The organism is Mesorhizobium sp. M1217, from assembly GCF_040318275.1.
Taxonomy (GTDB): domain Bacteria; phylum Pseudomonadota; class Alphaproteobacteria; order Rhizobiales; family Rhizobiaceae; genus Mesorhizobium.
Genome location: NZ_JAMYMA010000004.1, coordinates 56383 through 111762, shown reverse-complemented (window position 1 = coordinate 111762; position 55380 = coordinate 56383). Strand labels below are relative to the sequence as shown.

Annotated in this window: 57 protein-coding genes and 3 pseudogenes (2 of these 60 cut by a window edge); 33 read left to right on the top strand and 27 right to left on the bottom strand. The window is 61.6% G+C overall.

From position 1 onward, the window contains the following. Positions 1 to 66 carry the 5' portion of an MFS transporter gene (locus NKH37_RS08000; RefSeq protein ID WP_051409750.1) on the bottom strand. Its footprint begins 1152 nt before the window's first position, so 66 of the gene's 1218 nt are visible here — the first part of the coding sequence; its start codon is at positions 64 to 66; its stop codon lies off the left edge, out of view. A 151-nt stretch (positions 67 to 217) separates the two neighbouring features. Continuing rightward, the gene (locus tag NKH37_RS07995) at positions 218 to 1111 is read right to left on the bottom strand and encodes an NmrA family NAD(P)-binding protein (RefSeq protein ID WP_352483889.1); all 894 of its coding nucleotides are present in this window, start codon (positions 1109 to 1111) and stop codon (positions 218 to 220) included. A 120-nt stretch (positions 1112 to 1231) separates the two neighbouring features. Here NKH37_RS07995 and NKH37_RS07990 point away from each other — a divergent pair, with 120 nt between their 5' ends. Next, positions 1232 to 2134, top strand: a complete 903-nt coding sequence (locus NKH37_RS07990; protein WP_023721820.1) for a LysR family transcriptional regulator — start codon at positions 1232 to 1234, stop codon at positions 2132 to 2134. A gap of 458 nt (positions 2135 to 2592) precedes the next feature. Here NKH37_RS07990 and NKH37_RS07985 read toward each other — a convergent pair whose 3' ends face one another. The 6 genes from NKH37_RS07985 to NKH37_RS07960 all read right to left on the bottom strand — a co-directional run bounded on the left by NKH37_RS07985 (position 2593) and on the right by NKH37_RS07960 (position 9073). Further along, complete coding sequence (locus NKH37_RS07985; protein ID WP_023721821.1) at positions 2593 to 3342, bottom strand: ribonuclease activity regulator RraA; 750 nt, start codon at positions 3340 to 3342, stop codon at positions 2593 to 2595. Positions 3343 to 3364: 22 nt separating this feature from the next. Then, positions 3365 to 4528, bottom strand: a complete 1164-nt coding sequence (locus tag NKH37_RS07980; RefSeq protein WP_023721822.1) for a mandelate racemase/muconate lactonizing enzyme family protein — start codon at positions 4526 to 4528, stop codon at positions 3365 to 3367. Between the two features lie 33 nt (positions 4529 to 4561). Then, complete coding sequence (locus NKH37_RS07975; protein WP_023721823.1) at positions 4562 to 5659, bottom strand: ABC transporter ATP-binding protein; 1098 nt, start codon at positions 5657 to 5659, stop codon at positions 4562 to 4564. A 10-nt stretch (positions 5660 to 5669) separates the two neighbouring features. After that, a complete protein-coding gene (locus NKH37_RS07970) occupies positions 5670 to 6560 on the bottom strand; it encodes a carbohydrate ABC transporter permease (protein WP_031194860.1) in 891 nt (296 codons plus the stop codon). Further along, the gene (locus NKH37_RS07965; RefSeq protein WP_023721825.1) at positions 6557 to 7516 is read right to left on the bottom strand and encodes a carbohydrate ABC transporter permease; all 960 of its coding nucleotides are present in this window, start codon (positions 7514 to 7516) and stop codon (positions 6557 to 6559) included. The genes NKH37_RS07970 and NKH37_RS07965 overlap by 4 nt, the downstream gene beginning before the upstream one ends. 78 nt (positions 7517 to 7594) lie before the next feature. Continuing rightward, entirely contained in the window at positions 7595 to 9073 is a 1479-nt protein-coding gene (locus NKH37_RS07960) for an ABC transporter substrate-binding protein (protein ID WP_031194862.1), read from the bottom strand. 208 nt (positions 9074 to 9281) lie between these two features. Here NKH37_RS07960 and NKH37_RS07955 point away from each other — a divergent pair, with 208 nt between their 5' ends. The 4 genes from NKH37_RS07955 to NKH37_RS07940 are packed head-to-tail and all read left to right on the top strand — an operon-like array spanning position 9282 to position 13845. Then, complete coding sequence (locus tag NKH37_RS07955; RefSeq protein WP_023721827.1) at positions 9282 to 9992, top strand: GntR family transcriptional regulator; 711 nt, start codon at positions 9282 to 9284, stop codon at positions 9990 to 9992. 55 nt (positions 9993 to 10047) lie between these two features. Beyond that, a complete protein-coding gene (locus tag NKH37_RS07950; protein WP_023721828.1) occupies positions 10048 to 11214 on the top strand; it encodes a mandelate racemase/muconate lactonizing enzyme family protein in 1167 nt (388 codons plus the stop codon). 52 nt (positions 11215 to 11266) lie between these two features. Beyond that, positions 11267 to 12628 (top strand): mandelate racemase/muconate lactonizing enzyme family protein, encoded by a 1362-nt coding sequence (locus NKH37_RS07945; protein ID WP_352791888.1) that lies wholly within the window; start codon positions 11267 to 11269, stop codon positions 12626 to 12628. A gap of 17 nt (positions 12629 to 12645) precedes the next feature. Beyond that, the gene (locus NKH37_RS07940; protein WP_023721831.1) at positions 12646 to 13845 is read left to right on the top strand and encodes a mandelate racemase/muconate lactonizing enzyme family protein; all 1200 of its coding nucleotides are present in this window, start codon (positions 12646 to 12648) and stop codon (positions 13843 to 13845) included. Positions 13846 to 14387: 542 nt separating this feature from the next. On the opposite strand, the gene NKH37_RS07935 is transcribed toward NKH37_RS07940, so the two are convergent. Beyond that, the gene (locus NKH37_RS07935) at positions 14388 to 14969 is read right to left on the bottom strand and encodes a sulfocyanin-like copper-binding protein (RefSeq protein WP_023721832.1); all 582 of its coding nucleotides are present in this window, start codon (positions 14967 to 14969) and stop codon (positions 14388 to 14390) included. Between the two features lie 1334 nt (positions 14970 to 16303). On the opposite strand from NKH37_RS07935, the gene NKH37_RS07930 reads away from it, so the two are divergent. The 8 genes from NKH37_RS07930 (at position 16304) to NKH37_RS07895 (ending at position 23474) form a co-directional block, all read left to right on the top strand. Then, positions 16304 to 16915 carry a cupin domain-containing protein gene (locus NKH37_RS07930; protein ID WP_031194868.1) on the top strand — a complete coding sequence of 204 codons (612 nt, stop codon included), beginning with the start codon at positions 16304 to 16306 and terminating at the stop codon, positions 16913 to 16915. A gap of 116 nt (positions 16916 to 17031) precedes the next feature. Further along, a complete protein-coding gene (locus NKH37_RS07925; RefSeq protein ID WP_023721834.1) occupies positions 17032 to 17970 on the top strand; it encodes an ABC transporter substrate-binding protein in 939 nt (312 codons plus the stop codon). Positions 17971 to 18044: 74 nt separating this feature from the next. After that, positions 18045 to 18842, top strand: coding sequence for an ATP-binding cassette domain-containing protein (locus NKH37_RS07920; RefSeq protein WP_023721835.1), 798 nt, complete (start codon positions 18045 to 18047; stop codon positions 18840 to 18842). Continuing rightward, the gene (locus NKH37_RS07915; RefSeq protein WP_352641981.1) at positions 18839 to 19843 is read left to right on the top strand and encodes an ABC transporter permease; all 1005 of its coding nucleotides are present in this window, start codon (positions 18839 to 18841) and stop codon (positions 19841 to 19843) included. The genes NKH37_RS07920 and NKH37_RS07915 overlap by 4 nt, the downstream gene beginning before the upstream one ends. A 4-nt stretch (positions 19844 to 19847) precedes the next feature. Further along, positions 19848 to 20936 (top strand): phosphotriesterase family protein, encoded by a 1089-nt coding sequence (locus NKH37_RS07910; protein WP_023721837.1) that lies wholly within the window; start codon positions 19848 to 19850, stop codon positions 20934 to 20936. A gap of 28 nt (positions 20937 to 20964) precedes the next feature. Beyond that, positions 20965 to 21735: a glutamine amidotransferase gene (locus tag NKH37_RS07905; RefSeq protein WP_023721838.1), complete on the top strand. Its 771-nt coding sequence runs from the start codon at positions 20965 to 20967 to the stop codon at positions 21733 to 21735. A 3-nt stretch (positions 21736 to 21738) separates the two neighbouring features. After that, positions 21739 to 22647: a ribokinase gene (locus tag NKH37_RS07900; protein WP_023721839.1), complete on the top strand. Its 909-nt coding sequence runs from the start codon at positions 21739 to 21741 to the stop codon at positions 22645 to 22647. Further along, complete coding sequence (locus tag NKH37_RS07895; RefSeq protein ID WP_023721840.1) at positions 22644 to 23474, top strand: BtpA/SgcQ family protein; 831 nt, start codon at positions 22644 to 22646, stop codon at positions 23472 to 23474. Before NKH37_RS07900 ends, NKH37_RS07895 begins: the two co-directional genes overlap by 4 nt. A 110-nt stretch (positions 23475 to 23584) precedes the next feature. On the opposite strand, the gene NKH37_RS07890 is transcribed toward NKH37_RS07895, so the two are convergent. Then, positions 23585 to 23830 carry a type II toxin-antitoxin system Phd/YefM family antitoxin gene (locus tag NKH37_RS07890; protein ID WP_023721842.1) on the bottom strand — a complete coding sequence of 82 codons (246 nt, stop codon included), beginning with the start codon at positions 23828 to 23830 and terminating at the stop codon, positions 23585 to 23587. A 709-nt stretch (positions 23831 to 24539) separates the two neighbouring features. On the opposite strand from NKH37_RS07890, the gene NKH37_RS07885 reads away from it, so the two are divergent. After that, the gene (locus NKH37_RS07885) at positions 24540 to 25562 is read left to right on the top strand and encodes a LacI family DNA-binding transcriptional regulator (RefSeq protein WP_352483924.1); all 1023 of its coding nucleotides are present in this window, start codon (positions 24540 to 24542) and stop codon (positions 25560 to 25562) included. On the opposite strand, the gene NKH37_RS07880 is transcribed toward NKH37_RS07885, so the two are convergent. Continuing rightward, positions 25550 to 26527 carry an alpha/beta hydrolase gene (locus NKH37_RS07880; protein WP_353005885.1) on the bottom strand — a complete coding sequence of 326 codons (978 nt, stop codon included), beginning with the start codon at positions 26525 to 26527 and terminating at the stop codon, positions 25550 to 25552. The genes NKH37_RS07885 and NKH37_RS07880 overlap by 13 nt on opposite strands. 15 nt (positions 26528 to 26542) lie before the next feature. Beyond that, positions 26543 to 27691: a Gfo/Idh/MocA family protein gene (locus NKH37_RS07875; RefSeq protein WP_023721845.1), complete on the bottom strand. Its 1149-nt coding sequence runs from the start codon at positions 27689 to 27691 to the stop codon at positions 26543 to 26545. Positions 27692 to 28133: 442 nt separating this feature from the next. Here NKH37_RS07875 and NKH37_RS07870 point away from each other — a divergent pair, with 442 nt between their 5' ends. The 6 genes from NKH37_RS07870 to NKH37_RS07845 are packed head-to-tail and all read left to right on the top strand — an operon-like array spanning position 28134 to position 33356. Next, a complete protein-coding gene (locus NKH37_RS07870) occupies positions 28134 to 28907 on the top strand; it encodes a sugar phosphate isomerase/epimerase family protein (RefSeq protein ID WP_352496446.1) in 774 nt (257 codons plus the stop codon). 10 nt (positions 28908 to 28917) lie between these two features. Beyond that, the gene (locus NKH37_RS07865; RefSeq protein WP_023721849.1) at positions 28918 to 29994 is read left to right on the top strand and encodes a Gfo/Idh/MocA family protein; all 1077 of its coding nucleotides are present in this window, start codon (positions 28918 to 28920) and stop codon (positions 29992 to 29994) included. Next, the gene (locus tag NKH37_RS07860) at positions 29994 to 30812 is read left to right on the top strand and encodes a sugar phosphate isomerase/epimerase family protein (protein ID WP_352483929.1); all 819 of its coding nucleotides are present in this window, start codon (positions 29994 to 29996) and stop codon (positions 30810 to 30812) included. Before NKH37_RS07865 ends, NKH37_RS07860 begins: the two co-directional genes overlap by 1 nt. Then, the gene (locus NKH37_RS07855; protein ID WP_353005884.1) at positions 30812 to 31645 is read left to right on the top strand and encodes an alpha/beta fold hydrolase; all 834 of its coding nucleotides are present in this window, start codon (positions 30812 to 30814) and stop codon (positions 31643 to 31645) included. The genes NKH37_RS07860 and NKH37_RS07855 overlap by 1 nt, the downstream gene beginning before the upstream one ends. Continuing rightward, positions 31642 to 32364, top strand: a complete 723-nt coding sequence (locus NKH37_RS07850) for a ribulose-phosphate 3-epimerase (RefSeq protein WP_353040913.1) — start codon at positions 31642 to 31644, stop codon at positions 32362 to 32364. The genes NKH37_RS07855 and NKH37_RS07850 overlap by 4 nt, the downstream gene beginning before the upstream one ends. Continuing rightward, on the top strand, positions 32364 to 33356 hold the full coding sequence (locus tag NKH37_RS07845; protein WP_353040911.1) for an ROK family protein: 993 nt from the start codon (positions 32364 to 32366) through the stop codon (positions 33354 to 33356). The genes NKH37_RS07850 and NKH37_RS07845 overlap by 1 nt, the downstream gene beginning before the upstream one ends. Positions 33357 to 33453: 97 nt before the next feature. Here the strand turns inward: NKH37_RS07845 and NKH37_RS07840 are convergent, their stop codons facing one another. Further along, positions 33454 to 34215 carry a DeoR/GlpR family DNA-binding transcription regulator gene (locus NKH37_RS07840; protein WP_352496432.1) on the bottom strand — a complete coding sequence of 254 codons (762 nt, stop codon included), beginning with the start codon at positions 34213 to 34215 and terminating at the stop codon, positions 33454 to 33456. Between the two features lie 232 nt (positions 34216 to 34447). On the opposite strand from NKH37_RS07840, the gene NKH37_RS07835 reads away from it, so the two are divergent. From NKH37_RS07835 to NKH37_RS07805, 7 genes are all read left to right on the top strand, one after another. After that, positions 34448 to 35254, top strand: a complete 807-nt coding sequence (locus NKH37_RS07835; protein WP_352496431.1) for a beta/alpha barrel domain-containing protein — start codon at positions 34448 to 34450, stop codon at positions 35252 to 35254. Further along, positions 35251 to 36189: a PfkB family carbohydrate kinase gene (locus NKH37_RS07830; RefSeq protein WP_352591007.1), complete on the top strand. Its 939-nt coding sequence runs from the start codon at positions 35251 to 35253 to the stop codon at positions 36187 to 36189. The genes NKH37_RS07835 and NKH37_RS07830 overlap by 4 nt, the downstream gene beginning before the upstream one ends. Before the next feature lie 149 nt (positions 36190 to 36338). Then, positions 36339 to 37484 (top strand): ABC transporter ATP-binding protein, encoded by a 1146-nt coding sequence (locus NKH37_RS07825; RefSeq protein WP_352591004.1) that lies wholly within the window; start codon positions 36339 to 36341, stop codon positions 37482 to 37484. Positions 37485 to 38191: 707 nt separating this feature from the next. Beyond that, positions 38192 to 39445 (top strand): ABC transporter substrate-binding protein, encoded by a 1254-nt coding sequence (locus NKH37_RS07820; protein ID WP_031194880.1) that lies wholly within the window; start codon positions 38192 to 38194, stop codon positions 39443 to 39445. Positions 39446 to 39603: 158 nt separating this feature from the next. After that, a complete protein-coding gene (locus NKH37_RS07815) occupies positions 39604 to 40485 on the top strand; it encodes a carbohydrate ABC transporter permease (RefSeq protein WP_352591063.1) in 882 nt (293 codons plus the stop codon). 6 nt (positions 40486 to 40491) lie between these two features. After that, positions 40492 to 41340 (top strand): carbohydrate ABC transporter permease, encoded by an 849-nt coding sequence (locus NKH37_RS07810; protein ID WP_353005882.1) that lies wholly within the window; start codon positions 40492 to 40494, stop codon positions 41338 to 41340. A gap of 54 nt (positions 41341 to 41394) precedes the next feature. Continuing rightward, positions 41395 to 41634: a ricin-type beta-trefoil lectin domain protein gene (locus tag NKH37_RS07805; RefSeq protein WP_352590998.1), complete on the top strand. Its 240-nt coding sequence runs from the start codon at positions 41395 to 41397 to the stop codon at positions 41632 to 41634. An 87-nt stretch (positions 41635 to 41721) separates the two neighbouring features. Here NKH37_RS07805 and NKH37_RS07800 read toward each other — a convergent pair whose 3' ends face one another. The 5 genes from NKH37_RS07800 to NKH37_RS07780 form a co-directional block, all read right to left on the bottom strand. Beyond that, complete coding sequence (locus tag NKH37_RS07800) at positions 41722 to 42120, bottom strand: type II toxin-antitoxin system VapC family toxin (RefSeq protein ID WP_352516340.1); 399 nt, start codon at positions 42118 to 42120, stop codon at positions 41722 to 41724. After that, complete coding sequence (locus tag NKH37_RS07795) at positions 42117 to 42383, bottom strand: AbrB/MazE/SpoVT family DNA-binding domain-containing protein (RefSeq protein ID WP_031194881.1); 267 nt, start codon at positions 42381 to 42383, stop codon at positions 42117 to 42119. Before NKH37_RS07795 ends, NKH37_RS07800 begins: the two co-directional genes overlap by 4 nt. Positions 42384 to 42783: 400 nt before the next feature. Next, on the bottom strand, positions 42784 to 43392 hold the full coding sequence (locus NKH37_RS07790; RefSeq protein ID WP_352590996.1) for a 2-hydroxychromene-2-carboxylate isomerase: 609 nt from the start codon (positions 43390 to 43392) through the stop codon (positions 42784 to 42786). Between the two features lie 645 nt (positions 43393 to 44037). Next, positions 44038 to 45168 (bottom strand): S-adenosylmethionine:tRNA ribosyltransferase-isomerase, encoded by a 1131-nt coding sequence (locus NKH37_RS07785; RefSeq protein ID WP_353005880.1) that lies wholly within the window; start codon positions 45166 to 45168, stop codon positions 44038 to 44040. Then, positions 45165 to 45887, bottom strand: a complete 723-nt coding sequence (locus tag NKH37_RS07780) for an SDR family NAD(P)-dependent oxidoreductase (protein ID WP_353005879.1) — start codon at positions 45885 to 45887, stop codon at positions 45165 to 45167. The genes NKH37_RS07785 and NKH37_RS07780 overlap by 4 nt, the downstream gene beginning before the upstream one ends. A 307-nt stretch (positions 45888 to 46194) precedes the next feature. Between NKH37_RS07780 and NKH37_RS07775 the strand changes: the two are divergent. The 3 genes and pseudogenes from NKH37_RS07775 to NKH37_RS07765 all read left to right on the top strand — a co-directional run. Continuing rightward, a pseudogene (locus NKH37_RS07775) lies at positions 46195 to 46412 on the top strand (LacI family transcriptional regulator); the annotation flags it as partial. 93 nt (positions 46413 to 46505) lie between these two features. Then, positions 46506 to 46655 carry a hypothetical protein gene (locus NKH37_RS07770; RefSeq protein WP_353005890.1) on the top strand — a complete coding sequence of 50 codons (150 nt, stop codon included), beginning with the start codon at positions 46506 to 46508 and terminating at the stop codon, positions 46653 to 46655. 94 nt (positions 46656 to 46749) lie between these two features. Beyond that, positions 46750 to 46899 (top strand): hypothetical protein, encoded by a 150-nt coding sequence (locus NKH37_RS07765; RefSeq protein ID WP_023721868.1) that lies wholly within the window; start codon positions 46750 to 46752, stop codon positions 46897 to 46899. Between the two features lie 178 nt (positions 46900 to 47077). Here the strand turns inward: NKH37_RS07765 and NKH37_RS34045 are convergent. The 6 genes and pseudogenes from NKH37_RS34045 to NKH37_RS07740 form a co-directional block, all read right to left on the bottom strand. Continuing rightward, positions 47078 to 47214, bottom strand: a pseudogene (locus tag NKH37_RS34045) (integrase); the annotation flags it as partial. A 161-nt stretch (positions 47215 to 47375) separates the two neighbouring features. Continuing rightward, on the bottom strand, positions 47376 to 49121 hold the full coding sequence (locus NKH37_RS07760) for an adenylate/guanylate cyclase domain-containing protein (protein ID WP_023721869.1): 1746 nt from the start codon (positions 49119 to 49121) through the stop codon (positions 47376 to 47378). 650 nt (positions 49122 to 49771) lie between these two features. Then, positions 49772 to 49957 (bottom strand): hypothetical protein, encoded by a 186-nt coding sequence (locus NKH37_RS07755; RefSeq protein WP_352818068.1) that lies wholly within the window; start codon positions 49955 to 49957, stop codon positions 49772 to 49774. A gap of 69 nt (positions 49958 to 50026) precedes the next feature. Further along, positions 50027 to 50455, bottom strand: coding sequence for an SgcJ/EcaC family oxidoreductase (locus NKH37_RS07750; RefSeq protein WP_353005878.1), 429 nt, complete (start codon positions 50453 to 50455; stop codon positions 50027 to 50029). Between the two features lie 885 nt (positions 50456 to 51340). After that, the gene (locus NKH37_RS07745; protein WP_353005877.1) at positions 51341 to 52399 is read right to left on the bottom strand and encodes an adenylate/guanylate cyclase domain-containing protein; all 1059 of its coding nucleotides are present in this window, start codon (positions 52397 to 52399) and stop codon (positions 51341 to 51343) included. Positions 52400 to 52603: 204 nt separating this feature from the next. Continuing rightward, entirely contained in the window at positions 52604 to 53059 is a 456-nt protein-coding gene (locus NKH37_RS07740) for an SRPBCC family protein (protein WP_353005876.1), read from the bottom strand. A gap of 95 nt (positions 53060 to 53154) precedes the next feature. On the opposite strand from NKH37_RS07740, the gene NKH37_RS07735 reads away from it, so the two are divergent. After that, positions 53155 to 53469, top strand: coding sequence for a response regulator transcription factor (locus NKH37_RS07735; RefSeq protein ID WP_353005875.1), 315 nt, complete (start codon positions 53155 to 53157; stop codon positions 53467 to 53469). 52 nt (positions 53470 to 53521) lie between these two features. Here NKH37_RS07735 and NKH37_RS07730 read toward each other — a convergent pair whose 3' ends face one another. After that, a complete protein-coding gene (locus NKH37_RS07730) occupies positions 53522 to 53692 on the bottom strand; it encodes a hypothetical protein (RefSeq protein ID WP_023723176.1) in 171 nt (56 codons plus the stop codon). A 103-nt stretch (positions 53693 to 53795) separates the two neighbouring features. On the opposite strand from NKH37_RS07730, the pseudogene NKH37_RS07725 reads away from it, so the two are divergent. Next, a pseudogene (locus tag NKH37_RS07725) lies at positions 53796 to 53946 on the top strand (ISNCY family transposase); the annotation flags it as partial. Further along, entirely contained in the window at positions 53897 to 54136 is a 240-nt protein-coding gene (locus NKH37_RS07720) for a hypothetical protein (RefSeq protein WP_198030586.1), read from the top strand. The pseudogene NKH37_RS07725 and the gene NKH37_RS07720, both read left to right, overlap by 50 nt. A 130-nt stretch (positions 54137 to 54266) precedes the next feature. Here NKH37_RS07720 and NKH37_RS07715 read toward each other — a convergent pair whose 3' ends face one another. Further along, positions 54267 to 54983, bottom strand: a complete 717-nt coding sequence (locus tag NKH37_RS07715; RefSeq protein WP_352790370.1) for an ABC transporter ATP-binding protein — start codon at positions 54981 to 54983, stop codon at positions 54267 to 54269. Continuing rightward, positions 54980 to 55380 carry the 3' portion of an ABC transporter ATP-binding protein gene (locus NKH37_RS07710; protein WP_352496558.1) on the bottom strand. The gene runs 346 nt beyond the window's last position, so 401 of the gene's 747 nt are visible here — the last part of the coding sequence; its start codon lies off the right edge, out of view; the stop codon is at positions 54980 to 54982. Before NKH37_RS07710 ends, NKH37_RS07715 begins: the two co-directional genes overlap by 4 nt.

The following is a 55380-nucleotide window of genomic DNA, read 5'->3' as shown; positions in this document are numbered from 1 at the left end:
CAACGGTTGAGAGGCATAGAGGCTCAATACGATTGCGGCGATGGCGGCGGTGAAAACTGGGACCAAGCGGCCCTCGGTGGCAGAGGCATTGCTTCTGCCAGGGTAATCGAGAGATGACGTTCCGTGTCTGCGCCGTGGCACGAGTTGGAAGATCAATTGGGAGACCGACATCGGAGATACCCTCTTTGCGAGAAAATGGCCGAAGGCGTCGATGAGATCAGGCGGCCGCGGCCGCCCCGCGCGACGCTGCAGCAAGTTCCTCGAAAAACTGATGCAACGTGCGGGGCTGGCGTCCGAGGATGGCACGCAAGGTCAGGCTGTTTCCGGCGGAACCGAAGTCGGAATAGGACTGAAATACCCGTTCGAGCTGAGCAAGCTGCTCCCCCCGGAAGGGCGGCTTCGCGACAGCGGTCCATTGCTCGAACGTCACCTCGGCTGCCTCCACGGGCCGGCCAAGGGCGACGCTCATCATCCCCGCAATTTCAACGCGATCGTGCATACTTTCTGCCGCAAGCTCGAAAGAGCCGTAGGCGAGCCGGTCGGACGTCAGGGCCTCGGCCGCCACTTCGGCGACGTCGCGGTAGTCGACACGCGCCAGGCGCGCCGTTTTCGCAAACGGCTCGGCAAAGACGCCGGTTTCCACCACGCCTTTCCAAGCAGCTGCCATGTTCTGAAACAGCGTCGCCGGATAGAGGATGGTGTAATCCAAATTCGCGCGGAGAATGGCCTGCTCAACGGGCAGCTTGCTTGCGTGGTTTGCAAGTCCGTTCGCCGGGTGGATAACTGAAGAGAAAACGAACTTGCGGATACCGGCACGCTTTGCGGCCTTGACCATGGTTATGCCTAGGTCCGCTTCATCGGCCACGAACGGCGGTCCGACATGATAGACTCCGTCGACGTTTCTCAGCGCTGCCTTTAGGCTCTCCGGATCTCGAAGGTCACCTGAAGCAATTTCGGTCGCTCCGCTCGCGCGTGCCGTCGCAGCAGCGTACTCACTGCGGACCAACGCCCTCACCGCTATGCCCCGCCGGGCAAGCTCGGCCGCGACGAAGCCGCCGCTGCGGCCGGACGCACCGACAACCAGAACAGTTCGTTTCTTGGGTTCTGACATGAGTTCTTCCTTTCGTAGCGAGGTGGCGTCCCTGCCCCATCGAGTGAAATATCGAGTTCCGCTTTTCGGATGGTAGGCGCGGAAAATGTGATATGGTCTCTCTAAATTTGAGAGATCATCATGGGCGGATTTCGAGACATTGAGGCGTTTCTCGCTGTCGTGGAGCGCGGCAATCTCTCAGCCGCGGCGCGGCACCTCAGCCGCTCCTTGCAATCTGTCAGCCGGTCGCTTGCCGCGCTTGAAACCAGCGTCGGCGTCGAATTGGTCCGCCGAACCACCCACAACACGCAAACGACTGAGGCAGGCCACGACTTTTATCGACGGGTGAAACCGGCACTGTCTGAGATTGTCGAAGCAAAGGCCGAAGCCGGCAAGCGCAGTGCCGAACCTTTCGGACTCCTAAGAGTAGGAGCGCCGGTGCTCTTCGGCCCTACTTACCTGGTACCCGTCGTGGCCCGCTTCATGGAGCGCTATCCGAGGATCGAGGTCGACCTCAAACTGTCGGACCGATTCGTCGATCTCATTGAAGATGAACTCGACCTTGCTGTTCGCATCGGGGAACTCCGCGACTACGATCTCAAGGCCCGGCGCCTTGGAGCGATGCGTCTCGTCATTTTCGGCGCTCCGTCGTATTTCGCCACGTACGGGCGGCCACAACATCCGAAGGAGCTAGCGAACCATCAGTGCATCTTCCGCAACACCGACCGCGATGCTGGAAAATGGCAATTCCTGGAAGCCGGCAAGCAGCTGAGCGTCAATGTGGGTGCGCGATTTCACGTCGACAATGCCGCCGCAAGCCATGCGGCGGTCGCTGCGGGGTTGGGCATCGGTCGGGTACCACTCTGGCAAGTAAGAGACCTGGTAGACGACGGGGCGGTTGAGGTTATCCTGGCAGCGTTCGAACAACCGCCGATCCCGATTCATGTGGTGTGGCCAGCGACCCGGCTTCCACTTGCCAAGATGCGCGTCTTCATCGACTTCCTGGTTCAGAACCTAGTCATTGGGGACAGCGAGCGAAATTGAACCGACATCTGATTTTCTGTTAAGCCTGCCGCCGTTTGTCGCCTTCAGGAGCTCTTTCGAACTAGACTAGGCTGATCGTGCCTCGTACCGGCGGACGCCGAAAAAGCGTTTCGACGCGCCTAGAGACTAGGTGATCCGCGCTGCGAGAAGGATCAGCAGCCGCCTCCTGGCGTGTCTTGGCGATACATGAGGTTACTCTGCAGCAGCCCGTACAAGCTTCGTCACGCCTTCGCCAATGGCGTCGATCGTCGCGGAACTCGGCTGCCGAACGCCCGGTGCTACGTCAGCTTCTAGGCGCTGATGAGGCTTCCGGTTAGCCATTGGAGGTCCGCATGGTGTAACGCTTGGTGCCCGCACGAGATGGCGGGAGCCGGACCGTCTCGATCGTTCAGTGCAGTGCAGTGGGCGCCCGACGACGAAACTCGACTCCCCGGCCCCGCCACGAGGTAGTTGATGCGCTAACTCGGGTTTTCCAAGCGATTTGCTTTGCGCCACTCCTCGTACTCCCCGCGGGCATCGTCATGCAGCGGATAGTAGCGTTGCAATGGGCCCCCCTCCATGAGCTTGGCTCGCGAAAACTCCTCCCAATCGTGATGCTTCTGTGATTCTTCGATCACCTTCGGGGCCATCACGACGGGAAGCACCACCACGCCGTCGTCGTCAGCGACGATGATGTCGCCGGGGATCACCGTGACACCGCCGCAGGCAATCGGAACGTTGACGGCATTGGGATAGATGCTGGTCTGCACATGATAGTTTGGCGTCCAGCCGCGCAGCCATAGGGGTAGATCGAGCTTTTCGACATTGGGCCGGTCGCGCATGCACCCGTCGATGACGATACCCGCCCCGCCCCTGCCCTTGAAATAAGTCGACATCATATCGCCAAAGACACCCGAGCTCATGTCGCCGCGCGCGTCGACCACGACCACATCGCCCTCCTGCGCGTGGTAGAGCACGTGCCGGTGAAGTTGGGTCTCCGGATCGGCATATTCTCCCTCGGTGAACAGGTCCGGCCGCTGCGGCAGGAACTGCAGCGTCAATGCCGGCCCGACGATCGACTTCCCATGGTTTTGCGCCACCGGACCGACCATGTGCGGATTGCGGAAGCCCATTTGGCCAAGCGTGCCGGCAACCGTCGCGGCGCCGATCTCCCTCAGCGCGTCGATCAGGTCTTTAGGCGGCCGCGTGATGTCGGAAGTATGCGTCATTGTCGACTCCGGATGAATGGAACTACCAGTTCGTAACAGAACCATCGCGGCGCTTAAGGTGAGGCGCTTCCCAGAAACGCAAACTCTGCGCCTGGACCGCCACTTCGTTGACCTCGACGCCGAGCCCCGGCAGATCGCCGACCGGGTAATCGGTCCCGTCGAGCCGTGGTTGCACGGGGAAGAAGTCGGAACTGTCGAAGCCCAGCTTTGTTTCGGGCGCCCTGGTCTCGAGCCACGCGAAGTTGGGTACTGCGGCGGCGAGATGCACGGTAGCGGCCGTGCACACTGGACCAAGCGGATTGTGCGGCATCAGGTCCACATAGTGCGCCTCGCTCCAGCCAGCGATTTTCATTGCCTCGGTGAGCCCGCCGACGTTGCAAACATCGAGCCGGTTGAACTGGTGGATGCCGCGCTCGATGTAGGGCAGGAACTGCCACTTGCTGGCAAATTCCTCGCCGATGGCAAAGGGGATGTCGGTCATCGTGCGCAGCGATTCATAGGCCTCCGGCGTCTCGTCCCGTATTGGCTCCTCGAGGAAATCAAGCACGCCGCGGCCGAGCTTGTTGCAGAAGCTCGCCGCCTCTGCCACCGACAGCCGATGGTGATAGTCGATGCCGAGAACGGCGTCGTCGCCCAGCGCCTCGCGCGCCTTGTTCAGCATACCCGCGGTAGCGCCGATGGACTCGCGCGGCTCGAAGATGTCCTTGCTGTTTTGCCCGAAGGGGAAGAAGCGGATCGCCTGCCACCCCTGTGCGCGAAGTTCGCGGGCCCGTCCGATGGCAACATCGCCCTCGGCCTCGTCGCCGGTCGAGGCGAAGGTGGGGACGCGGTCGCGCTGCTTGCCGCCGAGCAGCTCGTAGACGGGCACGCCCAGCGCCTTGCCCTTGATGTCGTGAAGGGCGATGTCGATGGCGGAAATCGCCGCCTGCAGGACTCGCCCGCCTTCGAAGTACTGGCTGCGGTAAACCTCCTGCCAGATCCGCCCGATCTGCATCGGGTCGCGACCGATGAGAAACTCGCGATAGTGCTCGACCGCGCCGGCCACGGCCCTCTCGCGACCGCTCAAGCCGCTCTCGCCCCAGCCGAAGATGCCCTGGTTGGTCTCGACCTTGACGAGCATCTGGTTGCGCGTTCCTACCCAAACCGGATAGGGCTTGATCGCGGTGATCTTAAGCTTCTCAGTCATCCACGCCCACGTTCCACACGCATCGGCCCTATCTCAGTTGGCTTTGAGGGCCATTTCAGTTTCGCCGTCGAACAGATGCATCCGCTCCTGGTCGAACTCGAGCCAGATCTGCTCGTCGGGCGAGACGGCAATGTTCGGCGGCACGCTGACGTTGACGATGGCGCCGGACAGGAACGCCTGCACGAAGGTGACGTCTCCGGTCGGTTCCACGGTGTAGGCCTTGGCCGGAATGGAACCGGGGACCGCGCTCTTGTGGAGCTTGATCGTCGAGTGACGTGCGCCGAGCACGACTTTCATGGTCGTCGCTCTCACGACCTTCTGGGCATTGCGCGGCGAGAGCTCAAGGCGCCAGCCCTCGGCGCCGGTCAACACCGTGTTTCCGTTTGCCGTCGACGCCTCCAGCGGAATAAGGCTCATCGCCGGGCTGCCGATGAAGCTGGCGACGAACATGTTCACCGGATGGGCAAAGACCTGCGCCGGTGAATCGTATTGCTGCAGGTAGCCGCCATTCATCACCGCCATCTTGTCAGCCATGGTCACGGCCTCGAGCTGGTCGTGCGTCACATAGATGATCGTCGCCTTGAGGTCCTGGTGGAAGCGCTTGATCTCCGACCGCATCTGCACGCGCAGTTTGGCATCGAGGTTAGACAGTGGCTCGTCCATGAGGAACACCGCAGGGTCGCGGACGAGGGCACGGCCAAGGGCCACGCGCTGCTGCTGCCCGCCCGAAAGTTCGCGCGGCTTGCGCTCGAGCAGATGCGTCATGTCGAGCACTCGCGCCGCTTCCTTGACCTTCTTGTCGATCTCGTCCCTAGGGAGTTTGCGCATCTGAAGCGGGAACGCCAGGTTCTTGTAGACCGATTTCTGCGGGTAGAGCGCGTAGTTCTGGAACACCATTGCGATATCCCGGTCCTTGGGGTCGAGGTCGTTGACCACCCGCTCGCCGATGATGATGTCGCCCGATGTGATCGGGGTCAGCCCGGCGACGAGATTGAGCGTGGTTGTCTTGCCGCAGCCTGAAGGGCCGACGAGCGCAACGAACTCGCCGTCATTGACCGTCAGCGAGACGTGGTTGACAGCTTTGAAGCCGCCATAGCTCTTGACGAGATCTTGGAGGACCACGTGGGCCATCGGCAACTCCCTAGTGCTTGACCGCGCCTTCTGTAAGGGCGCGTACAAAGTATCGTTGCAGGACCAGGAACAGCACCACGACGGGCACGCTCATCATGAAGCTGGCCGCCATCAGGCCCGGAAAGTCCGTCGTATTTTCCGAGAAGAAGCGCTGGATGCCAACCGGAAGGGTCAACTGCTCGTTCTTGGAGAGGAAGGTGTAGGCGTAGATGTACTCGTTCCACGCGCCGATAAAGGAATAGATTGCGGTGGCGATGATCCCCGGCGTCGAGAGCGGCATCACGATCATGATGAAGGCCTGGAACCGTGTGGCGCCATCGATGCGCGCCGCCTGCTCCAGCTGCACCGGGATGTTGTCATAAAAGCCCTTGAGCAGCCAGATCGCCAGCGGCAGGCCGAAGGTGAGATAGGTGAGTATCAGCGAGCCGTGCGTGTTCACCAGCCCGATCGCGCGCATCAGGATGAAGAGTGGCACGAGAAAGATCACCGCCGGGAACATATTGCGCAGCAGCACGGCAAAAAACAGGAAATTCCGGCCGGGGAAACTGAAGCGCGAAAACGCGTAGGCCGCAGGGACAGCCACGATCACCGAAAGGATTGTCGTAACCGTCGACACGAAAAGGCTGTTCCAGAAGAAGCGGAGGAAATCCTGGCCGACGCTGTTCTGCGGATCGAGCAGCTTCTGGTAACTGGCGAGGGTAGGCTCGTCCGGCCACCATTGCGGCGGGAATTGCGTCGCCGCGAATCCGGACTTGATCGAGGTGATCAGCATCCAGATCATCGGCAACGCAGTATAAAGCAGCATGAACACGAGGAATATGCGCCCGGCCCACCGCCAACCGTCGACGCGCATGCGGCGACGGGTCGGGGCTCGAGAGGCTGTCTCGGCAATCGTGCTCATGCGCTGCCCTCTTTCCGCTCGTTGCCGCTTAGCGCACGGACGTAGAAGTAGCCCAGTGTCATCAGTGTGAGGAACAGGAGCACTGAATAGGCCGATGCCACGCCCCAGCGCTGCCGTCCGAAGGCGAGCTCATAAATGTGGGTTATCCAGATATGCGATGCGTTCGACGGCCCGCCGCCGGTCATGATCCAGGGGATGATGAAGGAATTGAAGTTGGCCACTGCGAGCAGCAGCATCGTCACCACCGAGACGTTGCGCAAGTGCGGGAAGGTGACGTGCCAAAAGCGCTGCCATGCACTGGCACCGTCGACTTTTGCGGCGCGCAGCAATTGGTCGGGGACTGTCTGCAGGCCGGCCATCATCATAATCATGGCGAACGGAAACTCGCGCCAGATATTGACGACGATCAGGGAGGGCAGCACCGTGCTGACATTGTCGATAAAATTCGGCGGCCGGTCGGCCAATCCGAGGCCGACCAGCACCGCGCCGATGATCCCGAAGTCCGAATGGTAGATCCACTTCCAGATATAGGAGGCGGCGACGGCACTGATGACCCAAGGGATGATCAGGATAGCGCGCAAGACACCACGGCCGATGAAGTCGCGGTGGAGCGCCAGCGCCGTTGCAAACCCCAGGACAAAGGAGATGAAAGTGGACCCCAGCGTCCAGATCAGTGTGTTCCAGGTGACCTTCCAGAACACCTGACTGGTGAGGATCGTCGTGTAGTTGTCGAAGCCGATGAAGGTCTTGTCGCGGAGCTGCAGACCAGGCGGTGTCTTAAAGAACGACAGCTCGACCGTGTAGTAGATCGGATAGGCGATGACGATGAGCATCACGGCGATCGCCGGGAGCACATACGCGTAGTCCGCGCGATGCTCCCAGATCTTCCGCAGCGTGCCGGCTGTACCGGGTTGCAATCTTCGGCGAGCCTCGGCCTTGCCGGTCACGATCGTCACTTGTGGCGTGCCCTTATTCTTCGGAACGAGGCGGCTGCGCCAGCGGCGCAGCCGGTCAGGTCGTAGGTCAGGCTTGGACTAGAGTCCGCCCATCACGTCTTTTACCTTCTTGGCCGCGTCGTCCGCCGCCTCGTCGACGGTCATCGCTCCGGTCAGGGCATTCTGCAGCATGTCCGGGATGATAATGTTCATGATCTCGGGGGCCTGCGGCAGCGCTGGGAACGGAATGCCGTATGGCAGCATCGAGGTCGTGACATCGAGGAACTTGATGTTGTCCAGACGTTCCTTCATCCACTTGGTCTTGAAGCCGTTAAGGTTGCCTGGGTTTGATCCGGCGTAGGCCATCTTCAGCGACCATTCAGGGCTCGTCCACATGCAGATGATAGCCTTTGCAGCAGGCTCGTCTACCTTGCCGCCCTCGACATATTCGGGCTTCAGGATGTGAATGTTCGAGCCGCCGAACACGACGGCGCGCTTGCCGTCGGGGCCAGTTGGAATCAGGCCGTAGCGCATATTGTCGATGACCGTCTGCGCCTTGTCCTTGTCGGTGCCCGTCGCCTTTTTCTGCAGGTCGAGCATGACGTTGTAATCGGACGGGTGCGAGATCATCATGCCGAGCTGGCCGGCGACGAACAGGGGCTGGTTATCGGCCTGCTGGTTGGTGAGCGCCGAAACCGGAACCGACTTGTCGCGAACATACATGTCGTAGGAGGCTTGCAGCGCCGCCTTGCTCTGGGGACTATCGAGCTGGACCTGCTCATAGGTCGGATTCGCGGTGGCTTCGTCGAAGACGCCGCCGCCATAGGCCCACAGCTGTGGCATGAAACGGTACGGCGTATTGCCGGCATTCTTGCGCGCCACGAGGCCGTAGCCGGCAATGCCGAGCTTGTCGTGGATCTGCTTGGAATATTTGACGACGTCTTCCCAGGTTGCCGGAGCCTTGTCCGGATCGAGACCCGCACGCTTGAAGATGTCGGCGTTCCAGATGAACGCCATCGTCTCGTTGTTGGTCGGAATGCCGTAGGTCACGCCCTCCCAGGTCACGGCCTTCATGGCGCCGGGCCAGAAATCCTCGGTCGAATACCCCACATCCTCTGGCTTGAGCGGCGCCAGATAGCCCTTTGAGGCGAACTCGGTACCACCCAGGATTTGCAGGCGGACCGCCATCGGCGCGGCATTGCCCAGGAGCGCCGTGCGGAACTTGTCGAGAAGGTCGTTATAGGTGAGGGCTTGTTCCTCGAGCTGGATGTTCGGATAGGTTTTGCGGAAGGTCTCGAAGAAATCCTTGTAGTACTGGCGCAGGAGGTCGGGGTCGCCCTCGAACACGCCCTGATACCAGAAAGTCAGCCGCCCCTTGTAGTCGAGCGGGGTGACCTTGGCGCAATCGGCCGCCGTGTCAAAATCCTGTGTGCCGGCGATGGAGCGCACATATTCCGGCGACCACTTGCTGAGGTCGACCGGTGGCGCAGCCAGCGCCGATGTGGGCATCAGGGATGCCATCAAAGCAGTGACGACAGTGCCGCGCAGGACCGCACTGCCGAGCGTAATCCTCGTCATAGGTATCCTCCCTGGTTCTCCCATGCCGCCCTGCGCCAAGGCAAAGCGGTCCTTGCTCGTTTCGATCGCGAGGATGCTCAATGTATCCTCCCGATCCCTTGGTACGTTTTCAGATCATGGATTGCCTGTCAACGCGCAGGATCGTACATTGTTTGCGAAAGCCGTGTGTGATATCGGGCAAGGTATGTATTAAGTTGGGGAGCCGGCCTTGGCCGAAATAAGCGATTTCAAAGCTATGCCACCTGTGGGCACCGATCCCATCGGAGCCTCCAGCGAGGGCGCCTCGCTTTATGAATTGATCAGGGAAGACATCATCGAGGGACGGCTCGCCGCCAACGAACGGCTTGTGGTCACCGATCTGGCCCGGCGTCACGGCACCTCGACCAATCCTGTGCGCGAGGCCCTGCAGCTGTTGCGCGGCGAAGGCTTTGTCATCTTTGTCGCCAACCGCGGGGCACGCGTCCGACCCATTGATCAGGATTTTGTCCGGGATATCTACGAGATCGGTGTTCTGATCGAGCCAGCCCTGACACGATGGTTTGTGAATATGGCTACCGGCGAGGACATTGCCGAACTCGAACGTCTCCAAGGCCTGATTGAAGAGAACAACTTCGCCGACACATTCAGGCACAGTGAGCTGGATACCGCTTTCCACACCGTGATGTACCAGCGGCACTATAACCGCCACGCCGCCGAGCTTTGGTGGAAGCATCGCGAAGTGCTGCGAGCCGTGAGCCGTCGTTTCAACTTCACGCTGGCGCGACGTGCCGCGATCATGCGCGAGCACCGCGAACTCATCGCGCTCGTAAAGGCGGGAGAGGCCGACAAGGCGGCCGAACTCGTCTCCCGCCATGTCGAGGGCTCGGGCCGGCATATTCTCGAACAGATGCGTGCGCGCAACGCCGCTCGGGCCGGATAGAATATCCAGTCCAGAACATCGTTAGGCTGACCATTTTCAGACAAAGGTAGTTGCGATGAAAATCACGAGCATTCGGCCGTGGCTGATCAAGTCCGATGCTTCTTATTGGGGAGAGTTCCTGTTCGTCGAAGTGACGACCGACGAGGGAGTGAGTGGCTGGGGAGAGATCACCACCACCACAAGGCTCGCCAACCGCGCTCTCTGCACGATCCTGCGGCAGATCGGTGTCGCCGTGACAGGCGAGGATCCAGCGCGTATCGAGCATCTCTGGCACAAGATCTTCCGCAGCTTCACCTACATGGGCAGCCGCGGCGCCGCCGTCGAATGCGTGAGCGCCATCGATATTGCCCTCTGGGACATCCGGGGCAAAGTCCTTGGTAAGCCGATTTACGAGCTGCTGGGCGGACCAGTACGCGATGAAATCGCGCTCTACACCCATCCCAACCAAGCCAAATTCACGAGCAAGGAAGCCGTGGTCCGCGAAATTCTAGACATTGTCGAGTCCGGACACACTGCGCTCAAGTTCGATCCTTACCCGCACCAGGGTCGCAGCGCCGATGGTCTGCCTCGCGAACAGCGGGACGGCTACCTCGATGGCAGCATGACCCGCAAGGACGAGCGCGAAGCCGCCGAACTCACGGCTCTGATCCGTGAAACGGCGGGACCCGATGTCGACATTCTCATCGATGCCCATGGCCGCTTCGACGTTCCCACCGCCATTCGCCTCTGTCGGAGCCTCGAGGAAGCCGGTCAGATCGACTGGTTTGAGGAGCCCTGCCCGCCCGAGAGCCTTAACGCCCTCAAGCAGGTGCGTGAGAAGGTCAATACCGCCATCTCGTGGGGCGAGCGCGGCCACACGAAGTGGGATTTCGTGCCGGTACTTGAGAACAAGCTCGCCGACTACATCATGCCCGACGTCACCTGGACCGGCGGCATTACCGAACTCAAGAAAATTTCTGCCCTATGCGAAGCCTACTACGTCCCGGTCTCGCCACATGACGCCGCGGGACCGATCAATGTGGTTGCGGGAGCACAGGTGATGATGACCGTCCCCAACTTCTACAAACTCGAAACGTCGGAGTGGAACCTGGGCAAATACGATCACCTGATCGACAGACCACTCGACATTTCGAACGGCAGCCTCAAGCTGACGTCGAAGCCTGGTCTCGGTATTGAGATGGACCGCGACTATCTGCAGGCCCACGAGATTGAGCTGGGCTAGCAACACTCTATGCCCAGGGTACGGGGCGACAAGCCGAAAACGAGGATAAGTCATGGCAAAGACAGGTGGCGCCGACGAGGCGCTCAATCGGGTGAACGCGAACTCCAGGCCATCTCAGCTTCGCATCACCGACATGCGGGTAGCCGAAATCGTCGGCGCGCCGTTCACCTCAACCCTGCTCAAGATTTACACCAATCAGGGCATCGTCGGACTTGGCGAAGTGCGCGATGGCGCCAGCGCCACCTACGCGCTGATGCTGAAGAGCCGGCTGCTTGGCGAGAACCCTTGCGACATCGACCGCCTGTTTCGCCGGATCAAGCAGTTCGGTGGGCACGGCCGGCAAGGCGGCGGCGTCTCGGCGGTCGAAATCGCGTTGTGGGATCTCGCCGGCAAGGCCTATGGCGTGCCCATCTATCAGATGCTTGGCGGCCGGTTTCGGGAGAAGGTGCGCCTCTATTGCGATACCGATGCGACCGTGCCGAGCGGCACCGAGACCGGCAAGCGCCTCAAGCAGCGCATGGCGCTTGGCTTCACCTTCCTCAAGATGGATCTGGGGCTGATGCAGATCGCGGATGTACCCGGTGCGGTCGTATCCCCTGCCGGCTCACTTGAAGGGTACCGCGTCCACCCCGGCCGCGGCCCGGTCAAGACCACGGAGGAGCGGCGCGCCCGCAATGCCGCGTATGATTTGCATAATGTCCCCCACCCGTTTACTGGCCTCCACTTTTCCGACAAGGGCCTCGACCTGCTTGAGCAGTACATTGCCGAGGTTCGCGAAATTATCGGCATGGATGTTCCGCTCGCCATCGACCATGTCGGCCACATCTCACTGCAGAACGGTATTCGCCTCGCCAGGCGGATTGAAAAATACGTGCCAGCCTGGCTCGAGGATGTGATCCCATGGCAGTACTCCGAGCAGTACCGACAACTGCAGGCCGCCACCACGGTGCCGATCTGCACCGGCGAGGATATCTACCTTAAGGAGGGCTTCGAGCCTCTGCTCAAGAGCGGCGGCCTCTCCCTTATCCACCCGGACCTGCTCACCAGCGGGGGCATTCTGGAGACCAAGAAGATCGGCGACATGGCGCAGGATCACGGCGTTGCCATGGCCATCCATATGGCCGAAAGTCCAATCGCCGCAATGGCCGCGGCACATGTCGCGACCGCGACTGAAAACTTCATGGCGCTCGAATACCACTCTGCCGACGTCGACTGGTGGGACGATATCGTCGCCGGCGTTTCCAAGCCGCTCGTGAAGGACGGCTTTATCACTGTTCCGGACAAACCGGGCCTGGGGATTGACGACGTCGTCGACGAGGTGATCTCGCAGCATCTGCAGCCGGGTGTCACCGACATCTGGCAGCCCACGGATCACTGGGACAACGAGTATTCCTGGGACCGCACCTGGAGCTGAGGCGAAAAGAACCGAAGATGAAGATCACCGACCTCCGCTGTGCCGTTATCGGCAGGCACCCCATCGTCCGCATCGTTACCGACGAGGGCCTCTATGGCCTGGGCGAAGTCGAGTTCACCAAGACCTACCTCAAGCCCTGGGTCCTGCATTTCCGCGAGGCGCTGATCGGCGAGGACCCGACCGACGTCGAGCGGGTGATGCTGAAGATCCGCCAACGCGGCTCTTTCAAGCCCTATGGCGCGGCGGTAAGCGCCATCGAGCATGCGCTGTGGGATATTGCCGGCAAGGCTGCAGGCGTGCCGGCCTACAAACTGCTCGGCGGCAAGGTGCGCGACAAGGTGCGCGTCTATAACGGCTCGATCCGCCAGAAACGCACGGGCGACCGGCCGGAGGATTACGCCGCTGACGTCAAATGGATGATGGAGCAGCCGCAGAACTTCTTCATGATCAAGCAGGGAATCTCGTTCCACTCCGACATGAAGGACACCATCGAGGGCTTTCACTACGGCGTGACGCAGAAGAAGGCCGGCTATCACGGCGCCATGGACCAGGGCGTGATCAGCGAGCGCGGTTTCAACCACATGCTCGACTGCGTGATCGCGATGAAGGAAGTGCTGGGCGACAAGGTGAGCCTGGCGCTCGACTGCGGCCCGGGCTGGATGCTGCCCGATGCGATCAAATTCGCTCGCGCGGTCGAGAAGTACAATTTGATGTGGCTCGAGGACATGCTGACCGGCGACTATGTGCCGTGGGTCAATCCGCAGGCCTATCGGGAGCTGACCACCTCCACCTCGACGCCAATTCATACCGGCGAGCAGATCTACCTGCGGCACAATTTCAAGGAGCTGATCGAAACGCAGGCGGTGCGCGTCATCGGCCCCGATCCGGCCGATATTGGCGGCATTGCCGAGCTCAAATGGGTCGCCGAGCACGCCTATATGCACTCGATCCTGATGGCACCGCACGGCACCGCGAACGGCCTTCTCGGCCTCGGCGCGCTGATCAATGTCTGCGCCACCCTGCCCGCCAACTATATCGCGTTCGAATACCCGAGCGCCTCCGACCCCTGGTGGGAGGATCTCGTAATCGGCCTGCCGTCGCAGATCGTGAAGGACAGCATGGTGGAGCTGCTGGAAGCGCCGGGGCTGGGCCTCGATATCGACGCCGAAGCAGCCAGGAAGTATCTCGGGGAAGAGGATGCAGGCTTCTTCGACTGAACCATCCTTCTTGCGCCACCCAGCACCACGCGGACCGCTTCACGCAATCTGTCATCCGGAATGACCGTTTCGGGGCCGGAAGCAGATTGTCGGCTACGGGAGAATCCGCCCGACTCCTTCCGACAGGCGAAAGTTCGCTCTGGAAAGCACCGCGGGTGTCTTGAAATGGCACGACCGAGCCGGCGGGCGCATCGGCTCGGACTATACGCGTGGGAGCGCTCTACGTCTCGATCGGGCGGAAAGGTCGCACACGGGAGCGGCCTAGTAGGCTCATCTGCGCCAACAGGCGACTTGTGGATCAAGCTTTGGAAGGCGGCTCCACAAGCCGATGCTTCGACACTACGGCCCAAATTAGCCCTCGCCGATGCTCCGGCTGCGCCAAAGGCTTGTTTGGATGCCTCAGCTTGGACCTGGTGGCTTGGCAACCAGGGGCAGTTCTAGACCGGTCGGGGCGCGGCCAGACTTTCGAGTTTCAAGATAAGCCGCCACGGATTTGCAATGATCTCCACGACGAAGCCATAGCGCTGGTTGCTCGCGCAACCCTATGGGCGTCCTGGGGGCTGCTCCTGCGGAAACTTGTCTTCATGGACGATTGCCACGGCCCGCACAAGATTGCCTCTCACCTCGAAACCGATCCAGTGTCCGTCCATCAGGTGTGTTTGTCTCGGACAGGCGAGGAAATAGTTCCCCGCCTGCTGGGCAACAAAGTTGAGTTGTCCCTTCTCATTAATTTTAATCCCCTCTAGCGGAGCGGTGTACGCCCCCCAAATCGCATCCTCAGCCTCCAACTTCACTGGCATCTCCGACCGAGCATAGACCCTGGTCACCATCAGACCGTGCCTGAAATTCGAAGAGCCATTGATGAACTCGATCTGTACCGACCATTCTTCTGGCACGATGATCGTGAGATTGCCGTCCCAGTAGCCGTTGAAGTCGATAATGTCGGTCCGGATGTTGTCCCTGCGGTACCGCTCGACTTGGTTCCAATCGGCGACAATCTCTATAGCCACCGTCTTGGCTGCCGGATCGTTTTTGATCCAGCTCGGGACGAAAGGCTCCCCAGCCAGCGCAATTCCAGGCAACAATCCAAAGGCGAGAAGGGCAAGGTGGGCAAAGCGCGCCATCGCAATCAGAGGCTCCTCCCGAGCGGAGCGGCCAAGCTTAAGCGACCGTAATCGAAATCGACTAGGCCTATCCCTCAACGAAGAGAATACCCCCAAAACAAGATCCACACCAGCAAACCCCCTTTTGGCGGAACGGAACAAAACTCGCCGTCGCCGGAGGCGCCCCCAAGCGAACGCCCCACCTCGCACAGGCCGATGTCTGCCGCCGAAAAGCGAAGGAGGGTAAGGTTATCCCGCCAGGCTGATCGCCGCTCGGCAAAGGTCTCCTTCGGGCCGGAAAGCGGACAGATGCTTTTCTAACCCGGAGCGACACGAGCAGACCTTTTGTCCGGCGCAAGTGTCGTCCTGACGTGACCCAATGCGGCCTTCAGTTGCGAGCGTCGCTCGCTGGAGCTGCGTCAGTCGGTCGGGGGCCAATGGTATTTTCAATGGAACGCTAATATATATGGAAAACCGAACGAGCAGCGCCTGCCAGATACTTGAGGAATGCCATGCGAAGGCTCATCTTCACGGCTATGTGTATCGCCGCCGCAACAGCCGCTAACGCCCATGATTGGTACGAAGACAAGATTGACCCACAGACCAAATTCAAGTGCTGCGGTGGTTCTGATTGCCGCGCCGTACCTCGGTCTTCGGTGCGGTCCAGGGTAGACGGTGGGTATACTTATTTGCCGCATAATTTCACCATCCCACGGGACCGTGTGCAGCAATCCCCGGACGGGCAATACCATATCTGCGAAAATAAATATGTCGTAACCAATCAGCTGTATTGGCGTTGCTTCTTCGCACCTCGTGTCGATGTGTCTATACTTCTAAAGCATTAACCGCGCGTCGCTTCCGCGATTCACATCCGCAAGGTGCTAGTCCATTAATTCTGTTGGACTTTCTTCAAAATTGTCGAAGCTCAGGCGGTGCGCGACTGCCTCAGGGATTTCATTGAGTACATCGCCGCTACCGAGAGCAACTCCATGGGGCGCTGCCGCGGGTGACTTCCGGCGGACTCCGCAAATTCGGTGACAGTCCAGATTTTATCGTGTCGGCATGGCCGTGGTTGTGTAGATTGGCTGTGTGGCCCGCCTTACCCGTATTGTCCAAGTCCACTCGCCACGAGACGCAACGCGGTAACGGCTGGCGATTTCGACCACGATGGACAGCCAAGCGATAGGGGTAACTGGCGCGGGATCATCAGCACGGTTCATGCGAGAGCAGCATTCGCCAGAGGCCGGAGCTACGGCTGCAGCCTCGAATTTGACGCATCAGCACTTGCAAATCGTCGGCCGAGGTCTTTTGCTCGCGCGATAGTTGCCCTTGACCGTTGAATGGTTGGCGAACAGATGAATAAAATCGATCGACGGCGGCCAGAGTCGGAAACGGACGCCACCGTAAATGCCGCGAGACTTGGAACTCGACTGCGCCTCGCCCGCCAGACACGCGGCATGACGCTGAAGAGCCTGGCCGCGGCTGCGAATTGCTCGGAAAGCCTGCTGTCCAAGATCGAGAACGGCAAGGCTTCGCCGTCTCTGCCCATGCTTCACCGTCTGGTCGAGGTTCTCGACACCAACATCGGCTGGATGTTCGAGCAAGTCGATGACGACGAGGCGATCGTATTCCGGGCGGGCGCAAGGCCTTTGATTGCGCTCGACGCGCTACGGCGTGGCGAGGGCATTTCGCTCGAACGCATCATTCCGTATTCGCCTGGCCACCTCTTACAATGCAACATCCATCACATCGAGGCAGACGGCGAGAGCGAAGGCCCGATTCAGCACGCCGGCGAGGAAGTCGGCTACGTGCTCGCCGGCCGGATCGAGTTGATCGTCGACGGCAAGCGACATGCTCTCGCCACCGGCGATGCCTTCGTTTTCAGGTCGGAGCTGCCGCATCATTACCGCAATATCGGCAAGGAACGCGCCAGCATTTTCTGGGTCAACACGCCGGCGACTTTCTGAGCAACGCTCTGCGTTCATTTGGATTGACAAATATTCAAGTCTCTTGAATGCTTGCCTCGTGCCTGTAGCACCAACGGGAACCAGCCGGTCTGGTCCGCAAGCAAGGGGAACCGAAAATGCGTCTGTTCAAAATTCTCGCCGGCTGTGCCGCCGCCATTGCCATGGGCTCGGCAGCCATGGGATCGGCGCTTGCCGATACGTTCGCACTCGTCAACATCAACCAGCAGGCCCTGTTCTTCAACCAGATCAACGAGGGCGCGCAGAAGGCAGCCGACGCCGCCGGCGCCAAGCTGGTCATTTTCAACGCCAACAATGTGCCGAGCGCGCAGAACGACGCGATCGAGAACTACATCACGCAGAAAGTCGACGGCATCATTCTGGTCGCCATCGACGTCAACGGCGTCAAGCCCGCGATTACTGCGGCCAAGGCGGCCGGCATTCCCGTCATCGCCATCGACGCGCAGATCCCCGACGGCGACAACGTTTCGTTCATAGGTGTGGACAACACCAAGGCCGGCGAGGACATCGGCAAATTCTACGCCGACTATGTGAAGACCGAGATGGGCGGCAAGGCCAAGATCGGCATCGTCGGCGCACTCAATTCATTCATCCAGAACCAGCGGCTCGACGGCTTCAAGAAGGCGGTGACCGAAAGCAGCCAGGCCGTCACCTTCCTCGACACGGTCGACGGCCAGAACGTTCAGGAGACGGCGTTGAGCGCTTCGGAAAACCTGATGACCGCCAATCCGGACATGAACTCGCTCTATGCCACCGGAGAGCCGGCCTTGCTCGGCGCCGTTTCGGCCGTGACCAGCCAGGGCCGCACCGGCGACGTCAAGGTGTTCGGCTGGGATCTGACCAAGCAGGCCGTTCAGGGCATCGACGACGGCTGGGTGGTGGCGGTCGTGCAGCAGGATCCGGCCGGCGAAGGCAAGGCTGCGGTCGAAGCGCTGGGCAAGCTCAAGAAGGGCGAGAAAATCGACCCGATCATCAATATCCCGGTGACGATCGTGACCAAGAAGAATGTCGACCAATACCGCGCGATGTTCAAGTAAACTGCGTCGGCGACCGAGCCGCGGCGCCGCCTGAAGCTGCGCCGCGGATACCTGGCAATCGCGTGGAATCCCAGATGAGCAGTGGCCAGACCTATCGGGTGCGGATGAGCGGCATCTCAAAGCGTTACAACGCCATCCAGACGCTCGATGATGTGTCGCTGACGCTGAAGCCGGGCGAGGTGCTGGGGCTGGTCGGCGACAATGGCGCCGGCAAGTCGACATTGAGCAAGGTGCTGTCGGGGGCTGTGGTTCCCGACGCCGGCACCATCGAGATCGACGGCAAGCCGGTGATCTTCAGCTCGCCGGCGGACGCACGTGCGGCGCGCGTCGAGATGGTCTACCAGGACCTGTCGCTCTGCGACACGGTCGATGTCGCCGGCAATCTGTTTCTCGGCCGCGAGCCGCGCCGCCGCATCGCCGGCATTTCCTTTCTCGACAAGAAGCGCATGCACGACGAGACGCGCCAGATGCTCGATCGGCTCGGTATCGTCATTGCCGACACGCGGCTCAAGGTCGAAAACCTCTCCGGCGGGCAGCGCCAGTCGATCGCCATCGGCCGCGCCGCCTCGTTCGAGCCGGCCGTGCTGATCATGGACGAGCCGACGGCAGCGCTTGCGGTGGCCGAGGTCGAGGCGGTGCTCGAACTGATCCGCGCGGTCAGCGCGCGCGGTGTCAGCGTCATTTTGATCACCCACCGGCTGCAGGACCTGTTCCTCGTCTGCGACCGCATCCAGGTCATGTATGAAGGGCGCAATGTCGCCGAGCGGCTGATCGGCGAGACCAATATCGAGGACGTGGTCAATCTGATCGTCGGCCGCAAATTCAGTGCGCGTTCCGCCACCAACGGCTATCGCGGTGGAGCGCCGGCATGAGCGATGCGATCCACGCTGCCCAGCCCTCACGAGTGCGCAAGGGCACCTGGCGCGATGCGCTGCTCGCCAATGGCAGTGTCGTCTCGATCGCGCTGTTCTTTCTGGTCGTCTGCATCATCTTCTCGGTGGCGACCGACGCCTTTCTGACGTCGCCTAATCTGTTGAACATCCTGCGGCAGTCGGCGCCGCTGCTGATCGTCGCCGCGGCAATGACTTTCGTCATCACCACTGGCGGCATCGATCTTTCGGTCGGCTCGGTACTGGCGCTGGTGGCAACGCTGTCGGCGACGCTCTTGCAGTTCGGCCTGCCATGGCCAGTCGTTATCCTCGCCATGTTGGCGCTCGGTGCCCTGCTTGGCGCGGTGCAAGGCTATTTCGTCGCCTATGAGGGCATCCCGTCCTTCATCGTCACGCTTGCCGGGCTTTCGGTGATCCGTGGCGTAGCGCTGCTGATCACCGGCGGCTATTCGATCCCGATCGAGCCCGGAAGCGCTTTCACCGTGCTGGGCCGTGCCTGGTTCCTTGGCGTGCCGGTGCCGGCGCTGATCGCGCTGGCGATCCTGGCCATCGCCTATCTCGCCTTCAACGAGACGCCGTTCGGCCGCTATGTCACCGGCATCGGCGCCAACGCTGAGGCGGTGCGGCGCGCCGGCGTCAACACGCGGCAGACGACGCTCTTCGTCTATGTGATTTCCGCCACCGCGGCAGCCCTTGCCGGGATCATCATTGCTGCCAGGCTTGGATCGGGATCTTCCAATGCCGGACAGGGTTTCGAGCTGGAAGTCATCGCCGCCGTCGTGCTCGGCGGTACCAGCCTGTTCGGCGGCCGCGGAACGATCATCGGCACGGTGCTCGGCGCGCTGACCGTGGCCGTCATCGGCAACGGCCTGATCCTAGCGCATCTGTCGCCTTTCCTGACGCCGATAGTCACCGGAACGATCATCCTGATCGCCATCTGGCTGAACTTCCGCCTGTTCCGCGGCGCCGTGCGGAGCCGTTGAGCCGATGAGCGATCTGTTCGATGACGCGGTGCCCAGGCAGCGGCTGCCAATCGGGGTCGAAACCGGCCATGTGATGACCGTGCTCGGCCCGGTTCCGGTCGAGGAGATGGGCATCACGCTGATGCACGAGCACATCTTGCTCGAGGGCGCGCGCAGCTGGAAGTGCCCCTGCCATCCCGATGACATGGCGATCGCCGAGCAGCCGGTGAACATCGAGATCATCGGCGAGTTGCGCATGAACCCTTACGTCAACCGCGACAACGTCTCGCTCGACGACGCCGACCTGGCGCTCGCGGAGCTGCAGCGCTATCGCGCGCTGGGCGGCCACACCGTCGTCGATGCCACCAATATCGGCATCGGCCGCGACCCCGAAAAGCTCGCCCGCATCAGCCGCATGTCCGGCCTGAAGATCGTCATGGGCACCGGCTTCTATCTCGAGCACACCCATCCCGAATGGCTGAAGGCGATGGATGTCGACGCCGTTACCGAGTTCATCGTCAACGACGTCGGCGGCGGCGAGACGCAGCCGCCGATCATGGCCGGGCTGATCGGCGAGGTCGGCGTCAGCAAGGATTTCACCGCCGAGGAGCGCAAGTCGCTCAAAGCTTCGGCGCGCGCTTCGCGCATCACCGGCGTGCCGCTGTCGATCCATCTGCCTGGCTGGGAGCGTCTGGGGCACGAGGTGCTCGACATCGTCGAGGCCGAAGGCGCCGATCTTCGTCACACGGTGCTCTGTCACATGAACCCGAGCCACGACGATCCCGATTACCAGAAAAGCCTCGCCCGGCGCGGCGCGTTCCTCGAATACGACATGATCGGCATGGACTATTATTACGCCGACCAGGACGCGCAATCGCCCTCCGACGAGGAGAATGCACGCGCCATCGCCGCCCTTGTCGAGGCGGGCTTCGGCGACCGCCTGCTGTTATCGCAGGACGTGTTCCTCAAGATCATGCTGACGCGCTTCGGCGGCTTCGGCTATGGCTATATCCTGAAGCATTTCATACCGCGCCTAAAACGCCACGGCGTCGAGCAGCCGGCCATCGACCGCATGCTGATCGCCAATCCGAAAAGCGTATTCGCGCGGCTCTGAATGGCCTCGAGTTACGACGGGAGTTCAAATGTCCAAGAAGAAAATCCTGCTTGCCGGCGAAAGCTGGGTTTCGACCGCGACCCATATCAAGGGTTTCGATCAGTTTCCGACCGTTACCTACCACACCGGCGCCGACGAATTGCTTGGCGCGCTGAAGGCGACCGATTTCGACGTCACCTTCATGCCGGCGCATGAGGCGCAGCGCGGCTTTCCACAGACGATGGAGGCGCTGTCGGCCTATGACGCGGTCGTGCTCTCCGACATCGGCGCCAATACGCTGCTGCTGCATCCCGACACCTGGGTCCACTCCAAGCCGACGCCGAACCGCTTGCGCCTGCTGCGCGGTTACGTCAGCGGCGGCGGCGGTCTATTGATGTTCGGCGGCTACTACAGCTTCCAGGGCATCAATGGCGGCGCGCGCTACCGCAAGACCCCGGTCGAGGACGTGCTGCCGGTGAACTGCCTGGCCTACGACGACCGCGTCGAGGTTCCCGAAGGTTTTGCGCCCGTGCCGAAACCAGGGTCGAGCCATCCCATCCTCAGGGGCCTCGGCTCGGACTGGCCGATCCTGCTCGGCTTCAACGAGGTAACGCTGAAGGACGGGGCCGAGGTCCTGGCCAGCGTGTCGTCGGATTATGGCTCGCTGCCACTGCTTGTCACCGGCCATTACGGCAAGGGCCGCACCGTGGCCTGGACATCCGATGTCGGGCCGCATTGGCTGCCGCCGCAATTCATCGCCTGGCCAGGCTACAAGACCCTGTTCGAACAGATGCTGGGCTGGGCGACCGGTGAGAGCTGAGCCATGCATGTCCACGTCGTCGGCAACGCCTGCGTCGATACCGTGTTTCGCGTCGGCCGCTTCCCTGCCGCGGGCGAGACTTTGAATGCCGTGAGCTATGCCGACGGGCTCGGCGGCAAGGGCGCCAACCAGGCAGTCGCAGCAGCACGGACTGGTGCAGAGGTGACGTTCTGGACGGCGCTCGGCAAGGACCCAGCTGGCGCATGGATCAGGAGCCGCCTCGACAACGAGCTGTCCGACCTTGAGGTCAGCCAATTCGAGCTGCCGAGTGACCGCTCGACCATCGTCGTCGATCGAGGCGGAGAGAATTTCATCGTCAGCGGCGTCGCCTGCGTCGAAGCCTTCGACCCGGTGGCGCAGACAGCACTTGTCCGCTGGATCGCTCCCGGCGACATCCTCGTCTGCCAGGGAAATCTACGGACTGCCGTGACCAATGCCTGCCTCAGAGCAGCAAAGGGAAACGGTGCGCGCACCGTTCTCAACGCCAGCCCGATCGATGCGATTTCGCTGCCCGATCTCGGCCTGGCGGAGGTTCTGGTGGTCAACCAGTCCGAAGCGCAAATCCTGACCGGCCGGGATGACATGACAGCAGCAGCCGGCGCGCTGGTGGCCAAAGGCGCAGGCGCCGTCGTCATCACCCTCGGTGCCGCAGGCTGTATCGTGCTTGGCACGGACCGGACGGAACCGCTTCGCTTGCCGGCGCCGAAGGTCGAAGCGCTCGACACCAGCGGCGCGGGCGATGTGTTCTGCGGCTGCCTCGCCGGCGGGCTTGCGCGGGGCATGCCGGTCATCTCGGCGCTGAAGCTGGCGCTCGCCGCCGCCGCAATCGCCGTGACACGGCCGGGCACGCTGGCATCCTGTCCTTCCGCCTCCGAGATGGCGGTGCTCATCGATCAAATGGAGATCTCATGACCCAGATCGGCCAATCCGGCGGCGACGCGCTTCTAGACCTTTTCGGCCGCACCAAGGTGGTGATCGGCGTCGTTCACCTGGCGCCGCTGCCCGGCGCGCCGCGCTATGACGGCGAGGCCGTGGAAGTGATCTACCAGCGCGGGCTCGATGACGCCAAAGCCTATCTCGACGGCGGCTGCGACGGCGTCATCGTCGAGAACCATGGCGACATCCCCTTCGCCAAACCTGACGATATCGGCCCGGAGACGGCGGCCTATATGGCGGTCGTCTCCGACCGCATCCGCCGAGAGCTCGGCAGGCCGATCGGCATCAATGTGCTGGCCAATGCCGCTATCCCGGCCTTGGCGATCGCCAGCGCCGCCGGCGCCGGTTTCGTCCGCGTCAATCAATGGGCGAACGCCTATGTCGCAAATGAGGGTTTTGTCGAAGGCGAGTCGGGTCGCGCGGCGCGCTACCGCGCCAGGCTGCGCGCCAACGGCATCCGCATTTTCGCCGATGCCCATGTCAAGCACGGCGCACACGCCATCGTCGCCGACCGCCCGGTGGAGGAACTGGTCAAGGACCTGGTCTTCTTCGACGCCGACGCCATCATCGCCACTGGCCAGCGCACCGGCCACGCCGCGGATTTGGGCTACATAAGCATGATCAAGCAGGCCGCCGGCCTGCCGACGCTGGTCGGCAGCGGTGTCACGCCGGACAATGCCAAGGATATCCTCGCCATTGTCGACGGGGTCATCATCGCCAGCGCGCTGAAGCACGACGGCGTCTGGTGGAACCAAGTCGACTCTGCTCGAGTAAAGGCGTTCATGGGTGGTCTGAGGCGATAGCTGACTTCAACCCCCACCGCACCGAAGGGCGGCAGTCACCTGCGCGAGGGGCGGGAGCTCTTCGGGCTCGCCCGCCGCCCAGAGCAAAAGATGGGCATCGAGCAGAAGTTTCATGCGTCGCCGCCAAACAGCTTCCCGATTTCCTCATCGGCCATGCGATCAACCTCGTCCGGAACTGAAAACTGCCCGGCCATAAACCCAACGCGACGCATTTCGCCGGCCGCAGGTGCGTCTATGGCAACGACCTTCACCATCGGCTTGCCGGATTTCGCAATTATGAAGGATTCAGCTTTGACCGCCCTGTCGACAAGACGAGACAGATGCGTCTTGGCCTCGTGAATATTGACGGTGTGCATTGCGGGCCCCGCGACTTAGTCCATGCAACTTAGTCTACTCGGGTCGATCTTCCACTATTGAGCGACTTCCTCGCGCCTAGCCGGCTCCTAGCAAGGAAGGGATTTCGACCTAATGGCCCGAATTCGCCGTTAGGAATGGCTTGATCAGGATGGTAGCTTCGCTCAACCACAGCAACGAAGTCGGAGGCGATAGTTCGATGAGTGTGGGGAAGGCATCTCGCCCAGTAGTGCCGTTGGACGCCCGTTTCGACTTCGATGCCGCCGATCTTCGACGGATCTCGAGACACAGTAACTGTTTGGATCAAGTCCCGCATCGCCTCTGCGGATTCGGAGTTGCCAGCCCCAATTCCTTTGGCAAGCCTATTTGAAGCTGGTTTAGTTGTTCATCGTAGCGTGCCGGCACCACAGGGCTCCAAACAAGTCACCGCGCATGGGTGTCGGCTGATCTCGACAAGGATCTCGCCGGCACTGACCAGTTTCTCGATCTCGCGGAATTCGTTCCGACGCTGCGCTCTCGCCTCGCCGCGAGACTCGAATTTCCCATTGCTCACCCGACGATTAATACCGCTTGCGCCTTTTGCGTCAATTAATAAATTTACGCATGGAAACTCTCGGACATTATCTGTAAATTTTCGCCTTGCAGTTGCACGCATGGCGGGCAGCGCCGAGGAACCACCCGGGATCGGATGTCTGTGACGAGAGGATTTCAATGCCGATGACGCACAAGACCATGGAGGATTTCGCCCGCTCCTGCGGCGTCTCCAGGCCGACCTTGTCCAAATATTTCGAGGATCCAACCAGCGTCAAGCCAGCGACGCGAAAGCGGATCGAGGAGGCACTCCGCTCGTCCGACTATCAGCCCAATCTGTTTGCCCGCAACCTGAACCGCAAGCGGACCCGCAGCATAGGCATCGTGGTGCCGACTCTCGCCGATCCTTTCTATTCCGAGATGGTCAGCCGCATCGAACTCAGGCTGCGCCACGAAGGCTACTGGCCGATCGTGATCTCCTCGCACGGCTCGCGCGAACTCGAAGTGGAAGCGACGCGAACCATCCTGTCACTAAAAGTTTCCGGTGGGCTGATCGCGCCGCTCGGCCTGCGCTCGGACCACCGTGCGCTGGAGAAGCTGACGCAGGCCATACCAATCGTCTATTTCGACACCTATCTCGAGAGCGGCACGCCATTCGTCGGCAACAACAACAGCCAGAGCGTTTCGACGATCGTCGATTACCTCTGCCGCTCCGGCGACGCGCCGGTCTATTTCGACATCCCGCACGTCAATCACAATACGCGCGAACGCCTGCACAACTATGTAAGCGCCATGCAACGGCTCGGGCAAGAGCCGGTGATCATTGGCGACACCCATGAATACACCTGGGATTTCGAACGGATCGGCTACCAGCAGATGGAGGCAATGCTCAGCACTGGTGGCTTGCCGGGTAAGACCATTTTGTGCGCCAATGACCGCCTGGCCTTCGGCATCATGGCGGCCGCCTATTCGCAAGGTCGCAAGGTCGGCCGCAAAAGCGATTGCGACCTGCGCGTCGCGGCCCATGACGACCACCCGCTCAGCCGCTACACCTGTCCTGCCTTGACCACCATGGCGCAGGACTTCGCCGCTATGGCGGGACGCAGTGTGGAGACGCTGCTGGCCCTGCTTGATGAGGACGGGACTGCGGTTGCACCCAAGATCAATCTCGACGCGACGCTGGTCATGCGTCAATCGGCCTGAGCATTTCCAAAGGCGAGATCGAAGCCGCGCCATGCGCCGACCGCCGCGCTGACCGCTTGCCGTGCAGCCGGGCCATGGCGGCCCATCGAGACGAAGCCGTGGATCTGGCCATTCCAGCGGCGCAGGGCGACCGGCACTCCTTCATCTTCCAGACGCTTCGCGTAGGCCTCGCCTTCGTCGGCGAGAATGTCATGGCCGGCGATGGCAACAAAGGCCGGCGCCACACCGGCAAGGCTGGCCGCCTTCAGCGGCGACACGCGCCAATCGTCGATATCGCCGGCATGGGTGACATAGTGGTCGCGGAACCAAGCCATGGTTGCCGCAGTGAGACCAAAACCCTCGGCAAAGCGGCAATAGCTGTCGGCCGTCTGCGAGGCGTCCGTATTCGGGTAGAACAGCAGCTGCGCCGTCGGCGGATTCTTGTTTTCGCGCGCGAGCAGGGAGAGCACCGCGGCGAGGTTGCCGCCCGCACTGTCGCCTGCGACAGCGATGCGCTTCGTGTCGACGCCGAGATCGTCGACGGCACTTTGCATGAAGGCAAGCGCCACGCGGCAATCCTCGATCGCCGCCGGGAACTTGTGCTCCGGCGCCAGCCTGTAGTCGGGACAGACGACGACGCAGGCGGCCATGTTGGCAAACCAGCGGCAGATCTCGTCATGGGAGTCGAGATTACCGATCACCCAGCCGCCGCCATGCAGATAGAGCAACGCCGGCGCGCCATGCGCGGAAGCTCCTAGCCCGCGATAGATCCTGAGCGTCAATGGGCCGCTTGGTCCGGCGATGGTGCGCTCGGTCAGCGAGGCGACCGGCTCGCGTTCGCCCTGCAGTGTCGGAAAGCCCTGCTCATAGGCGCGGCGGGCTTCCTGAGGGCTGCCGGCCTCGAACGGCTTGGCGGCCGCCTGCCGGCCGAGGTCGAGCACATGCTGGGCTTCCGGATCGAGCAAGGGCGAAGGCGATATTGTCATGGACGGCCCCCAAACTCAGGCAAGCAGGCTTGCCGCCTCGTCCTCCGCAAGGAGTGGCGGCTGATCGACGGTTCCATTGACTGCAACCGACTCGCGGCTTTCGCCCGAAGCGAGGATCGCTTCCATGATCTCCAGCACATGCAGCGCAAGGTCGCCGGACGCACGCGGCTTTCTTCCGCTCAACAGCGCGCGTGAAAGGTCGGCGACGCCGAGCATGCGGTAATTGGCGCGATCGGGCGCGGCGAAGGGCCAGTTGCGCGCGCCGTAGAGTTCGCTCTCGCTTGTGAAGTCTGCCCAGTCGGCTCCGCGCTCCGAAAGCGAGACGGTGCCGCCGAATGTGTCCGGATCGGGCAGCTTGAGCGAGCCTTCCGTGCCATGCAGTTCGATCGGATGGTTGGAGTGCTTGAAGACGTCCCAGGAGGCGCCGAAGGCGACGGTAGCGTCTGAGCGGAATTCCAGCAGCGACAGGATGCTGGTTGGCGTGCCGACCTTGAAGGTGGTGTTCCTGTAGGGACCCTCTGCGGTGATCAGGCGCTCCTCCTGGCCACGCGTTGCCATGGCCATCACGCGGCCGACCGGCCCGAGCAGGTTGACCAGCATAGTCAGGTAATATGGCCCCATGTCGAAGACCGGGCCGCCACCGGGTTGATAATAGAATTGCGGATTGGGATGCCAATGCTCCATGCCGCGCCCCATCATGAAGGCGGTGCCGGTCACCGGCCGGCCGATCGCACCCCCGTCCATGAGGCGGCGCGCCCGCCGGCCGACGGCGCCAAGAAACGTGTCGGGGGCCGAGCCGAGCAGCAGCCCGCGCTTCGCCGCCTCCGTGACAAGACGGCGGCCGTCGTTGGCCGAGGTCGCCAGCGGCTTTTCGGTGAAGACATGCTTGCCCGCCGAAAGCGCTGAAAATGAGATGTCGAAATGCGCCGACGGGATGGTCAGGTTGAGGACGAGGTCGATCTCCGGGTCGGCCAGAAGCGCGTCGACGCTGAGCGGACGGATGCCATATTCGCTGGCGCGCAAGGCCGCCATGTCGGCGGAAATGTCGGCGCAGGCGCGCAGTTCCACCTCACCGAACAGAGCCGCATTGCGCAAATAGGTCATCGAGATGTTGCCGCACCCGACAACGCCGATGCCGAGCTTTGTCTTTGATTTCCCGTGCATTTCGATCGTACCTCCCAACACCGCAGCGGCCTGGACCGCTGCGCCGGCAACGGATCACATTCGCAAGCCGCTATACAACATTTTAAATATTGACGCGCGTAAAATTGTTATAGAACATGCGAAAATGCTGACGAACGTCGGGCGAGCTGCCGGCCCTGGGAGGAGAAATGACTGACATGAAAAATCGGCCGGCCGCCGGCTCGAAGCCCGTGCTCATGTGACGATCGCCGACCGCCGGCAATTTCTCACTGGAAGCGCCGGACAGCTGGTGCAGCAGCGGTCGGCTTGCGCGCAGGACTGGGCGTTCGCCGGACTCGCGCCTGTCGCGCGCCGAATGAGCTTTGCCAACACCGCCTCGGGGAGGCTGACGCAGGCGGCATCAAGGAATGAAAGGACGATCGTGAAAAACCTGAAAGTCGGTTGCCAGACCTTTACCTGGGAAATGTTGGGAGACCGCTTTGCCGGCGGCCCCGACGATCTCGTGAAGGCGATCGCGGATGGCGGCTATGCCGGCATCGAGATCACCGACACGATGATCGGCCGCTATGCCGGCAGGCCGGCGGAATTCGCCACCGCACTGAAGGCGACCGGCCTCACCCTCGTCTCCTTTGCCTTCGGTTCGAAGAACGGCTTCACACTGAAGGAGCAGATCGGCGCCGACCTCGAGGCCGCGAAGCGCTGGATCGACTTCGCCGCCGCTTTTCCGGGCGCGATGGTGTCGATGGGCTCGGCCACCGTCGTCTCGGACGGCCGACGCGACGACAGGTTCGCCATCGCGGCCGAGATCTACAACAGGGCGGGTGAGCTCGGGCGCAAGGCCGGCGTCGATGTCGCGGTACATCCGAGCTCGCACCACAACACGCTGCTGTTCGACCGCGCCGATTACGACCGTATCTTCGGGCTGATCGATCCGTCGCTGGTCGGTTGGGTGCCCGACACCGGCCATATATTGCGCGGCCACAACGACATGATCGACACCCTCACAACCCATCGCGACCGCATCCGCTACGTTCACCTGAAGGATGTCGATGCCAGCGGCACTTGGGCAATGCTTGGCAAGGGCGTCTGCGACACCCAGGCAGTGATCGCCATCGCCAGCGCCGCGCCCAACTTCAACGGCTGGCTGGTGTTGGAGGAAGAATCCGACACCGCTGCCGCAGATCCGGCCGCCGCGGTCAAGACCAACCGCCAGACGATGCGCGGCTACGGCGCGTGAGGAACAGATCATGATCCGGAAACAAGACCGCCGCCTTCGTGTCGGTGTGCTCGGCTGCGGGCCGATCGCGCAATTCGCCCACCTCGAATCCTGCGTCAAAGCAAGGAACGCCGACCTTTATGCTATCTGCGATGCCGCCCCCGACCTTTTGGGGCGCATGGGCGCGACCTATGAACCTGAGAAGATGTATGGCGACTACGACGCCATGCTGGCCGACCCGGAACTGGAGGCGGTGATCGTCGCGACCTCGGACGCCTATCACGTGCCGATGGCGATCAAGGCGCTCGAGGCCGGCAAGCATGTGCTGTGCGAGAAGCCGATCGGCGTCTCGGTCGAAGAGGGCCAAAAACTCGCCGACGCGGTCATGCGCTCCGGCAAGGTGCTGCAGGTCGGCCACATGAAGCGCTTCGACCCGGCTCTTGAGGCGGCGCGCGATTTCGTCCGCGACGAGATGGGCGAGATACTGGCGCTAAAAGCCTGGTATTGCGATTCCACCCACCGCTACACCAACACCGATGCCATCCAACCGCTGCCGGTCAGCAGCCGGCTGGCGCGCAAGCCGGCCGGTAATCCGAAGGCCGATCTCAGGCGGTACTTCATGCTTGCGCATGGCTCGCACCTCGTTGACACCGCACGCTTCCTGTGCGGTGAGATCCTCGCGGTGCGCGCCCGTCTCAACCAACGTTTCGGCGCCTATTGCTGGTTCGTCGAAACGGAATTCGCCAACGGAGCGCTTGGCCATCTCGACCTGACGGTGGCTGTGCGCATGGACTGGCACGAGGGCTTCCAGCTCTACGGCGAAAACGGCTCGGTGATCGCGAAGACTTTCAATCCCTGGTACTTCCGGGCAAGCGAGGTCGATATCTTCCATGAGAAGGATGCAACGTCGCGCAAGCCGCTTGGCGCGGACGGCCATTTCTTCCGACGCCAGCTCGAAGGCCTCTCCGACACCGTGCTTGACGGCGCGCCGCTGCGTGGCGCCGACGTCGAGGACGGCCTCGCCTCGATCCGCGCCATGGTGGCGATCGCCCGCTCGGTCGAAACCGGCCAACGCGTCGAGATTGCTGGCGTAACAGGAGCGGTCTGATGGAGATCGGGGTCTTCGCCAAGACTTTTCCGGGAAGCGAGCCGGCCGGTGTGCTGGCCGCGGTGCGCGACGCCGGATTTGCCGTTACCCAGTTCAACCTTGCCTGCGCCGGCCTGCCGTCGATGCCGGATGCGGTGCCGGATCACGCCATCAGCACTATTGCGGCTGCGTCTAATGCCTCCGGCGTCGCTTTGGTGGCGCTGTCGGGCACCTACAACATGGCCCATCCGGACATGACGGTGCGCCACGACGGCCTGCGCCGTCTTGGCGCGGTCATCGAGGCCGCGGCAGCGCTTTCGGTTCCGCTCGTCACCCTGTGCACGGGAACGCGCAACGCGGACGACCAGTGGGCGCATCACCCTGGCAATGCCGATCCGTCGGCCTGGGCCGATATGGCAAGCGAGATGGAAAAGGCGCTTGCTCTGGCCGAGCATCACGGTGTCGATCTCGGCATCGAACCCGAACAGGCCAACATCGTCACATCGGCAGCGGACGCGATGCGCATTATCGCAGAGATGGGCTCGAAGCGGCTGCGCATTGTGCTCGATCCGGCGAACCTGTTCGAACAGGCGAGCACAGGGCAAGCACGCGCCGTCGTCGCTGCAGCAGTCGAAGGCACCGCAGGCCACGTCGCCATGGCCCACGCTAAGGACCGTTTCGCCGACGGCCGCTTTGCCACCGTCGGCCGCGGCGTCGTCGACTTCGCCGATTTCGTCGCCCGGCTCAAAGTGTCAGGCTTTGACGGGCCGCTGGTCACGCACGGCCTTTCAGCCGAAGAGGCACCAGGCGTCGCCCGGTTCCTGAAGGGGCTGGCCTGATGGCGCGCCCGGCCACCTTGTTTCGCGACGATGCCACGCTGCGGATTTCCGATGAGGGCGACGGGCTTGCCGTCGTCTTCCAGCACGGGCTGGGCGGCGGCGAGGCACAGGTCGCGCAGGCTTTCCCCATCGACGCCGGCTGCCGGCGCATCACGTTGGAATGCCGCGGACACGGTGAGTCCGATCTAGGCAGCCGCCGACCGTTTTCAATGGCGATGTTTGCGGACGATGTTCTGGCCGCCGCCGATCAGGCCGGCCTCGACCGTTTCGTCGCTGGCGGCATTTCCATGGGCGCCGCGATTGCGTTACGCCTTGCCTGCCGTTGTCCGGACCGCGTCGCCGGCCTGATGCTTGTGCGGCCGGCCTGGACGTTCGAACGCGCGCCAGTGAACCTGCAGCCGATCGCCGAGGTCGCCGGCCTCATCCTCGATCATGGCCCCGACAAGGCCAGGACGATCTTCTCGCGGTCTGAAATCGCCGCGCACCTCCAGAGCGAGGCACCAGACAATCTCGCCTCGCTGTTCGGTTATTTCGACCGCCCGGATGCAGCATTGTTTGCGCAAGTCCTGGCCGACATCGCTGCCGATGGAGCTGAGGTCTCGGCAAGCGACGCCGCCACCCTTGGCATTCCTGTGCTGGTCATCGGCAATACTGTGGATGCGGTGCATCCACTATCGGCCGCGCATACACTTGCGGATGCCATCCCCGGCGCGGCCTTTGTGGAGATCGCCGCCAAGGCGCTCGACGGCAAAAGGCATTTCGCGGAGCTGCAGGCCGAGATCACCAAGTTCCTTCACGCCCACTTCAACATCCGGAGCCTTGTTGCCTCATGACGAGCAAATCCTTATCCGGCCGTGTTGCCATCGCCGCCTTGCCGCGCAACCGGCTGCTCGGCGAGTTTTCCCTGTGGTCGGCCGACCTGGCCAACATGGAGCGCGATCTGAAGCGCATAGACGCTTATGTCGACCTGCATCACATCGACGTCGCTGACGCCCGCTTCACCCCCGGCTTCCTGTTCTTTCCGGATCTGGTGGCACGGATCGCCAAGCTGACGACAAAGCGGATCCATGTGCATCTGATGGTCGAAGCGGAAATCGTCGAGGAGCAAACGCGCCAGTTCATCGAGGCCGGCGCCGACCTCATCAGCGTCCATGCTGAAAACGGCGAGGCCGGGTTGCGCGCCGTGCGGCTGGCGCATGAGCTCGGCGCCGAGGCCGGCGCGGTGCTCAGGCTGGAAACGCCTGTCTGCGCCGTCACGCCCTTCTTGCCCGAAGTTGCCTTTGTGACGCTTCTCGGCACGTCGATCGGCGTCAAGGGCCAGGCGCTGTCCGATCAGGCCTGCCCGCGCCTGATCGAGGCGCGCGCGCTGATGCGAAAAGCAGGTCGAGAGAACCAAATCATCTTGGCTGCCGATGGCGGAATCCGACACGAGACGGTGCCGCGCCTGCGCGCTGCCGGGGCCGAAACGGTGGTGCTCGGATCGCTGGCGTTCGGCGACCCCGACCTTGCGCAGCGCATGGCCTGGCTGCATGGGTTGAAGGTCACCGCCTGATGACCAAAGTTGCGCTTGCATTCGATCTCGGCGGAACGGAGCTGCGGGGCGCGCTGGTCGAGCGCAACGGTCGGGTTGTCGCCCGCATTTCGGCGCCGACGTTGGCGGGTGCGGGATCGGAAGCGGTGATCGGCCAGATCATCTCACTTGCTGGCAGGCTTTTGGTCGAGCGGCCGCAGGCAGAGATTGCCGGCATCGGCGTCTGCGCGCCGGGGCCGCTCGATCCCAAGGCCGGGATCGTGATCGCGCCGCCGACGCTGGCCGGCTGGTACGACGTGCCGCTGCTCGACATTCTGGGCAGGCATTTCGGCCTGCCGGTGCGGCTGGAGAACGACGCCAATGCAGCCGCGCTGGGCGAATGGCGTTTCGGCGCCGGCCGGGGTAGCGGATCGGTGGTCTTCGTCACCGTGTCGACCGGCATCGGCGGCGGCGTTGTTGCCGATGGCCACATCTATCATGGCCGACGCGGGCTGGCAGCCGAGATCGGCCATATGACCATCACCGGCGAAGGCGACCGCTGTTTCTGCGGCGCCATCGGCTGCTTCGAGGCGGTGGCATCGGGAACCGCGCTCGGGCGGCATGCCACGCGGCTGACGGCTCCCGGCGACGGCTCACTGCTCAGGCGTCTTTCCGGCGACGGCGATGTCTCGGCCAGGCACGTCGTCGAGGCCGCTCGCGCCGGCGATATCAGGGCCCTGGAACTGGTCGAGGCCGAGGCGAAGTGGCTGGGCATCGGCTTCACCAATCTGTTGCACCTCTACTCGCCTGATCTGATCGTGATGGGCGGCGGCCTCGCCAACGGCTTCGATCTGCTGGCGCCGCTTGTCAGGGGCACCGTCGAAGCGCGGGCGATGCCCGCCTATCGCGATGTGCCGATCGTACAGGCGCAGCTCGGCGACCAGGCCGGCCTGGTCGGCGCGGCAAGCCTGATCCTGCGGGAGGGCAAGCCAGGAACGTCACTGGCAATGGCGCAGAACGACGAGAGAAGATGACGCCGGCACTCGCCGGGAGCGCTTCGGCCGCAGCGAATTCGAACTCCGGCGTCAAACGCAGCGTGGCACCGAGAGGCTGATGGCAGACGGAAGGCACTCACACGTAGCGCACTTCGACTCCCAGCTTGTCCAATCGGCTACGAATCCCATACGGCATACCAGTGTCGGTGATGATCAGATCGACACGTGACAACGAGAATGCCTTGGACGAGGCGCCGATATCCCATTTGCTTGAATCTGCCACAAGGATCACACGCCTGGCCATACGAACCAGGTTACGCTTCGTACGTGCAATGTCTTCTGAGACATCGACGACGTCGAATGAGTGATCTATCGCATGCGCGCTGACGAATGCCTGGTGAGCCACAAGACCGCCCACGGCCTTGTCAAAATCCGACACGATCGTGCTGACCGTCTCGGGATAGACCCGACCGCCTATCATATGCACGTCCAGTCCGGGACGATACATCAGATGCTGCGCGATGTTCATCGCGGTTGTCGCTACTACGACATTGCTGACCGGGGGCATCTGCATTGCGACCTGCAGCAACGTCGAGCCGCTGTCGAACAGCACGGACTGGTTGTCTATGATCTGGCGCGCCGCCATCTGCGCGATACGCCGTTTGGCATCGAAGTTGCGGTACATCCGTTCTTCGAAGGCCGCGGCGGGCGAATCAGCGGGCAAGGCAATTGCGCCGCCATGCGTTTTGATCAACTGCTTTTTTGCGTCCAGAATTTCCAGGTCGGACCTAATGGTCACCTCGGACACGCCGAAGTTTTCCGCCAGTTGACTGGTGCGCGCCTGGCCGGTCCGTTGAAGCTCGAGCATGATCTGATGTCGTCGTTGTTCCGCCAGCATGTGTGACCCCGAATTGCTGTTTGAATAGCTGCACGCTAACCTTTCGAAAATCGAACCCCAAACCGGCAAGCGTTTGCGAATCCTTGGGATAGCGCGTCATCGTAGCGAACGCTAGCGGTCGCAATCGCAATCTTATATCAAAACGAAAGAAATCGAAATATTGAGTATTGTTTTGCTTTCGAGTTAGGGTCCCTCAATGTCAGATCAAAAATCGCGAAGGGACTGCACCGATATGGGCCTTGGAACTAAAATTCGCTTGTCGCGGCTGTTCTCGCATCGATCTGGAAACCTGTTCGGTGGTGCGGTCGACCATTTCGTAGGCTATGGCAACGTCCGTGAGGGCGGCCTTGCGGATCTCCCCGGCGCGCTCAAGCGAGTGATGGCCGGAGAGCCAGATTACATCAGCATTCAGCCTGGTGCGGCGCGTCATCTGTGGCCGGCTTACGCCGGCAAGGCGGCGCTGGTCATTCAGGCGGGATGCTTTACGCCCGACGATCGAATCAGTCAGTTGATCGCGACACCCGAAGATGCCGTGCGCTACGGTGCCGATGCGCTGGCCGTCGCCATTCCGGTGCGGGGCGATACCGAGGGCCACTACATTCGCTGGCTTACCGATACGGTCAACGCTGCTGCTCGTTTCGAAATGCCGGTCGTTGCTCATGTTTATCCGCGCGACTATTCAAACGGCTGCAAGATCGTCTTCACGCCCGACGAGATCGCCTATGCAGTTAGGATTGGCTTTGAGACCGGCGTCGACGTGATCAAGGTCGGATACACTGGGGACTTCGACTCATTCAAGGAAACGGTCGCCACTTGCCCGGTTCCCATCGTTATCGCCGGCGGCCCGAAGACCGAGGATCTTCTGGGCGCTCTGACCCAGACCTCTGAAGCCCTGCGCGCCGGCGCGAAGGGTGCGGTCGTGGGGCGCAATTTGTGGGGGCATGGTGACACCACGATGGCAGCGCGTGCGTTCAAGGGCGTCATTCACGACGGGATGGCGCCGCAAGACGCTTTGGCGGCTGCGGCACGTGAGCCGTGACCGGCGATCTTCAGGTCTTGGGCTTCGGAGCCTTGGCGATTGACGACATCATCTATGTCGACAGCCCGCTGGGTGCCGGCAAAGGGAGGGTGACAAATCGCACGAGGGACCACGGCGGCAATGTGGCGACGGCACTCGTTGCTGTCGCCAAGTTGGGCGGGCGTGCCGGTTTCATCGGCTGGCTGAGCGATCAGCCACATTCAGATGTCAGCGCCCGCGAACTTGAACGACACGGTGTCGACATATCGTTCGCGCCACGTCGTTCCGATGCCAGGCCGATCCGGTCGGTGATCACTGTGGCGCCTAATGGTGACCGGTTCATCGCCTATGATGATGATGTGCCGCACGGGACCTCAGATGCGCTGGCCGACAGCGTCCTTGCGCAAGCCCAGGTATTGTTGATCGACGGCTACGCCACGCAGGCGGAGATGGTCGTTGCTCGTGCCCGCACGCTGGGTCTGGCGGTGATCGCCGATATTGAGTGGACAATCGGACCTGCAACCGACCGATTGATCCGCCTATCAAATCACCTCGTATTCCCTCTGGAATTTGCGCAGACCTATACAGGCGAAAAAGAGGCGACGGCGATCCTGCGCAAGCTGTGGTCGGATGACCGCTCCGCGGTCGTGTTGACCGATGGCGATCGAGGCGCCTACCTCCGGCAAAGGGACGATGCCGTTTTGTGGCACGTTCCGGCCTACAAGGTCAGGGCAGTGGACACGACCGGCGCGGGGGATTGTTTCCATGGGGCCTATGCCTTTGCCCTTACACAGGGAAGGCAGCCTGTCGCCTGCGTTATTTATGCAAACGCCGCGGCCGCGATCTCGGTAACGGGCCGCGGTGGCCGTATGGCTCTGCCAGACCACAACGCCTGTCTCGCGTGGATGGCGAAAGAAAATGCGCCTGTGCCCATACCGATTACGTCGCCAGACTGAGAATTCATCGCTCGGATATTGCCGCTTCTGGTGGAACGTCCGGGGAGCGCGCCTTGGCTGCGCCGATGACACTGCCGGTTCGATCTGCAGTCGCGCTGGGTGGAGGCTATTCGACGTTTAGCTAGCGCTGATAATAGGGAGGATGTGACGTGGCCATTGTTGTGTTGGACAAGATTTGCAAGACCTACGGGACGAAATTCCAAGCAATCAGGGATCTTAGCCTGACGATAAACGATGGCGAGTTCCTCATTCTCGTTGGCCCGTCGGGATGCGGAAAATCGACTGCCTTGCGCATGATCGCGGGGCTGGAAGAGATCAGCAGCGGAACCCTGACCATTGGCGGCGAGAATGTTGAGGATCTGGCGCCGAAGGACCGCGATATTGCGATGGTCTTTCAGAATTATGCCCTGTATCCGCATATGACAGTGTTCGACAACATAGCCTTCTCGATGAAGCTTGCGGGGAAGAGCAAGGCCGAGCGCACGAAGCGCGTCCATGAAATTGCAAAGACCCTGCAATTGGAAACGCTGCTCGACAGTAAGCCGGCGGCGCTGTCAGGCGGACAACGCCAGCGGGTCGCCATGGGGCGCGCGATGGTGCGCGAACCGGCGGCCTTTCTCATGGATGAACCCTTGTCAAACCTCGATGCCAAGCTGCGCGTGCAAATGCGCGCGGAAATTGTCAGCCTGCAAAGACAGTTGGGGGTGACCACGATTTATGTAACACACGATCAGACCGAAGCCTTGACCATGGGCGACCGGGTTGCGGTCTTGAAAGGCGGTGTGCTTCAGCAGGTCGACACGCCAAAGACACTGTACAATCGGCCAATCAATGCCTTCGTGGCGGGTTTCATCGGGTCGCCATCGATGAACCTGTTCGAAGGCCGTTTGCACAATGGCAGGATCGACCTGCCGACCTTTTCGATCCCGGTGCCGACGAGTGCGTTTGAGCGCTCGCCTGGTCTGACCGCCTTCGAAGGCAAGACACTCATCTTCGGCATACGCCCCGAGGATCTCTACGACAGCAGTCTGGAATCGGGATCGCGCCATGCCACTCTGCCGGCCATCGTAAAGTCGACGGAGGAATTGGGATCCGAGCTTGTCGTTCACCTGAGTGTCGATGCGGTTCGAATCGATTCCGGCGACCCAGATGCCGTTGAAGATCTAAGCGGTGCGGCAAACGCCGTAGCGAGGTTTGAAGCCGTCAGCGCGGTCCGGCCGGGCGAGTTGATTAATCTTGCGATCAACGCGGCCAAGTTGCACTTCTTCGATCCCCAGACGCATCTCGCAATTTAGCGTGATCCGCGAGGGTTGATCCGGAAAGAATCGGACGCGCAAATTTTGTTAGACGCTGGCTCCGCTCTGGTGTGCGAACCCCTCGCTCGACCATCAAATCGGTTGGTTGAGGGTTATTTTTGGGCCGTGACTTCTAAGCTGCAAGATCGTAGCCGGCCAGGAGCCAAGCATTCGTGGGCGACTAAGATCGTTGGCTTTGCATCAAGGGAAATTTCGGGCCGTCCTCCTTGGCAAACGGTGCAACCCTGCTCGACATCGTTCAGCGTGCGACACGCCGATTTTTTCACCGGGAGCTCGAGATCGTCTTGTGCCCATTGGTCACCCAACAAAGCGACCAAGCGATCAAGAGTCGCCTGAACGCCGTCTAAATTGCGACGTCTTCGCAAGTGCGTGACCTCGCCGAAAGCCCGCTTTTCCGCCCGATCGATGCGCCTTTCATTTGTTTTCTTTTGAGCTAACAGGCTTTCGTTTGTTTACGAAATTAGCGGAAAAATGCGACGCGAGCAATGTGTACAATGGAAAAAGCATCTCCTCGGAACTCAGACAAATCGCGTTATTATTCAACTGCTTACATTTATTTCTGGCTTCGCATTATCCCAGCCATTCTTCACGATCCCAGTTCTTGATTGACACAAAGACCCGGAAGGGAACCTAGTTTGATCGCGATCGGGAGGATCGAGCCAAAACATCGCTCCGAGGAGGGAAACATGAACGTCAGTAAATATATTGTAGCGGCTTCGTCCGCTGTGGCCGTCTGGGTACTATCTGCCACCTGCGCCTTCGCTGAGACCAATCTCGAATTCATCCAATGGTGGGAGCCCGAAATGCCCGCTGGCGCTCTGCGTGGCATCATGGATGAGTTCGAAGCTAAAAACCCTGGCATCAAGGTGACGCTTGTCAGCGGCCCCTACTCCGCCACCCATGATCAGATCGTGGTCGGCGCCGCGTCGGGTACGCTCAGCGATGTCGTCGGCCTGGACGGCGCATGGGTCAACGGGCTTGCAAAGCAGGGCGCAATCGCGTCGATGGACAGCCTAATGGCCGACGCCAAATATGACCCGAGCCAGATCGCTGACATCATCAAGGTCAACGGCCAAAGCGTCATGTTCCCGCTAGCCTCGTTCGTATACCCGGTCTTCGTCAATCTCGATCTGGCCAAGGCTGCCGGTGTCGACAAGATGCCGACTACCCGCACAGAATTCGCCGCTGCCGCGAAGAAGATGACCAATACGGACAAGAACGAATACGGGTGGGTGCTGCCGCTATCGCTGCAAAATCCCGGCGGCATCCAGAACGACGTGATGTCTTGGGTGTGGGCTTCCGGGGCGTCGATGCTCAAGGACGGTAAGCCCGATGTGGAAAATAGTGCCGTGGTCGGTACGCTCGAATACATCAAGTCCCTGCAGGACGCCGGCGTCATATCGCCAGGCATCTTTGCCAAGAAGGAACAGGACAAGGTCGAAGAGTTCGTCAACGGCCGCGTTGGAATGATGATCGACTCGCTGGCACATATCAATCTTATCCGCCAGCGCAACCCCGATCTCAAGTTCGGCATCTCTGCCCTGCCTGCGGTTGATGGCTATTCGGGTAAGCGCGGACTGCCCTATGCCTCGTGGGGCATCGGCATCAGCAACAGCACCGAGCACAAGGCTGAGGCCTGGAAGCTCGTTGAATATCTGATGAGCCCGGAAGTGAACGGCCGCCTGGTATCGCTCGCAAACGCCTTTCCAGGCAATGTGCACGCGAAGCCTGACTTCTCGAAATCGGACCCGCTATTTGAGGAAGCCTTCAAGATCTACCAAAGCGGCCACCTGGCCAACGAATTCGTGGGCCTGCCCGTCGCCGAGGACCTGATGCGAGACATGAACGTCGAAGTGCAAAAGATGTTCGACGGCCAGCAAACCGCAAAGGACGCGGCTGCCAATACGCAAAAGCAGTGGTTGGTTGACTTCGCCAAGTAGGCGCAGCTCCAGACAATTCCGGCAGCGCGATATGGTTCTATCGCGCTGCCGCTGCATCGTAACCAGACGATACGTTCCTACGATCAAACGGGTTACACCTCATGAGCCTCGCCAACGAAGGTCTGATCGTCACGCCAACGAAAGTGCGCAAGCGTGGCATGATCTCTTACAAGACAAGAAAGAGGCTGATCCCGCTGTTTTACGTGGCACCAGCCACGTTTTTGTTTTGCCTGCTCATGCTGTTTCCCATGATCACGGTCCTGCGCTATTCGCTGATGGACGGCGCGATCATGAAAAAGGACGCTGCTTTCGTAGGGTTGCGGAACTACGTGACGATCTTCGCAGATCCGGTTTTCTGGCAGTCGGTCGGGCAGACCCTCTATTTCACGGTGATGAGCGTCATTTTCCATCTTCTGATCGGCTTGGCCTTCGCGCTCTTGCTCAACACGCAACGGGTCCATCCGGCGGTTAGAAGCATTCTGCGTGTTCTCTACATCTTGCCCTGGCTTTTTACGGCGGTGATCATCGCGATCATCTGGCGGCTGATTCTGGATCCCAACGGCGTGGTCAACAGCATCCTGATGGCGCTCCATATCGTCAACTTCAAGGTCGAGTGGTTCTCTTCGACGAAAACCGCGCTCCATGCGTTGACGTTTGCGAACATCTGGGCGGGATACCCGCTTTACATGGTCAGCTTGCTCGCCGGTCTGCAGGGCATCCCCAAGGACCTTTACGAGGCCGCAGGCATCGATGGGGCCAATGAGTTCCAAAAGTTCCGGTACATCACGATTCCGCAGCTGATGCCGATCATCATCAGCATCGCCTTGCTGGATTTCATCTGGACGATGCAGGTCTTCCCGCTGGTCTGGATGACAACGGGCGGTGGCCCGATCCATGCGACCGAGGTGCTAAGCACATATACCTATAAGCTTGCGTTTTCGAGTTACGAATTTTCACAAGCCTCGGCGAGCGCGATCTTCATCCTGATCATCTCGATGGGCGCGACTTACTTCTACATCAAACACCAGAAGGCCAGGTGACCGGCAATGGCAAAGCGCTCTTCTTTCAAAAACACCGTATTGCCCACCGTACTGACATATCTGGGGCTCGCGGCAGGTCTGGTCTTTGCAGGTTTTCCCATCGTGTGGATGTTTTTCACTTCGTTGAAATCGAACACCGAGATCTTTGCCCTACCGCCGAGGCTGCTGCCCGACCATTTCACCAACGTAGCCTACCTTTCGATCTTCAATGATCCGGTCAAGGTGCGCTTCTTTCTCAACAGCTATCTCGTCGCGGGAGTGGTAACGCTTCTGACGCTGCTGGTCGCCGTTCTTACGGCCTATGGCTTCAGCCGCTATTCATTCCGTTTTAAGAATACGCTCAACGTCTTTATCATCAGCACACAGACCGTCCCGCCAATCACACTTCTCATTCCCTATTTCGGCATGGTCGTCGCCTTCGGTATTTTCAACACCTACTTCGCGCTGATTCTAACCTACATGGTATTCACCTTGCCTTACGCAATTCTGCTGATGACGGGCTACCTCAATACCCTGCCAAGGGAACTCGATGAGGCGGTGTTGGTCGATGGGGGGTCAAGTTGGACAGCGCTGTGGCGTGTGGTTATCCCTCTTTCAGTGCCTGGCATCGTAGCGACTGCGGTCTATACGTTTCTATTGGCGTGGAATGAGTTCCTCTTTGCGCTCACTTTGACGAAGTCCACAGACATGCGGACCGTTCCAATCGGTATCGAGTTGCTAATGGGCCAACATGCGTTCGAATGGAACGAGATGATGGCGATGAGCGTGCTGGGATCGCTCCCGCTTCTGATCCTGTATCTGATTGCACAGCGTTATTTCCTCGCGGGCTTGGCCGCCGGGTCGGTGAAGATCTGAGCGGCTGGACTCCCAGTTCGCCGCTCTCGTCATCCCGTTGAGGGATTGGCCGGAATGGTGTTGCTGAACACAAACACGCCCAATGTCCGGCTACCCGGTTCGAACGTGATCGTCCATTCCTGCCAGCAGGGAAGCAATCAACGCTGGGATCATACTGGCGGCCAACTTAGGAGTCGTGCTTCCGGCCTATGCTTGACCGCGCATGACGGCGCACAGTTCACTATGGAAAGCTGCACTCCCGGCACGCGCAATCAGATTTGGCACCTGCCTCTCCTGCCTGCCGCACCTAGATGATTGTGGCACGGGACAAACAGAATTCGATTCCTCGCAGCAGCCTCTAACAGACGCGACAGCGCAGTGCGAAAGACCACCGCGGAAAACTTAGGAAAGAAGCTGTACGGATTGTCCCTGCGCCGAAAGCAGTTTGGCGGCCTTCCGGTCAAACGAGACGAAAGTCTCCCCGCCAAGCCAGCCGCCGTCAAAAGCGATCACGCCGTCCGCGAAATCGCCGCCGGCATCGAGGACTGACAGCCCTGCCTCAACTGCCGGCCGGTTGACGACAACATTCGCGGTGTTCAGCAACGCCCGGATCGCCGCGGCAATATTTTCGCGCTCTGTCTGGTATTGCCTGGCCAGAACCCAGGCGAACTCGCACAAGGCCTGCAAGCTCACGGCCACGATGTCCGCTTTGGCCAGCAGGTCGACGGCAACGGCCGCCTGCCCCTCATCATCGGCGACATAGGCGCGCAGCAGCACATTCGTGTCGGCCGTAACCCTCATTCCTTGCCGGACCCGGCCGCGGCGCCCGCTTCCGCTATCGCCTCGTTGATCTCCTCGATGCTGAGCACCTGGCCGTTCGTCTTGCCTCTGAGGAAGCCGTGGAGGTCCCGGAATGACCCTTTCGCCCGTGCCGCCTTCAATTCCGCCCGACCGTCGGGCAGCAGATCAAGCTCGATCTTCTCGCCCGGCTTGATGCCCAGATGTTGCAGCACGTCCTTGCGGAACGTCACCTGTCCCCTTGTCGTCACTGTCAACGTTGTCATATTAAACATTTCCTGTTCATCGCAATAAGATAATGCAAATCTGCATTATTATCAATGCAGATCGTCGGGGCCAAGCTTGGCGTCCATGCGGCGACAGAATCGCATTCCTGCCGTTTAGAAAGCCGCCAGGGACTGTGGATTCGCTCTCGCCCCCTAGTTCGGCAGATTCGTTGATTTCCCAACGTCGAGTGGATCACGAACGGTCGCTTCGAGTATCTCGAGATAGCTTTTTCGACGTTGCGGCCGGTCTGGACCGCTGCCCTCCATCTGCTCTGCGATCTTCTTCAGATTTTCCGCCGCCGGCCAGAAACGACCATCACCTTGGCGAATTCGCTCATAGCGGACAAACAGGGCAGGTCAGCCACGATTGGCGGATCCAAGGGGCTCGCGCACTTCCGTGCTAATGGACATCTTGCAACCGATGCCGACCGGTTGCCCAAGAAAGCGCTTCTTCGAGCCGGTCGTCTCCCCAAAAAGTTTCGCCATTTACCACGAACGCAGGCGAACCGAAAATTCCGTATTCGCGCGCCGCATCGGTTTCCATCTTGAGCCGCTCGTGGGCGGCGGGTGCGTTGGCCTGAGCGATCACCGCATCCACGTCTTTGCCGAGTGGCCGAAGCACGTGTTCAAGGTGGCCTCTGTCGCCGAGGGCCACGCCCTCCAAATACCAAGCCTTGAAGCTCTCGATTGTATAGTCCTCACACCAGCCGCCTTCCGCGGCGACCATAGCAACCCTGTTGGCCAGAAGGTCGGGGTCGGTTGGCCAGATGGGTGCATTTACGAAGGGTAGCGCGTGAGTTCGCGCCCTGCGCTGCACGTCACGCCACATGTATTTGACCTTGGCGGTCTGCGAGCGAAGCGCAATGTTGTTTTCCGCCATGACGGTGCGGACATTGAATGGACGCCATCTGACGGTAATGCCAGCGTCCCTCGCCAAAGGGCCGATACGCATGACGGAGAGGTATGCATAACCACTCCCAAGGAAATAGAAAAATTCGAGTTGCCTCATCCGCTGTCTCCTCGACACTGTCTGGAGCCCGGGCGTTCACGCGATCGTCGACGCCACCACTACGCTGCCAGCTGCCCTTACCAAGACTTCACGCGTCGCCTCCCAGTTTCCTGGTCGTCATGGCGCATCGAAGGCATCCTGCCCAAACATCAGGGTAATTGCTGAGTTCCTGTATTGCGCAAGCGAGATCCCTGTCTTCGCTCTGTGAAAAGGCTTGCCGAATTGCTTCCCAACCACGCAACGTTACAGTGGAAGAGACGATCCACCTGGCATCTTCCGCCTAGGCTGAAGCACAAGCTGCTGCCTTGAACCGATTCACGAGCTGCAAGGTATTCTCTCGTGATTGGGCAAAGTCTAAGCTAAAGCCAACTATGGCCTCCTGCCTCCCGACGCACACTATCGCCCAACGTTGGAGCGTAGGCAATATTGTATTAGCGTCAACTTGAATACCGCCATCGTCGCTCCCGGCTCACCCTGGCGCGGCGAATAGGCATTGGTGAGGTGGTGGCGATCACCGCGGCACAGGGCGCGGGCCTATCCGCGTCTCAGCCGCAGCTCGCGCGTGACTCCCGGCGGCGAAATTCGAACTCCGGACCCCTAGAGTCGAAGTTACTAGTGTCAAAATAGTTGTTTTAGATGAATTACTTAATCAAAATGTCGTTTTCGAAAGCCTTGGAAATCCAAGATCATCGGATCGCCTAGAGTAGAGGCTTCGTCTCGCGCACTTCCTGGTTCTGTCCGCGATCGATCCAGCCGTTGGCGATTGAGCAGCATGGAATCGCCGAATTCATGCGTGCGATATCGGTGCTCGGCGAAGGCTGCGGAGGCCTTGGCGAGCAGAGCATCGTCGGCAAAGGCTCGCAGGAGCTCGAAATGGCTTTCGCCAGGCTGGTGGACGCCTGTTAGAATCGCATCGACCACGCGAAGTGGCGTGCCCAGCGCGATACGCCCTGTCGCAATGCCATTTCCGGCACGCACATTGCCGTCGGGGTTGGCAGCTGCCTCAAGCGCGCGCACCACGCTCGTGCCGATTGCGATGATGCGGCTTCCGCGGAGCTTCGCCCGCGCGACCTGCGCCGCCGTGCGCTCGGGAATGCGGTACGGCTCGTCGAGAGGGAGGCGCAAGTCGAGAGCGGGGTCCCCGGTGGAAGACACGCCCGCGGCATGCGTGAGTGTTGCGAAGCCCACGTCTCGCCGACGCCAGGCCTGGAGCGTGCGCCAGTCGAGTGCGAAGCCTGCCGATGGCGCCTCGAACGCCACCGGCCCGGCGGCAATCTTCGTCCAGACATTCCAAAGTGCCAACGGTTCGCGAACATGCGCATATTGGATCGGCCGGCCGTGCTGCGCCAGTCCTGCAAGCACCGCTGCGCGGTTGCCTGGGAAGCGCAACTCGAGAAGGCGAGGATGGTCGAGAAGGCACTCAATGACGGCTTCAAGCCGGCCGAGCCGGAGGTGATCGCCTGGTGATATCGGGGGCGGAGGCAGCCGATTTTCCGTGCGCATGCGGTGATCGCCCGCGCCGAAGGCAATCGCCAGGAAGTTGGTTGGGTCGGGAAATGTCAGCCAGCCTGCCAGGCGGATCTCGATCGCCTCGTCGCTGGGAAGGTGCGTGCCGCGCAAGCTGGCAGGCAAGGTCGCGGCGTCATTGGCGATGACCAGATCGCCGGCATCGAACAGTATCGCGAGTTCAGTGCGCGGCAGGTCGCGCGTCGCGCCGTCCGCCTCCACGACGAGCAGCCTGGCGGCGCGCCGATCCGGACGGTCGGCGGCAATCATCCGCGTGTCTCGGCGAGAAGTGTTGCGCCGGCCGGCAACGTATCGAGCATCTTTTCGATGATCTCGGCAGCAGCCAGCTCGGGACGCTTCAATGTCGACGGATCGGCGTCAGGAAGCGCCAGCGCGTGCAGCGGGGTGTCCATATCGCCGGGGTCGAGCGCGAGGTGCCGGATGCCGTCGGCCTTCGCCTCCTCGTCCCAAATCGCCGTCAGGTGAGCAAGAGCGGCCTTGCTCGCACCATACGCGCCCCAGCCGGGATAAGCGTTCACCGCCGCGTCGCTGGAGATGTTGATCACCAGCGCGCCACGGTCCTCGCGCGCGGACGCGGCAAGTGCACCGAACAGTGCTTTCGTCAGCCGGAACGCGCCGACGAGGTTGACCGCTAGCGCTTTTTCCAGCTCCTCGCACTCGGTATCGGCAAGGAGCGCCGGTGGAACGGGCCCGAGGCTCGACGCATTGTTGATCAGAACGTCGAGCCCGCCTAGGCTCGCGGTGACCTGCAACGCGATCGGGTAGATGTCGTCCTTTTTGCCGACGTCGCCGACGATGCCATGTGCGCCCGTCTCGTCAGCGATGCGTTCGACGTTCGCGGCAGTGCGGGCAACGAAGGCGACGAACGCACCCTCTCTGGCAAGCTGCCGGACAAGCGCCAGTCCTAGGCCGGACGTGCCGCCGGTGACTGCTACACGAAGTCCCTGAAGATCAATGTTGGTCAGCATTGACGATACTCCTTCAATCCGTACAACTTATTGGTACAAGCTGAAGTTAACTTGAGGTCAAGCATTCATTCCGTGGATCGATGCCGACCAGACTCACGTATCGCGGCGCACCTTCGCCTTGTCGGCCAGCGGGCTGATCGCATGCGAGCGGGCCGGAACGGGCGCAAGCGCAGCCGCGATCATGCCGAGCCGGATCGCCTTATCGTCTTGACGCCGCGTATTGGCTGTCGATCGAGGCGATCGGCTCCGAGTTCGCCGTGATTATCAGGCCGGTGAAGGAAGCGTGTCGCCGTGCAAGCGCCATCGGGTTGCGGCGGCGGAAACAATTCTCAGCCTCGCCGAACGCCACCAGTACACTACCAATCTGCAGGCGCGGGGCTTGGGAGGCTCGCGATCGGGCCTGGTCGGACTGATGCTGCCCATCCACGACAATCGTTACTTCTCCGCCATGCGCAGACTTTTGACGGACATGTGCGCAGCCGGGGCCAATGCTCGGTCGTGGTCAGTGCCAGCCGCGACCAGGAGAGGAACGGCGGACGCGGAGACGTTTTCTCGATGACGGCGGCTTCTCCGGCTGACCAAGGCCCACCGGCTTCACTCCACCAAAGAAATATGATCATGATCTGGACCGAGACGATCGGCTTCCTCGGAAGCTTCTCCACCGTTCTCACCTACTCAATGAAAGCCATGCTGTGGCTGCACATCACGGCGGTGCTGAGCTGTTTGTGCTTTGCCACCTATGGCGCCCTCATCGGCAACTTACCCTGAGCCTGATGGAACTGGTGCTGCTGCCGATTAATGCCTGGCGCCTGGTCGAACTTCTCCATCAAACTCAGCCGGGCCGGATTCAGGGGGCCCGAAAATGCCAACACCGCATCTCTGGCTGCTGCTCCGGTGGGCGCTTTCCCTCTGGGTGCTCGGCCGGATCTGGCTTGTGATCGCCGCTAGCGACCGCTTTCAGGAAGTAGCAGAGCTCGTCTCAACCGCCGAGACGAGGCGCAAGTTCGCCTAGCGCCTCAACGCCGCATAGTTCCGCCTTTGATGGGCGACAGTGGACCGGCGGTTTTCGGGATGACCATCTTCCATGCCGAACGGCTGTGATGCGACGCATTGCGGAAATCGAGCCCCGTAACTGAGCGGTGGCTTTCAGAACATGATGACCTCTCCGCGAAGTCGAGAGGCCATCGTGATCAGATCTCGGTTCCCTCGGCGATGTGAGCGCGTCCCCGACCTCGACATCCGGATGGCGAACCGTATTCTCGATCTCGGTGTGCCCAAGCAGGATCTGAACCGCCCGGAGGTTGCCTGTTGCCTTATAAGAAGCGGATCGAAACCGGAAGTTCGACGCGAATTCAACGGAGAGCTCGCCGGCTGTTCACGCTGCTCTACGCGCTCAGTCCTAAGACAAGCCGCCAGAGAACTGGCCTTCCAGAAGCGACGCAGCTCAAGGGAACGTCGCCTCGCCGGGCATCTTTGCAACTGCGACGATCACTCTGGCACGCCGGAGATGCCCAGCGCCTCGACATAACGCTCGGCGAACACCTCGTCCAGCCACGGGTTGATCTGTCTCTGCAGGGTGAGCGTGTAGGTCGGGAACGCCTTCATAAGACGCCGCGCCGCCGCCTGCGCCTCGTCCAGCCGGTTGAGTTTGACCAGCGCCATGATCACCACCCGGTGCGAGGAGCCGTAGTTCGGCATCTCGTGCAGCGCGCGTTCTCCCCATGCCAGCGCTTCCTCGTAGCGCTCGAGCATCAGGTAGCTCATCCCGATGCCGGAGAGCGCGATGCCCTTCTCGGGGTCGATCGGGCTCAGCCGCATTGCCCTGTGAAAGTGCTCGATGGCGACGAGCGGGCGGCTGGAATGTGCGTTCACCCAGCCGCTGCCCGTATGGCCCTGCGCCGAATTGGGGTTGAGCAGCAGGGATCGCTCGATCGTGCGCAACGCCATCTCGTAGTCCTTCGCGCTGTAGGCGATCACCTGCGCGGCGAAGCGTAGGCTCGTGGGATCGTCGCGCGCTTCCGCCAGTACCTCTCGCGCCATGCGCGCGGCGACTCGGATATCGTCGGGCTCGTGCCAGCACTGGCTCACGGATAGGCTGCGGATATAGGCGCCGAGTGCCTTCGCCAAGTTGAAGCCAGGGTCGATGCTGAGCGCCTCGTTGGTGAGCCGGCGCACGTCGGCAAAGCCTTCGCGCGTCATGCTGTAGAAGCGCGGCAGCGCGCGAAGGTAGAGGTCGTAGGCGCTGATGTACTCGGTCGGTTTCATGCGCGCCTGCTTGATCTCCTGCAGCCGGATGCTCGGTTCGACCGCACCGACGACGCTCTCGGTCACCTTGTCCTGCAGGTCGAAGATGTCGCTCACATCGCCCTCGAAGCGGTCAGTCCAGACATGGTGCCCACTGATCGCGTCCACCAGCTGCCCGCTGATACGCACCCGCGATCCTGCTCTGCGGATGCTGCCTTCTAGCACGTAGCGGACGCCCAGCTCGCGCCCGACCTGGCGCAGGTCTACCGCCCGGCCCTTGTAGGTGAAGGACGAGTTGCGGGCGATCACGAAGAAGGAGTTCACCCGACTCAATCCCGTGATGATGTCCTCCACCAGCCCGTCGGCGAAGTATTCCTGGTCGGGGTCGCCGCTCATGTTGGTGAAAGGCAGGACCGCGATCGAGGGTTTCTCGGGCAAGGGAGGCGATGCAGCCACCGAGGCGCTGGCGTCGGACTCGACGCGGTAGGCGCGCACGGGCCGCTCGATGTTCTTGAGGCGCAGGTTGCCGAGCGGCCTGAAGCCGCAATCGAGCTTGCCCTGAAGGTGGTCGTACGCGGTGCCGGAGACGACCACGGTGCCGGCATCGGCGATGCTTTCGAGTCGGGCGGCGATGTTGACCCCGTCACCGTAGAGGTCGCCGTCCTCCTCGCAGACCACGTCGCCGAGATTGACACCGATGCGCAAGCGAATCCGCTCTTCCTCGGGCATCTCCGCCTCATGTTCTGCCAGGGCCTGCTGAATCGCCATTGCCGAGGTCACCGCGTTAACGACGCTCGCGAACTCGCACAGCATGCCGTCGCCGGTGAGCTTGACGATCCGACCCTGGTGCACAGAGACCAGCGGTTCGAGGAGGTCCTTGCGGTACATCTTCAGCCGCTCGAGCGTGCCGCGCTCGTCGCGCTCCGTCAGGCGCGAATAGCCGACCACGTCGCAAGCCAGGATCGCTGCGAGGTGGCGCTGCGTGGTCATTGCATCGCTCAGCCAAGCGCCTGCACGCGGGCCGCCCCGTGTCCGTGTCCTGCCAACTTCCAGACGCCCCATGTGCATGGTATCCATCTCTCCGGTCGCCGCCCGCCGCCGATATAGAACGCAGAACGCAGCTCGACCTTGCCTTCACGAGGTTTCGCTATCCCTCTTGCGAGGCGTGGAGCGTTCCAGTCGCCGCGCCCACGCAGCCTCTGGAGACGCTGACACGTCACTCCCAGAAGGCCGGAGATATTTCTTGCCCTGTGTAACCGGTTGACGCCACCGTGGCGGTGCTTTTGTCACGGCGATGTAACAGCGAGATGCCCTGCGAGCGCGCGCATCGGGCATTACACCAGACGTTTGCGCTTAGAGGTGCTGAGGTCGGCAGGTGGTGCGGGCGTGACCTTCAGCATGGTCAGCTGCAATGTCTGCTTTTGGGCGAAAGCAAAATCCGCCTCTGCGGCCGATATTGCATTGAAGCGCAAAACTGCCGTTCACTTCGTGATAGATGTAGGCCGGCTTCAATTCAGAACCGACCTCGGCCAAAGGCTACCTTTGAGCCAAGATGGCCTTAGTTGCATGTGATTGGGCAAACACGCCGACTTCCTCAGTCGGCTATTGTCAAGCCGCTCGGGCTTTCATGTCTTCGCCGCTCACCATTTTGTCACGGCGGAGAAATCGAGCTTGCCTGAGCTGAGGATAGTCACTTTCGCAACGACGCCCACCTCGGCCGGTACCCTCAGGTCCATGGCGCCATGGGCCTTGGCGAAGACCAGGAATTCGGCACGCGTGACGTTGACGGCCTCAGTGACGAGGATCAAAGCAGTCGAATTCGGCATTCCGACACGCATACGTATTGGTGGTCAGGCTCGCTGGCGCACGCCCTGTTCCGCCTCTGTTGGCGCGAGCTAGCCTTTCGAGCCGGCTGGGGCGATTGCGCCTGGAACAATATCCGTGTTCTGAGCCACCTTGATTCGCCATCCCGACTGCCCTTCTTGGACAATCAGAAGCAATATGCCTTTCCTAACCCCGGCCGGGGAGCCGTCCGGAGCAAATGCTCCCGTTAGCGTCCAAGTGCAATGAACAGAAGCAAGCCCCGGAGCCAATTCCACAACCGACGAGATATCGCCTTCTAATCGGCTATCCCGAAACATGGTCTCATGGGTGGCTCGGTGCGCCGCTTCGATCTCGGATCGGTTCTTCCACCAAACACCTACGACGTTAACGAAATTAGCATCGGAAGCGAACAGAGACGCAAACTCATCCATGTCATGCCGGTTCCAAGCGTTCGCAAAAGCGGTAGCGACATGCTCGGGCTTATCAGACGTCACGCTCATGACCCACGTCTCCTGCGTACCTCCGCTAAGCATATAGGAGCCGGGACCGGATGCGACACGGCAAAGGTCAAATTTCAAATTGACGCACTACCGGCAGCGGAGGAATTGCGACATCCAATGTGGGATCCTGTTACGATCCCCTATGGCCATCCGAATAGTGGTTATCCTGGCGCTTCTTTCCGCCTTCGCCTACGGATTCGCAAAACTCGTTGAGCGTTATGGCGGCGTTGGCGATCAGCCTTCTCCATGTGAAGAAGGCTCAACCCTTGATCGCCCAGACCGCAATGCGCCGCCACCTTAAACCTGAGCCTAAGCATTCGAGCGCGCTTGGAATAGGAAGTCGCGTTCGCGCCAATCAAGCGGAACCAAAGTCTGCACGGCAGAAGAGCGAATTGATGGCTATCATCGTGACATGATAGCGTTGCCGCACCTTGCCCGAGGACGGTGTCTTCGCGCCATTCCATGCACATGCCATGCGTCGCAGTGGCGCCACAAATGCTCAGGGCGCCAGTCCGGCCTTCCCCCAAGTGACGATCATGGCGTCAGGCGCCGCAGGCTGATGGATGTTGTCTGGTCGGTCATCTTTGATGAAACCGTACCGGATGAAGACGCCGAAGGGGGGCGGAAGCCGACTAAGAGCCCGCCAATTTCGTCTAAGTTCATGTCCGCCGTTTGCAAGTAAAAATGCGAAAAGACACGACGATGCAAGGACTTAGCTTGCGTTCTTGAGCTTTCGACCTTTTCTCTAGCACGCGGCAGTAGTCCGGAGCAGTGGGTCTGAGTGCCCCTATTCTGCTCCTAGTTTTTGACGTTCGGAGACGACTAGATGGCCAAAATCAAGCTAACCAAATCTGCGGTTGACGCCGCCGCCCCGCAGGACCGCGATTACGCATCCGGCAGGGTGAAGACGGTGCAGGGCGCCGCGATGCCGCGCAGCACGTGTTCGCCCAGCGGCACCAGCGGTGTGGTGATCTCGGCGGCGACCGCGCCCGAGATCAGCACCGAGCGGCCGAGCGGCCGGCATAGCCCCTCCAGCCGGCTGACCAGGTTGACCGCGGGGCCGATGGCGGTGAAATCCAGCCGGTCGACCGCGCCGATATTGCCCCACAGCATCTCGCCGAGATGCAGCGCCGCGCCGAACGGCAGCCGGGGCAGGCCCTGCGCCTGCCGCCCCGCATCGAGATGGGCCATGCCGGCGCGGGCGGCGACGACGGCGCGCAGCGCCGCCTCGCAGGCCTCGGCCGGCGCAGCGGTGACCGGGAAAATCGCCAGCATGCCGTCGCCGATGAATTTCAGCACTTCGCCCCCGAAGGCGTGCACCGCACCGGCGACGCGGTCGAACCAGGCGTCGAGCGCGGCGATCACCGCCGCGGGCTCGGTTGCCTCGGACAGGGCGGTGAAGCCGCGCAGGTCGGCATAGAGCAGCGCGGCGTGAATGGTTTCGCCGGTGCCGCGGCGCAGGGACCCGCCTTGCACCCGGGCGGCACTGCGCCGGCCGAGATAAGCCTCGAGTAGCGCTGTCAGCGCCGCCCGCGCCGCAAGTGCGGCAAGGGGCGCCGCGGCGAAGCGCGCGGCCTGGCGCAGCCGGGCAGCCTCGGCGGGGCCGAACGGCCGGGTTCCGGCCCAGCCCAGCACCGGACTATCCGGCACCCGGCCAACCGGGCCCTCCTGCACCGGGCCGAGCTCCGCCAGCCAGTCGCGCCCTGCCTGGCCGAGCGGACCGCCAGCGAAGCTCAGCGCCTCGATCACCGCCCCGGTCTCCGCCCGCCAAAGCCAGGTGCGGCGGGTGATAATGGGATGCGGAACCGCGAGCGTCAGCGCGCCGCCGGCCAGCGGCAGGCCGTCAGCCAGAAGTCGGCCGCCGAGCTCGGCCAGAAATCGGTCGGGGGCGGCCGAGGCGCCGGCCTCGTCCACCAGCCAGGCGAGAGGCGCGGGCAGATCCATGGCGCGATTATGCGGCCACCGCGCCCGGCCTGTCATCCGCGCCGTGACGATGCGCAGCCGGCCCGCCGATCTATCCTCCCCCCGCCCCCCGGCGCTTGTACGGTCCGATCCTCGATGGCGCCGGGTTCGACCCGCCCTGCGAGCCGGCATCCGCCGTCAAATTGCAACGGGCTCACGGGCGGCGATATCGCGCGCGGAAGGCCGTCACCCCCTGCCCGTGTGGCCGTATTTGGGATCCGGGCCGGGATCACGCCCGGCTGCAACCTCGCCCAGCCTGCCGAGGTAATGAGCCCAGCCCTCCGCATGGCCGGCGCATTGCTCGGCATTCGGCAGGCCGGTGTGGGTCAGGCGCAGCAGCGTTCCGTCCGGCTGCTCGATCAGATCGATCTCGACCAGGCTCGATCCCGGCGGCACCTCATCGCTCTCTTCCCAGCCGAAGCTGTATGCCAGACGGTGCACCGGCACCACCTCCCGGAAGGAGCCGCGAGCGACGCGAGCCCCGGTAACATTGACGAGATAGAGCCCGCCGGGCTGCGGCTCGAACTGCGCCTCTGTTCCCATCCAGCGCAGGATCTTCTCCGGATCGGTCAGGAGGGCAAACAGCGCAGCGGGGGGCGCCGGGATGTGTGTCTCGCGGCGGACGACGAGGGCCTCTTGCATCGGCTTCCTCCATAGTTGCGACAGTTGGAGCAATTGTAAACCAGTTGGCTGCTCGTGCGATAGAATAGGATCGGACATCTACTCTGGAGTGACAAGTGTGGCGAGATTCCGATGGGCACTCGCCGATCACAGCCGCGGCGCATGCGCTCCGCTTCGGGAGGCGTTCGAAAGCGTTGGGTGCCGCATCCGATATCCCGAGGATCGATTCTCAGACATCAGTTGCATCACCGGAGATTGGTTTCGGGCTGACGCCACGCGAGCTGCACGTGCTGCGGCTGGTGGCGACCGGCAGGTCAAATAAGGTGATCGCTCATGAGCTCTGCCTCAGCGGAAAGACCATCGACCGGCACCTCTGCAAATTCGCAGAACCTAAGCGCCAAAACTGGCACGGTGCTCCTACGCGTAGCTGATTCCCGTCAGTGACCGGGGTTGCGGCGCGGAAACAGGCAAGCTGCGGCAGCTTCATGCCCCGTCGTCGCCCTCACGCCACCAGACGCGGAGCAGTTCGTGCAGTCGCGGCGACATCGTGGAGTGGCGGTCCTTGCGGCCCTTGCCCTCCTGGACGCGGCCGAAGTTGATCGGCCGCAACACCAATGCGCCTAGTATGATGATCGGCCAGCGGGCCGCGGACATGATAATCCATCAAGAAGTGCTGCAGTGACGCCCGTCGATCCCGGGCTCCTACGCAACATCCATTTCGGGACCATCTCTCTATTATTCTGCAGGCGGACGCGTGCCGGTTCTCAAAGGACGTGTTGAGCGCGCCAATCAGACACTCCAAGATCGGCTTGTGAAGGCACTGCGCCTGCGCGTCATCAGCACGATCAAAGGAGACCAATGCTTATGCACCTGAGTTCATGGCGGACTTCAACGCTCGCTTTGGCAAGGACGATCCTGCCGGTGGCTTCGGCGAAGCGCCGGGCCGGTGATCTGAACATTCCCCTTTGCGGCGATATCTTCGGCATTCCACGAAACGAACGACGGGAGTTGGATATGAGAACGGAAATGTTGCTCGACGCAAAGGTCTCGCCGAGTCGGCCACAGGGCGAGTGTTCAGGTTCTGAGCAGCAGGCTTGAACTTCTGTACGACAACGAACTCAGCCTGATCATTCTCCCAATTGACTGCCGAAAATGACCGCCTTCTTACAACTAACCGCCAAGCCACATTTGGCATTTGCAACTCGCGCTGGGGTGTCGACCGCTTCTCTCACGCTCCCCCCATATAGATTTCCATGATCTGCCGGTCGTCGCGCACGTCCCGACGCGTCCCCTCGAAGCGCTTTTCGCCGGCCGCCAGGATGTAAAGCTTGTCCGCAATCGGCATCGCCTCGCGGATGTTCTGCTCCACCATCACGATGCCAATGCCGTGCGCGGTGAGGGTGGTAATGCGTTCGAGCGTCTCGATGACCATGGCCGGCGACAATCCGGCGGAAGGCTCGTCCAGCAGAATGAAGCGCGGTTCCGAAACCAGTGCCCGCGCCAGCGCAAGCATTGCCTGCTCGCCGCCCGAAAGCGAACCGGCCGCGGTACGCCGCCGCCGTGCTAAAGAGGGATATTGCTCGATCAGCGCCTCGATGCGCTGCTCGACTATCCGCCGGTCCGCGATGGCGTAGCCACCCATGCGCAAATTCTCCATCACTGTCAGGCGCGGAAACACACCGCCGCCCTGCGGCATCAACACCAGACCCTGGCGCACCACTTCATGGACGGCAAGGTTGGAGAGTGTTGATTCACCCAGGCGCGCCGTACCGCTCCACACCGGCAGCGCGCCGACAATGGCCTTGAGCAGGGTCGACTTGCCACTGCCGTTCGGCCCGAAGATGCAGGTAATCTTGCCAGCTTCCGCGCTCAGCGAGACGCCATGGACGATCTCCTGCTTGCCGTAGCCGGTGACGATGTTGTCGGCGGTGAGCGTGGTGCTCATTGTGGCCGCCCCAGATAGGTCTGCATAACTTCCGAATTGCGAACGATGTCGTTGAAAGGCCCGGTGGCCACGACACGGCCTGCATCCATGACAATGATGCGGTCGCACACGTTCCGCACCATTTCCATGTCGTGCTCGATGACCAGGACGGTGGTGCCGCGCTCGCGCAGCCGCGCGATGGCCTCCACGATGATCTTGCGGATGCTGGGATGCACGCCCGCTGTCACCTCGTCGAGCAGAATGAGCGAGGCCTGGCGCATCACAACGCGCCCGAACTCCAGCAGTTTCTGCTGGCCGCCCGAAAGATCGGATGCGCGGTTGTCTGCGACATGCTCCAGCTTGAGCAGCGCCAGCGTATCGGCCGCCCGTTCGCGCGCGCCCCGCCAGTGGCCCTCGG

Coding starts and splice junctions, on each gene's coding strand:
- NKH37_RS07995 (WP_352483889.1), bottom strand. CDS start 1,111: ATGTCAGAACCCAAGAAACGAACTGTTCTGGTTGTCGGTGCGTCCGGC.
- NKH37_RS07990 (WP_023721820.1), top strand. CDS start 1,232: ATGGGCGGATTTCGAGACATTGAGGCGTTTCTCGCTGTCGTGGAGCGC.
- NKH37_RS07985 (WP_023721821.1), bottom strand. CDS start 3,342: ATGACGCATACTTCCGACATCACGCGGCCGCCTAAAGACCTGATCGAC.
- NKH37_RS07980 (WP_023721822.1), bottom strand. CDS start 4,528: ATGACTGAGAAGCTTAAGATCACCGCGATCAAGCCCTATCCGGTTTGG.
- NKH37_RS07975 (WP_023721823.1), bottom strand. CDS start 5,659: ATGGCCCACGTGGTCCTCCAAGATCTCGTCAAGAGCTATGGCGGCTTC.
- NKH37_RS07970 (WP_031194860.1), bottom strand. CDS start 6,560: ATGAGCACGATTGCCGAGACAGCCTCTCGAGCCCCGACCCGTCGCCGC.
- NKH37_RS07960 (WP_031194862.1), bottom strand. CDS start 9,073: ATGACGAGGATTACGCTCGGCAGTGCGGTCCTGCGCGGCACTGTCGTC.
- NKH37_RS07950 (WP_023721828.1), top strand. CDS start 10,048: ATGAAAATCACGAGCATTCGGCCGTGGCTGATCAAGTCCGATGCTTCT.
- NKH37_RS07945 (WP_352791888.1), top strand. CDS start 11,267: ATGGCAAAGACAGGTGGCGCCGACGAGGCGCTCAATCGGGTGAACGCG.
- NKH37_RS07940 (WP_023721831.1), top strand. CDS start 12,646: ATGAAGATCACCGACCTCCGCTGTGCCGTTATCGGCAGGCACCCCATC.
- NKH37_RS07935 (WP_023721832.1), bottom strand. CDS start 14,969: ATGGCGCGCTTTGCCCACCTTGCCCTTCTCGCCTTTGGATTGTTGCCT.
- NKH37_RS07930 (WP_031194868.1), top strand. CDS start 16,304: ATGAATAAAATCGATCGACGGCGGCCAGAGTCGGAAACGGACGCCACC.
- NKH37_RS07925 (WP_023721834.1), top strand. CDS start 17,032: ATGCGTCTGTTCAAAATTCTCGCCGGCTGTGCCGCCGCCATTGCCATG.
- NKH37_RS07920 (WP_023721835.1), top strand. CDS start 18,045: ATGAGCAGTGGCCAGACCTATCGGGTGCGGATGAGCGGCATCTCAAAG.
- NKH37_RS07915 (WP_352641981.1), top strand. CDS start 18,839: ATGAGCGATGCGATCCACGCTGCCCAGCCCTCACGAGTGCGCAAGGGC.
- NKH37_RS07910 (WP_023721837.1), top strand. CDS start 19,848: ATGAGCGATCTGTTCGATGACGCGGTGCCCAGGCAGCGGCTGCCAATC.
- NKH37_RS07905 (WP_023721838.1), top strand. CDS start 20,965: ATGTCCAAGAAGAAAATCCTGCTTGCCGGCGAAAGCTGGGTTTCGACC.
- NKH37_RS07900 (WP_023721839.1), top strand. CDS start 21,739: ATGCATGTCCACGTCGTCGGCAACGCCTGCGTCGATACCGTGTTTCGC.
- NKH37_RS07895 (WP_023721840.1), top strand. CDS start 22,644: ATGACCCAGATCGGCCAATCCGGCGGCGACGCGCTTCTAGACCTTTTC.
- NKH37_RS07890 (WP_023721842.1), bottom strand. CDS start 23,830: ATGCACACCGTCAATATTCACGAGGCCAAGACGCATCTGTCTCGTCTT.
- NKH37_RS07885 (WP_352483924.1), top strand. CDS start 24,540: ATGCCGATGACGCACAAGACCATGGAGGATTTCGCCCGCTCCTGCGGC.
- NKH37_RS07880 (WP_353005885.1), bottom strand. CDS start 26,527: ATGACAATATCGCCTTCGCCCTTGCTCGATCCGGAAGCCCAGCATGTG.
- NKH37_RS07875 (WP_023721845.1), bottom strand. CDS start 27,691: ATGCACGGGAAATCAAAGACAAAGCTCGGCATCGGCGTTGTCGGGTGC.
- NKH37_RS07870 (WP_352496446.1), top strand. CDS start 28,134: ATGTTGGGAGACCGCTTTGCCGGCGGCCCCGACGATCTCGTGAAGGCG.
- NKH37_RS07865 (WP_023721849.1), top strand. CDS start 28,918: ATGATCCGGAAACAAGACCGCCGCCTTCGTGTCGGTGTGCTCGGCTGC.
- NKH37_RS07860 (WP_352483929.1), top strand. CDS start 29,994: ATGGAGATCGGGGTCTTCGCCAAGACTTTTCCGGGAAGCGAGCCGGCC.
- NKH37_RS07855 (WP_353005884.1), top strand. CDS start 30,812: ATGGCGCGCCCGGCCACCTTGTTTCGCGACGATGCCACGCTGCGGATT.
- NKH37_RS07850 (WP_353040913.1), top strand. CDS start 31,642: ATGACGAGCAAATCCTTATCCGGCCGTGTTGCCATCGCCGCCTTGCCG.
- NKH37_RS07845 (WP_353040911.1), top strand. CDS start 32,364: ATGACCAAAGTTGCGCTTGCATTCGATCTCGGCGGAACGGAGCTGCGG.
- NKH37_RS07840 (WP_352496432.1), bottom strand. CDS start 34,215: ATGCTGGCGGAACAACGACGACATCAGATCATGCTCGAGCTTCAACGG.
- NKH37_RS07835 (WP_352496431.1), top strand. CDS start 34,448: ATGGGCCTTGGAACTAAAATTCGCTTGTCGCGGCTGTTCTCGCATCGA.
- NKH37_RS07820 (WP_031194880.1), top strand. CDS start 38,192: ATGAACGTCAGTAAATATATTGTAGCGGCTTCGTCCGCTGTGGCCGTC.
- NKH37_RS07815 (WP_352591063.1), top strand. CDS start 39,604: ATGATCTCTTACAAGACAAGAAAGAGGCTGATCCCGCTGTTTTACGTG.
- NKH37_RS07810 (WP_353005882.1), top strand. CDS start 40,492: ATGGCAAAGCGCTCTTCTTTCAAAAACACCGTATTGCCCACCGTACTG.
- NKH37_RS07805 (WP_352590998.1), top strand. CDS start 41,395: ATGGTGTTGCTGAACACAAACACGCCCAATGTCCGGCTACCCGGTTCG.
- NKH37_RS07800 (WP_352516340.1), bottom strand. CDS start 42,120: ATGAGGGTTACGGCCGACACGAATGTGCTGCTGCGCGCCTATGTCGCC.
- NKH37_RS07795 (WP_031194881.1), bottom strand. CDS start 42,383: ATGACAACGTTGACAGTGACGACAAGGGGACAGGTGACGTTCCGCAAG.
- NKH37_RS07790 (WP_352590996.1), bottom strand. CDS start 43,392: ATGAGGCAACTCGAATTTTTCTATTTCCTTGGGAGTGGTTATGCATAC.
- NKH37_RS07785 (WP_353005880.1), bottom strand. CDS start 45,168: ATGATTGCCGCCGACCGTCCGGATCGGCGCGCCGCCAGGCTGCTCGTC.
- NKH37_RS07780 (WP_353005879.1), bottom strand. CDS start 45,887: ATGCTGACCAACATTGATCTTCAGGGACTTCGTGTAGCAGTCACCGGC.
- NKH37_RS07770 (WP_353005890.1), top strand. CDS start 46,506: ATGATCTGGACCGAGACGATCGGCTTCCTCGGAAGCTTCTCCACCGTT.
- NKH37_RS07765 (WP_023721868.1), top strand. CDS start 46,750: ATGCCAACACCGCATCTCTGGCTGCTGCTCCGGTGGGCGCTTTCCCTC.
- NKH37_RS07760 (WP_023721869.1), bottom strand. CDS start 49,121: ATGACCACGCAGCGCCACCTCGCAGCGATCCTGGCTTGCGACGTGGTC.
- NKH37_RS07755 (WP_352818068.1), bottom strand. CDS start 49,957: ATGCCGAATTCGACTGCTTTGATCCTCGTCACTGAGGCCGTCAACGTC.
- NKH37_RS07750 (WP_353005878.1), bottom strand. CDS start 50,455: ATGAGCGTGACGTCTGATAAGCCCGAGCATGTCGCTACCGCTTTTGCG.
- NKH37_RS07745 (WP_353005877.1), bottom strand. CDS start 52,399: ATGGATCTGCCCGCGCCTCTCGCCTGGCTGGTGGACGAGGCCGGCGCC.
- NKH37_RS07740 (WP_353005876.1), bottom strand. CDS start 53,059: ATGCAAGAGGCCCTCGTCGTCCGCCGCGAGACACACATCCCGGCGCCC.
- NKH37_RS07730 (WP_023723176.1), bottom strand. CDS start 53,692: ATGTCCGCGGCCCGCTGGCCGATCATCATACTAGGCGCATTGGTGTTG.
- NKH37_RS07720 (WP_198030586.1), top strand. CDS start 53,897: ATGCTTATGCACCTGAGTTCATGGCGGACTTCAACGCTCGCTTTGGCA.
- NKH37_RS07715 (WP_352790370.1), bottom strand. CDS start 54,983: ATGAGCACCACGCTCACCGCCGACAACATCGTCACCGGCTACGGCAAG.